59 protein-coding genes, 2 tRNA genes, 1 pseudogene and 1 other annotated feature (1 of these 63 only partly in view) are annotated in these 56,343 nt (G+C 51.7%); of the genes and pseudogenes, 22 read left to right on the top strand and 40 right to left on the bottom strand.

Annotated features, from left to right (window positions below; all coding sequences use genetic code 11):
• The 3 genes in view from KNP79_RS10990 to KNP79_RS10980 are tightly spaced (at most 54 nt apart) and all read left to right on the top strand, a layout consistent with a single transcriptional unit that may run on beyond the window.
• On the top strand, positions 1-118 hold the 3' end of the coding sequence (locus KNP79_RS10990; protein ID WP_034781118.1) for a hypothetical protein. Its footprint begins 305 nt before the window's first position; 118 of the gene's 423 nt are visible here — the last part of the coding sequence; the start codon falls outside the window, past its left edge; it ends in the stop codon at positions 116-118.
• Between the two features lie 54 nt (positions 119-172).
• The gene (locus tag KNP79_RS10985) at positions 173-1,339 is read left to right on the top strand and encodes a DEAD/DEAH box helicase (RefSeq protein WP_034781120.1); all 1,167 of its coding nucleotides are present in this window, start codon (positions 173-175) and stop codon (positions 1,337-1,339) included.
• Positions 1,336-1,977 carry a hypothetical protein gene (locus tag KNP79_RS10980; RefSeq protein WP_214797589.1) on the top strand — a complete coding sequence of 214 codons (642 nt, stop codon included), beginning with the start codon at positions 1,336-1,338 and terminating at the stop codon, positions 1,975-1,977. The genes KNP79_RS10985 and KNP79_RS10980 overlap by 4 nt, the downstream gene beginning before the upstream one ends.
• A 29-nt stretch (positions 1,978-2,006) precedes the next feature.
• Here KNP79_RS10980 and KNP79_RS10975 read toward each other — a convergent pair whose 3' ends face one another.
• From KNP79_RS10975 to KNP79_RS10855, 25 genes are all read right to left on the bottom strand, one after another.
• Positions 2,007-3,110, bottom strand: a complete 1,104-nt coding sequence (locus tag KNP79_RS10975) for a hypothetical protein (protein WP_215192380.1) — start codon at positions 3,108-3,110, stop codon at positions 2,007-2,009.
• Positions 3,111-3,119: 9 nt separating this feature from the next.
• Positions 3,120-3,926 (bottom strand): hypothetical protein, encoded by an 807-nt coding sequence (locus KNP79_RS10970; RefSeq protein WP_215192378.1) that lies wholly within the window; start codon positions 3,924-3,926, stop codon positions 3,120-3,122.
• A complete protein-coding gene (locus KNP79_RS10965) occupies positions 3,923-4,603 on the bottom strand; it encodes an ATP-binding cassette domain-containing protein (RefSeq protein WP_215192376.1) in 681 nt (226 codons plus the stop codon). The genes KNP79_RS10970 and KNP79_RS10965 overlap by 4 nt, the downstream gene beginning before the upstream one ends.
• Positions 4,581-4,973: a GntR family transcriptional regulator gene (locus tag KNP79_RS10960; protein ID WP_214708735.1), complete on the bottom strand. Its 393-nt coding sequence runs from the start codon at positions 4,971-4,973 to the stop codon at positions 4,581-4,583. The genes KNP79_RS10965 and KNP79_RS10960 overlap by 23 nt, the downstream gene beginning before the upstream one ends.
• 124 nt (positions 4,974-5,097) lie before the next feature.
• On the bottom strand, positions 5,098-5,703 hold the full coding sequence (locus KNP79_RS10955; RefSeq protein WP_215192374.1) for a kinase: 606 nt from the start codon (positions 5,701-5,703) through the stop codon (positions 5,098-5,100).
• A gap of 57 nt (positions 5,704-5,760) precedes the next feature.
• Complete coding sequence (locus tag KNP79_RS10950; protein ID WP_034781132.1) at positions 5,761-7,446, bottom strand: b(o/a)3-type cytochrome-c oxidase subunit 1; 1,686 nt, start codon at positions 7,444-7,446, stop codon at positions 5,761-5,763.
• Positions 7,447-7,917: a cytochrome c oxidase subunit II gene (locus KNP79_RS10945; protein ID WP_034781134.1), complete on the bottom strand. Its 471-nt coding sequence runs from the start codon at positions 7,915-7,917 to the stop codon at positions 7,447-7,449.
• Between the two features lie 22 nt (positions 7,918-7,939).
• A complete protein-coding gene (locus tag KNP79_RS10940) occupies positions 7,940-8,059 on the bottom strand; it encodes a cytochrome c oxidase subunit 2A (RefSeq protein ID WP_232819585.1) in 120 nt (39 codons plus the stop codon).
• 244 nt (positions 8,060-8,303) lie between these two features.
• Positions 8,304-9,014, bottom strand: a complete 711-nt coding sequence (locus KNP79_RS10935) for a Crp/Fnr family transcriptional regulator (protein ID WP_034781136.1) — start codon at positions 9,012-9,014, stop codon at positions 8,304-8,306.
• A 173-nt stretch (positions 9,015-9,187) separates the two neighbouring features.
• On the bottom strand, positions 9,188-10,573 hold the full coding sequence (locus tag KNP79_RS10930; protein ID WP_214712847.1) for an aldehyde dehydrogenase: 1,386 nt from the start codon (positions 10,571-10,573) through the stop codon (positions 9,188-9,190).
• A gap of 99 nt (positions 10,574-10,672) precedes the next feature.
• Positions 10,673-11,830, bottom strand: a complete 1,158-nt coding sequence (locus KNP79_RS10925; RefSeq protein WP_215192372.1) for an MFS transporter — start codon at positions 11,828-11,830, stop codon at positions 10,673-10,675.
• Positions 11,831-11,971: 141 nt separating this feature from the next.
• The gene (gene deoD / locus KNP79_RS10920; RefSeq protein WP_034781140.1) at positions 11,972-12,685 is read right to left on the bottom strand and encodes a purine-nucleoside phosphorylase; all 714 of its coding nucleotides are present in this window, start codon (positions 12,683-12,685) and stop codon (positions 11,972-11,974) included.
• Between the two features lie 15 nt (positions 12,686-12,700).
• Positions 12,701-13,408 (bottom strand): response regulator transcription factor, encoded by a 708-nt coding sequence (locus KNP79_RS10915; RefSeq protein WP_215192370.1) that lies wholly within the window; start codon positions 13,406-13,408, stop codon positions 12,701-12,703.
• Positions 13,405-15,153 (bottom strand): sensor histidine kinase, encoded by a 1,749-nt coding sequence (locus tag KNP79_RS10910; RefSeq protein ID WP_215192368.1) that lies wholly within the window; start codon positions 15,151-15,153, stop codon positions 13,405-13,407. The genes KNP79_RS10915 and KNP79_RS10910 overlap by 4 nt, the downstream gene beginning before the upstream one ends.
• Before the next feature lie 107 nt (positions 15,154-15,260).
• Entirely contained in the window at positions 15,261-16,460 is a 1,200-nt protein-coding gene (locus tag KNP79_RS10905; RefSeq protein ID WP_215192366.1) for a M48 family metallopeptidase, read from the bottom strand.
• Positions 16,461-16,554: 94 nt separating this feature from the next.
• Positions 16,555-17,664: a PQQ-dependent sugar dehydrogenase gene (locus tag KNP79_RS10900; protein WP_251132950.1), complete on the bottom strand. Its 1,110-nt coding sequence runs from the start codon at positions 17,662-17,664 to the stop codon at positions 16,555-16,557.
• Between the two features lie 35 nt (positions 17,665-17,699).
• Positions 17,700-19,160 (bottom strand): MDR family MFS transporter, encoded by a 1,461-nt coding sequence (locus tag KNP79_RS10895; RefSeq protein WP_215192362.1) that lies wholly within the window; start codon positions 19,158-19,160, stop codon positions 17,700-17,702.
• A 63-nt stretch (positions 19,161-19,223) separates the two neighbouring features.
• Positions 19,224-19,943, bottom strand: coding sequence for an ABC transporter ATP-binding protein (locus KNP79_RS10890; protein ID WP_034781150.1), 720 nt, complete (start codon positions 19,941-19,943; stop codon positions 19,224-19,226).
• A complete protein-coding gene (locus KNP79_RS10885; RefSeq protein ID WP_251132949.1) occupies positions 19,930-20,733 on the bottom strand; it encodes an ABC transporter permease in 804 nt (267 codons plus the stop codon). The genes KNP79_RS10890 and KNP79_RS10885 overlap by 14 nt, the downstream gene beginning before the upstream one ends.
• Entirely contained in the window at positions 20,734-21,279 is a 546-nt protein-coding gene (locus KNP79_RS10880; RefSeq protein WP_052090279.1) for a nitrous oxide reductase accessory protein NosL, read from the bottom strand.
• Positions 21,266-22,453 carry a right-handed parallel beta-helix repeat-containing protein gene (locus tag KNP79_RS10875; RefSeq protein WP_215192360.1) on the bottom strand — a complete coding sequence of 396 codons (1,188 nt, stop codon included), beginning with the start codon at positions 22,451-22,453 and terminating at the stop codon, positions 21,266-21,268. The genes KNP79_RS10880 and KNP79_RS10875 overlap by 14 nt, the downstream gene beginning before the upstream one ends.
• Before the next feature lie 147 nt (positions 22,454-22,600).
• A complete protein-coding gene (locus tag KNP79_RS10870; protein WP_034781154.1) occupies positions 22,601-23,896 on the bottom strand; it encodes an ABC transporter substrate-binding protein in 1,296 nt (431 codons plus the stop codon).
• A gap of 182 nt (positions 23,897-24,078) precedes the next feature.
• Positions 24,079-25,062, bottom strand: coding sequence for an aspartate--ammonia ligase (gene asnA / locus KNP79_RS10865; RefSeq protein ID WP_371743432.1), 984 nt, complete (start codon positions 25,060-25,062; stop codon positions 24,079-24,081).
• A 66-nt stretch (positions 25,063-25,128) separates the two neighbouring features.
• Positions 25,129-25,370, bottom strand: a binding site (T-box leader).
• 104 nt (positions 25,371-25,474) lie between these two features.
• Positions 25,475-26,380, bottom strand: coding sequence for a carbohydrate ABC transporter permease (locus KNP79_RS10860; RefSeq protein WP_084592978.1), 906 nt, complete (start codon positions 26,378-26,380; stop codon positions 25,475-25,477).
• A complete protein-coding gene (locus tag KNP79_RS10855) occupies positions 26,377-27,282 on the bottom strand; it encodes a carbohydrate ABC transporter permease (RefSeq protein WP_034781156.1) in 906 nt (301 codons plus the stop codon). Before KNP79_RS10855 ends, KNP79_RS10860 begins: the two co-directional genes overlap by 4 nt.
• 242 nt (positions 27,283-27,524) lie before the next feature.
• Here KNP79_RS10855 and KNP79_RS10850 point away from each other — a divergent pair, with 242 nt between their 5' ends.
• The 3 genes from KNP79_RS10850 (at position 27,525) to KNP79_RS10840 (ending at position 33,269) form a co-directional block, all read left to right on the top strand.
• A complete protein-coding gene (locus KNP79_RS10850; protein WP_215192358.1) occupies positions 27,525-29,210 on the top strand; it encodes a formate--tetrahydrofolate ligase in 1,686 nt (561 codons plus the stop codon).
• A 19-nt stretch (positions 29,211-29,229) separates the two neighbouring features.
• Entirely contained in the window at positions 29,230-30,159 is a 930-nt protein-coding gene (locus tag KNP79_RS10845) for an alpha/beta fold hydrolase (RefSeq protein WP_034781161.1), read from the top strand.
• Between the two features lie 266 nt (positions 30,160-30,425).
• Positions 30,426-33,269, top strand: a complete 2,844-nt coding sequence (locus tag KNP79_RS10840; protein WP_215192356.1) for an SH3 domain-containing protein — start codon at positions 30,426-30,428, stop codon at positions 33,267-33,269.
• 42 nt (positions 33,270-33,311) lie between these two features.
• Here KNP79_RS10840 and KNP79_RS10835 read toward each other — a convergent pair whose 3' ends face one another.
• From KNP79_RS10835 to KNP79_RS10825, 3 genes are read right to left on the bottom strand one after another with little or no spacing between them, the layout of a single operon-like run.
• A complete protein-coding gene (locus KNP79_RS10835; RefSeq protein WP_034781164.1) occupies positions 33,312-33,725 on the bottom strand; it encodes a hypothetical protein in 414 nt (137 codons plus the stop codon).
• Positions 33,722-34,276: a hypothetical protein gene (locus KNP79_RS10830; RefSeq protein WP_215192354.1), complete on the bottom strand. Its 555-nt coding sequence runs from the start codon at positions 34,274-34,276 to the stop codon at positions 33,722-33,724. Before KNP79_RS10830 ends, KNP79_RS10835 begins: the two co-directional genes overlap by 4 nt.
• Positions 34,277-34,278: 2 nt before the next feature.
• The gene (locus KNP79_RS10825; RefSeq protein WP_034781168.1) at positions 34,279-34,638 is read right to left on the bottom strand and encodes a hypothetical protein; all 360 of its coding nucleotides are present in this window, start codon (positions 34,636-34,638) and stop codon (positions 34,279-34,281) included.
• 128 nt (positions 34,639-34,766) lie between these two features.
• Between KNP79_RS10825 and KNP79_RS10820 the strand changes: the two genes are divergently transcribed.
• The 4 genes from KNP79_RS10820 to KNP79_RS10805 all read left to right on the top strand — a co-directional run bounded on the left by KNP79_RS10820 (position 34,767) and on the right by KNP79_RS10805 (position 36,513).
• Positions 34,767-34,840 (top strand) — tRNA-Gly (locus KNP79_RS10820).
• A gap of 16 nt (positions 34,841-34,856) precedes the next feature.
• A tRNA-Gly gene (locus KNP79_RS10815) sits at positions 34,857-34,930 on the top strand.
• Positions 34,931-35,110: 180 nt separating this feature from the next.
• Positions 35,111-35,911: an MBL fold metallo-hydrolase gene (locus KNP79_RS10810; RefSeq protein ID WP_034781170.1), complete on the top strand. Its 801-nt coding sequence runs from the start codon at positions 35,111-35,113 to the stop codon at positions 35,909-35,911.
• A 395-nt stretch (positions 35,912-36,306) separates the two neighbouring features.
• Positions 36,307-36,513, top strand: a complete 207-nt coding sequence (locus tag KNP79_RS10805) for a DUF3006 domain-containing protein (protein WP_016508383.1) — start codon at positions 36,307-36,309, stop codon at positions 36,511-36,513.
• A 45-nt stretch (positions 36,514-36,558) separates the two neighbouring features.
• Here the strand turns inward: KNP79_RS10805 and KNP79_RS10800 are convergent, their stop codons facing one another.
• Entirely contained in the window at positions 36,559-37,110 is a 552-nt protein-coding gene (locus tag KNP79_RS10800; RefSeq protein WP_138859961.1) for a TlpA family protein disulfide reductase, read from the bottom strand.
• Between the two features lie 74 nt (positions 37,111-37,184).
• Between KNP79_RS10800 and KNP79_RS10795 the strand changes: the two genes are divergently transcribed.
• Positions 37,185-38,036: an aldose 1-epimerase family protein gene (locus tag KNP79_RS10795; RefSeq protein ID WP_251132948.1), complete on the top strand. Its 852-nt coding sequence runs from the start codon at positions 37,185-37,187 to the stop codon at positions 38,034-38,036.
• A gap of 34 nt (positions 38,037-38,070) precedes the next feature.
• On the opposite strand, the gene KNP79_RS10790 is transcribed toward KNP79_RS10795, so the two are convergent.
• From KNP79_RS10790 to KNP79_RS10780, 3 genes are all read right to left on the bottom strand, one after another.
• Positions 38,071-38,289, bottom strand: coding sequence for a PspC domain-containing protein (locus KNP79_RS10790; RefSeq protein WP_034781174.1), 219 nt, complete (start codon positions 38,287-38,289; stop codon positions 38,071-38,073).
• Between the two features lie 27 nt (positions 38,290-38,316).
• Positions 38,317-39,021, bottom strand: coding sequence for an SDR family oxidoreductase (locus tag KNP79_RS10785; protein ID WP_034781176.1), 705 nt, complete (start codon positions 39,019-39,021; stop codon positions 38,317-38,319).
• Positions 39,022-39,100: 79 nt separating this feature from the next.
• A complete protein-coding gene (locus KNP79_RS10780; protein WP_214797602.1) occupies positions 39,101-40,330 on the bottom strand; it encodes an LCP family protein in 1,230 nt (409 codons plus the stop codon).
• Positions 40,331-40,532: 202 nt separating this feature from the next.
• On the opposite strand from KNP79_RS10780, the gene KNP79_RS10775 reads away from it, so the two are divergent.
• Complete coding sequence (locus tag KNP79_RS10775) at positions 40,533-41,447, top strand: hypothetical protein (protein WP_034781180.1); 915 nt, start codon at positions 40,533-40,535, stop codon at positions 41,445-41,447.
• Positions 41,448-41,627: 180 nt separating this feature from the next.
• Here KNP79_RS10775 and KNP79_RS10770 read toward each other — a convergent pair whose 3' ends face one another.
• Positions 41,628-41,852 (bottom strand): hypothetical protein, encoded by a 225-nt coding sequence (locus KNP79_RS10770; RefSeq protein ID WP_034781182.1) that lies wholly within the window; start codon positions 41,850-41,852, stop codon positions 41,628-41,630.
• 475 nt (positions 41,853-42,327) lie between these two features.
• On the opposite strand from KNP79_RS10770, the gene KNP79_RS10765 reads away from it, so the two are divergent.
• Positions 42,328-43,047, top strand: coding sequence for a hypothetical protein (locus KNP79_RS10765; protein WP_034781183.1), 720 nt, complete (start codon positions 42,328-42,330; stop codon positions 43,045-43,047).
• Positions 43,048-43,105: 58 nt separating this feature from the next.
• On the opposite strand, the gene KNP79_RS10760 is transcribed toward KNP79_RS10765, so the two are convergent.
• Complete coding sequence (locus tag KNP79_RS10760; RefSeq protein WP_034781184.1) at positions 43,106-43,477, bottom strand: hypothetical protein; 372 nt, start codon at positions 43,475-43,477, stop codon at positions 43,106-43,108.
• Positions 43,478-43,579: 102 nt separating this feature from the next.
• Here KNP79_RS10760 and KNP79_RS10755 point away from each other — a divergent pair, with 102 nt between their 5' ends.
• Positions 43,580-43,996 carry a VOC family protein gene (locus KNP79_RS10755; RefSeq protein ID WP_214754276.1) on the top strand — a complete coding sequence of 139 codons (417 nt, stop codon included), beginning with the start codon at positions 43,580-43,582 and terminating at the stop codon, positions 43,994-43,996.
• Positions 43,997-44,005: 9 nt separating this feature from the next.
• Here KNP79_RS10755 and KNP79_RS10750 read toward each other — a convergent pair whose 3' ends face one another.
• Complete coding sequence (locus tag KNP79_RS10750) at positions 44,006-45,055, bottom strand: NAD(P)/FAD-dependent oxidoreductase (RefSeq protein ID WP_034781187.1); 1,050 nt, start codon at positions 45,053-45,055, stop codon at positions 44,006-44,008.
• 189 nt (positions 45,056-45,244) lie between these two features.
• Here KNP79_RS10750 and KNP79_RS10745 point away from each other — a divergent pair, with 189 nt between their 5' ends.
• Positions 45,245-46,093, top strand: a complete 849-nt coding sequence (locus tag KNP79_RS10745; RefSeq protein ID WP_034781188.1) for an ABC transporter ATP-binding protein — start codon at positions 45,245-45,247, stop codon at positions 46,091-46,093.
• A gap of 116 nt (positions 46,094-46,209) precedes the next feature.
• Positions 46,210-46,764 carry a methyltransferase family protein gene (locus KNP79_RS10740; RefSeq protein WP_034781189.1) on the top strand — a complete coding sequence of 185 codons (555 nt, stop codon included), beginning with the start codon at positions 46,210-46,212 and terminating at the stop codon, positions 46,762-46,764.
• Positions 46,765-46,828: 64 nt separating this feature from the next.
• On the opposite strand, the gene KNP79_RS10735 is transcribed toward KNP79_RS10740, so the two are convergent.
• Entirely contained in the window at positions 46,829-47,638 is an 810-nt protein-coding gene (locus KNP79_RS10735) for a DUF368 domain-containing protein (protein WP_214712213.1), read from the bottom strand.
• A 108-nt stretch (positions 47,639-47,746) separates the two neighbouring features.
• The gene (locus KNP79_RS10730) at positions 47,747-48,301 is read right to left on the bottom strand and encodes a GNAT family N-acetyltransferase (RefSeq protein WP_215192352.1); all 555 of its coding nucleotides are present in this window, start codon (positions 48,299-48,301) and stop codon (positions 47,747-47,749) included.
• A gap of 100 nt (positions 48,302-48,401) precedes the next feature.
• On the opposite strand from KNP79_RS10730, the gene KNP79_RS10725 reads away from it, so the two are divergent.
• The gene (locus tag KNP79_RS10725) at positions 48,402-49,151 is read left to right on the top strand and encodes a sugar nucleotide-binding protein (protein WP_215192350.1); all 750 of its coding nucleotides are present in this window, start codon (positions 48,402-48,404) and stop codon (positions 49,149-49,151) included.
• A gap of 16 nt (positions 49,152-49,167) precedes the next feature.
• On the opposite strand, the gene cypC is transcribed toward KNP79_RS10725, so the two are convergent.
• Positions 49,168-50,409 (bottom strand): CYP152 family fatty-acid peroxygenase CypC, encoded by a 1,242-nt coding sequence (gene cypC / locus KNP79_RS10720; protein ID WP_215192348.1) that lies wholly within the window; start codon positions 50,407-50,409, stop codon positions 49,168-49,170.
• Between the two features lie 83 nt (positions 50,410-50,492).
• Here cypC and KNP79_RS10715 point away from each other — a divergent pair, with 83 nt between their 5' ends.
• Entirely contained in the window at positions 50,493-50,852 is a 360-nt protein-coding gene (locus KNP79_RS10715) for a potassium channel family protein (protein ID WP_034781199.1), read from the top strand.
• An 18-nt stretch (positions 50,853-50,870) separates the two neighbouring features.
• Here KNP79_RS10715 and KNP79_RS10710 read toward each other — a convergent pair whose 3' ends face one another.
• Both KNP79_RS10710 and yidD read right to left on the bottom strand, forming a co-directional pair.
• Positions 50,871-52,229 carry an alanine/glycine:cation symporter family protein gene (locus KNP79_RS10710; RefSeq protein ID WP_215192405.1) on the bottom strand — a complete coding sequence of 453 codons (1,359 nt, stop codon included), beginning with the start codon at positions 52,227-52,229 and terminating at the stop codon, positions 50,871-50,873.
• A 131-nt stretch (positions 52,230-52,360) separates the two neighbouring features.
• On the bottom strand, positions 52,361-52,630 hold the full coding sequence (gene yidD, locus KNP79_RS10705) for a membrane protein insertion efficiency factor YidD (protein ID WP_034781204.1): 270 nt from the start codon (positions 52,628-52,630) through the stop codon (positions 52,361-52,363).
• A gap of 205 nt (positions 52,631-52,835) precedes the next feature.
• On the opposite strand from yidD, the gene KNP79_RS10700 reads away from it, so the two are divergent.
• From KNP79_RS10700 to KNP79_RS10685, 4 genes and pseudogenes are all read left to right on the top strand, one after another.
• On the top strand, positions 52,836-53,633 hold the full coding sequence (locus KNP79_RS10700) for a pyrroline-5-carboxylate reductase family protein (protein WP_215192346.1): 798 nt from the start codon (positions 52,836-52,838) through the stop codon (positions 53,631-53,633).
• A gap of 187 nt (positions 53,634-53,820) precedes the next feature.
• A complete protein-coding gene (locus KNP79_RS10695) occupies positions 53,821-54,057 on the top strand; it encodes a FeoA family protein (protein ID WP_214754283.1) in 237 nt (78 codons plus the stop codon).
• Positions 54,054-56,030: pseudogene (gene feoB / locus KNP79_RS10690) on the top strand (ferrous iron transport protein B). Before KNP79_RS10695 ends, feoB begins: the two are co-directional and overlap by 4 nt.
• 15 nt (positions 56,031-56,045) lie before the next feature.
• Positions 56,046-56,243 carry a FeoB-associated Cys-rich membrane protein gene (locus KNP79_RS10685; RefSeq protein ID WP_215192343.1) on the top strand — a complete coding sequence of 66 codons (198 nt, stop codon included), beginning with the start codon at positions 56,046-56,048 and terminating at the stop codon, positions 56,241-56,243.
• Positions 56,244-56,343: the final 100 nt, after the last annotated feature.

Here is a 56,343-nt window from a genome sequence, read left to right as displayed (position 1 = left end):
CGAGGCGTCGGCTGACCAAATCGATGTGCACATCAAACTCATCGAGGACGGACAGACGTTCACACAGACACTCCGTTCTTCATTCGACCAAGATACTGAACATGTTCGCTATATCTAAGACAGGGAGCGCTTATGCTTCCTTTGTTTTTGCCCCACGATAAGGAGAATTGATATGAACTTTACAAAACCATTTATTAACGAAGCCTGGGATCGCCTTGGCTTTACTGAACCAATGCCGGTCCAAGCCGAAGCCTTCCCGCTTCTTCTTGACGGAAAAGACGTCACGATCGAAGCGCCGACAGGTACCGGGAAGACGCTTGCTTACTTATTACCCGCCATCGAAAAAATTGACGCGTCGAACGACCGCATCCAAGTCGTCATCGTCGCGCCGACGCGTGAACTCGTCATGCAGATTCAAACGGTCGCGCAACGCTTCACCGAGAAAGGTGACGTCCGCATCGCTTCGTTCATCGGTGGTGTCGAGTTGAAACGTCAAATCGACCGGTTGAAGAAAAAACCACATTTGATCGTCGGGACACCGGGCCGACTCGTCGAACTCATTGAGAAGAAAAAGTTGAAACTTCACGAGACGCATACGATCGTCCTCGACGAAGCCGATCAAATCATCGATAGCGGTTTGACAGAATCTGCCGAACGGATCATCAAACATACGGCGCATGAACATCAAATCGCCCTCGTCTCGGCGACACTCACAGACACGCTTCAAGCTTGGGCTGCCCCATTCTTGAACGAACCGGCCCACGTGAAAATCGAGCGGGCGGTAAGCGCACAAGTCACCTATGGCTACATGTTGACGACGCGTCGGTATAAACCAGAGTTGCTCCGCCGCCTGTCTCACGTCGACAACGTCAAAGCGCTCGCTTTCATCAACAACCGGTCGTTCTTGCCACCGTTGAAAGGTGAGCTCGACAAAATGAAAGTGAACTATCGCATGCTCGACAGCTTGAAAGGAAAGCGCGAACGTGTCGAAACACTTCGTGAGTTCCGTAAAGGTGACTACCCGCTCCTCATCACGACTGGCCTCGCAGCCCGTGGTCTCGATATCGAGGAAGTGACGCACGTCGTCCACTTCGACTTGCCAGAATCAATCGATGACTTTATTCACCGCTCAGGCCGGACAGCACGCGGCAACGCGGCTGGGACGGTCCTCTCGCTCGTGACAGATGAGGATTTGACCCATTTGAAATCGTTCGCCCGTCAACTCGGCGTTGAATTGAAAGAACTCGAGATTTACCGTGGCGACGTCATCGAGAAACGAATCGAGGATAAACCGCCGGTCGTCAAGCGTCCTGCGAATAAACGAGGACCACGCCGATGAAAAAAGACCGGAAAGTAATTCCATTCCCTTTGCTCGTAGAAGAGTCCGAATTGCTGGCCGAGCTGAAAAAATTGTATGAGCAGGCCGCGCTCGCGCGCAGCACGCAATGGACGAACTATATACAAGAGATCGCCTCGGAAGGCACGTGGCATTTGAAAGACGCGGAGTTGTTCCGCGACTTGTTCATCGACTGGGCCGTCTTCTTCGAGACGGACGAAGACGGGATGACGCCGCATGGCCGCTACTTGGCGGATCACAAGGCCGAGATGTCCCCCGCCCTCTATCACGCGCTTCGGGGCTTGGCGGTCCCGCGCTGCTCGGTCTTCGAAGTGACCGAGGACGGTTTACGCGATTGGGAGACGAAAGAAATCTACAAAGTGACGCTTCCGGAGGCTCGTGAACCGGGCGATGTGATGCTCGGTAAACTGCTCGATATCCGCGGCAACTGGCGATTCGGGTCGGCGTTCCTCGCCCTCCCGGCGAAGATGGCCGGTAACGTATCGGACCTGTATATCGATTTCACCGACGAGGTCGGTCCAGGTGCGTTCCTCGACCAGTTCCCGGAGTTCTGTGCGGAACTGATCGACATGTTGCTTGATTTAGAAGAAGGGGTCATCATCCCGAAACCATCAAAATAAGCGAGAGGCGGCCGCCTCTCGCTTATTTTTTATTCCACGTAATATTCTGTGTTGGTCACCAATGCTTTCGCTTCGTCGTTCGTCGCTTTCACCGTGGCGCTCGAGATGGCTTTTCCATCTCGATAGACGTCGATGACGGCCCCGTCTTTCGTAGGACGGGCATGGTACAGTCGATCCCCGATGTATGAGGTCGTGCCGACCGAACCATCGATGACCGAACGTGTTGACTGCTTCCCAGTCTTCAAATCGATGACGAATTCGGTCCCGTCTTCCTGTAACGAAATCAATTGATCCTCGTACACCGTCGCGTTCCACATGTCACCGTCTGGAATCAATTCAACGACTTGCTTCGTTTCCGCATCATACGCATAAATCCCAATCTTTTCTTGCTCACTTAAATAAGTTTCTCCATTTTCCGTGATGGATGTTTGCTCGGTCATGCCAACCGGGATGAACCGATTATCCGCGTCAATCGTCGCCATGTGCGGTCGGAAAGCCCACGATGTTCCAGTCACGGTCGAAATGGATTCATCTTGTAACGCCACGCTCTCGATCACGATTTGTTTGGCAACCTCATCGAACCTAGCAATTTTCGTCTCTGGATTCTCTCCATAACCATCTCGGTAAATGACATGCACGTTTCCTTCATGAACAAAGAGGCCGGCCCAGGGACTGTCCATCAATTCAGAAGCGCCATCAACTTCATTCCCAAAGACTTGTTTGGTGACTTCTTGTCCATTCATTCGAAACACCGCAATCTCTTTGTTCCCGTTCTGGCCGACGCCAATATAGCCGTCAGCTGTTCGAATCGATTGCATAAAACTTAAGCCAGACAATTCTCGATAAAAACCACGAACTGACGGATCTACCTCGCTCCGATAATTTAACGCCTCTTCGATATAGTTCACATTGCTCGTCACACGACTACGATCGGTCGTCAATTGGAATCGTTCCGTCGTACCTTCTTCTTCCGTTCCGTAAAATAGACCAACCGTTTGTGACTTCCACACACTAGGATTCGTTTTGACATCTAACTCCCATTCCGCTTTCGTGTCCCGCATATCGAAAGCGAACGTCCCGAGACCGATGACGACGACCGCACCGAGTGCGACCACATTCCACATTCGTTTCATACGCTCACCTCACACACTTAATTTCTTCATTAGGTAACGACGACTAATCCACACCGCTGCCATCATCCATGCCATCAGACCGAGACCAATCACAAGCATCATCTCATCCATAAACAAGCGGTTCTCCAGGAAGAAAAGTGCCGTCATAGGAACGACAATCAACGTTCCAAGCATCAGCATCGCAATGATTGACGACCACATTGTCCGTTGCCATAGACTTCGTTCAATCAACACGAATGTGAAGACGAATAAAATGATGATCACAATCAGCACTTGATGGATGATAAAGTTGACGATTGAAGCAGGATACATGATTGAGAGCGCCCCATCGTAGCCGATGGCCTGTTCGAAGGAGCCACGCATCGGAATCATTTGCGAGTCAAACCAACTCGAAAACGCTATGTACTGGAGTTTGAGCGCAATCCACTGGACGGAGAACAATCCAAGGATCATCAACATCATCGTCACTAGCTTCGCACCGAAGACGAGCATCCGCTGTTGCGGCATGAGCAGCAGGCGCATCATGAACGTGCCGCGACCTTGGAAATCCCGATACCAAATCCAAAAACTGAAAAATATCATCGCCGTCACCGCTACCCCGATTGACAAAATAAACGCCATGCCTCCGAGATAATTGGCGAACGTCAAGATATAATCCGGTGTCCCGGTGCGACGGATTTCTTCATACATATTCGTCTCGCTCCATAAAAAGAATCCGAGCCAACCGAACTGAACGACGACGAGCAGTGTGATCAAGATGAGATACGGTTTCGTCATCCGTTCGACTTCCCATCCGATTAGTTTCAATAAGTTCATGCCCCAAACTCCTCTCTCATGACATCGACGATCGACTTTCCGTGAATGAAGCGGACGTCTTCAACGTCGAACTCACGGACGATTCGACCGTTGTTCAACATGACGGCCTTATCGACCAAATATTCGATGTCTTCAATCTCATGCGTCGTGATCAAGACGCCGCGGTCTTCCATGATGTCACTCGAGAACAACTCGACGATTTGTTCTTTCGAGAATACGTCGATGCCCGAGAACGGTTCGTCGAGCAATAAATAGTCCGGGTCTTGGGCGATGCCGAGCGCCAAATTCACTTTCGCGAGCGTGCCTTTTGAGAGTTCATTCAACTTATCCTCTGGGAACAGCTTGAACTCGTCGACGAGTCGCGCAAACAACTTCGCGTCGAAGGTCGGATAGAAGTCGCGCATGAACGCCTCGCAATGTTCAATCGTGAAATGGAGCGGGAACGTCGAGTGATCCGGCACGAACGCGACACGATTCAAGTCGAGCGGTTTGCCGTCGACGAGCACCGTGCCCCGGTCGAATGGCGTCAGCCCCATGATCCCTTTGAGAATGGTCGACTTCCCGGTCCCATTCAAGCCGATTAGGCACGTGATTTCTCCTTTTTGGGCCGTGAACGACACGTCTTCGATAACTTGTTTTCTCCGGTAACGTTTTTTAACTCCCAATACTTCGATCATCGAGATTCCCCTCCCCGTATTGCCGTTTGATTTTATCGACGAGCTCATCCATCGTGACGTCGAGTTCTTGAATCGATTCGACGAAGACGGCGACCGCCTCATCGACGAGTTCGGTACGGATCCGTTTCAATACATGTTCATCCGTCGTCACGCGGCTTGGGCGATTCCGTTCGGTCGTAATCAATTGTTGTTCCTCCATTTCTTTGAACGCCTTTTGGACGGTGTTCGGGTTAATTTTCAATTCGCTCGCTAGCTCGCGCCGCGACGGCATCTCTTCGCCCGCTTTCAGTTCGCCAAGTGCCATTTTCTTTTTGAAGTAGTCGACGACTTGGATGTAGACCGGGGCTCTCGTGTTGAATTGTATGATCATGTTGTCACCTCTCTAAGTGTATGATGCGACTAATACACTACCTGACTGTATTATCACCATAGTACACTAACGGAGTCAACAGTTTTTTCCAAAATAAAAACGCATCCTCCTATAAGTGGATGCGTCAACTGGATTGAACGATGTGATTGGCTTTGGCTTTCGGGTTGACCGTCTTCAAATAATGCACTTCTCCGGGCCAGTACCGGCGCTCGTACTTGGCGATTCGCTCCGACAAATCGCCGATATACGTATCCCGATTCAAGACCCGTTCATACCGGACCTCCCGCGGACAGTCGAGATAGACGACGTAGTCAAAATAAGGGTGCCACTCGTCCCGCAATAAGAAAATTCCTTCGATCAAGACAAGTGCGTTCGGAGCAATCTCGATCGTTCGCATGACGATTTCGTCCCGGTCGCGCGCATAGTACGGCAACGTCAGCGTTGTCTCCCCTTGCCGCAACGGTTCGAACAACGTCTGGACAAGTAAGTCGACGTCCCATTGGAGCGCATAATATTCCATCGCTTCCGATTGTCCCGTCTCGTAACGCCGATGTCGCTCGACGATAAAATCATCGATATGTAGCATCACTTCCTTCGGTGAGGTCCCGCGCAGTTGATCAATAAGCGTCGTCTTCCCAGCTCCGCTCAATCCATCGATGGCGACGATGAACGGCCGGCCATGCGGATGCTTGGCGTGTTCTCGACGAATGGTTTCCCGTAAAGTGTCCATCCCCTCATCCCCTTCCTACAAAAAAAGCCAGCCCTAAACTACAGGGCTGACTTCAGTTTACCAGAGCACCCAGCCTTTCGCTCCCGGTGGCGCACTCTCAATCAAGTGCCAAATCGGGACCGTATAAGCGAACGCGATCAAGACGAACGTGACGGTGATCCATAGTTTCCAGTTTTCAAAGAAACGAGGCGTCTCCATCGCTGCCTCTTCCGTCTCAGCGAGCGGGAATTCTTCCTCCCCTTTCGGCGCGAGGAACGACAAGTTGAACATTGAGTAAACGAAGATGAGGACCGAGATCAAGAGGATTGTCCCGCCAATCGCCATGGCGATGTGGTATGGAATCCATTCGCGCGTAAGCGCATCCGAGAAGTACGTTGCCGGTCCGGTCCGACGCGGGTTACCTTGGAGTCCTGAGATGTGCATTGCGTAAGACATGATTGACATCCCAAACGCCCACGTTCCCGTTTGAATCAATCCGAGTCGGTTCATCTTTTTCGTGAGTGTACGACCGCGCAATACCGGTACGAGCCAATATGCCGTTCCGAAGAACGTCAAGGCGACGGCCGTCCCGACTGTGATATGGAAGTGACCTGTGACCCAAAGTGTGTTGTGGACCATCGCGTTCAATTGGTGCGATGCGTTGATGATCCCGCCGGCTCCGGCTGGAATGAAGAACAACATGCCGACGAACGGCGCGAGGAAACGGACATCCCCATATGGCATTTTCTTGACCCAACCGAATAACCCGCGGGCACCGAGTGCGCGACCACGCAGCTCGAACGTCGCAAACAGCGAGAACGCCGTCATAAACGACGGGATGACGACGAGGAACGTCAAGATGACTTGAACGAACTTCCAGAACGGCTCAATCCCCGGCTCTGTCAACTGGTGGTGGAAACCGACCGGGAACGAGAACAAGAGGAACAACAGGAACGCCATCCGGGCGAGCGCATCCGAGAAGATTTTCCCCCCGATGACTTTCGGCACGACCGTATACCAGACGATATAGGCTGGCATGAGCCAGAAATAGACGAGGGGGTGACCGAAGTACCAGAACAACGTCCGTGATAACTCAATCCCGACCGTATCTTTCCATCCGAGCGAGAGCGGTAGCAGCTGGAACAGAATCGTTCCGGCAACACCGAGCGTTGCGATGACCCACAATAGCATCGTCATGACACTCATATACGCCGGAAGCGGCGGGTGAATACCTGGGTTCTCCCGTTTGTAGTCCGCATACATCCGGAACATGGCGAACGCAGACAACCATGTGCCGACGACGAACAAGACGAGGCCGATATAGAAGATCGGGTCGGCCATGAGCGGCGCGTAAAACGTATACAACACGGTCGCTTTATTGGCGAGCACCATGATCGTGACGAGCACGGCACCGGCGATGATCATCCAAAATCCGAGCCACGCGACCCGGGTCGGGAACGACTCAAAACGTCCGAACGACTTAGCGAGGAGCGCGTAAAGAAGACCGATGATGAACATTGTCGTGAAGACGAGACCGAGCATGATGCCGTGCGCGGTCAAGAGTTGATAATAACCGAACACTTCCGGGATGACGCCCGTTCGGATGAGCGTCTGCATGAGTCCTGCCAAACCGCCGATCAGGACGGCGAGGACCGAAATGACGACATGGGCATAGGCGAGGCGCGCTTCTTTAACACCGATACTTGGTACCGGTACGCCGCGTTCCATTTCCCACTGTTTTAATTTTGAGGCTACGTCATTCATTTAGTCCACCACCTTAATTTTTGTCGACATCATGTGATGTCCGGTCCCACAGTATTCGTTACATAGAATCAAGAATTCGCCTGCTTCTTCGAACGTATACGTGAGCGAGTTGATGTGGCCTGGCACGACCATCATATTGACCGGTGTCCCTGTCAATTGGAACCCGTGGACGACGTCCGGTGACGTGACGAGAAACGTGACTTTCGCCCCTTTTGGGATTTCCACATTGCCCGGTGTGAATGTGAACGCTTGGGCGACCATGACGAGCTCATACTCGTTGTCACCGATTTTATGAAGCCCTGGTTTGTCGAACGGTGCAGTTTGATGCACTTTTGCCGGGTCGATCAAATCGGCGTCCGAAGCCGGCTGATTCCCTGCAGCAAACGCAGAGATACCGAGCACTGTCAAAAAGACGCCTAATAGAATAATGCCGAATACTAACCAATACTTCTCAAGTTTATGAATATGCATCGTGCTTCCCTCCTCTTGCTCGTTATCGTGTCACAAATAAGTAAAAGACCGACGACCACATGGCAATGATGACGCCAGCGACAATCATGACCGATGTGAACGTGCCTTTTAAGTTCGGTTCTTGTCCATCGTTTTTCTCCACGTGAAGGACCCCTTTCCCTTTGATTTCCACTTTCATTGTATGAAAAGGGGCACTGATTAATATGTGACATTTGTCACTTCAAAAGTGACAATCACATCAAATTTGCGTAGTTTCCACACATAAAGTTCACATTTGGAAAAAAGGCATACAAAAAGGCGATTGCTCCGACATCAGTCGGTCCAATCACCTGTTCATGTTCTCATGTTGTGACGCCGCACGTTTTTCAATGCTTATGAACGGCAAGTCAAAGCCGACAAATACCGGCGGGACAGCCTTCGCAGTAACATAGCTCTTTTAGGAAATCGATGTCATGCAACACCATCGATGTCGGAGTCGTCGTTAACACGCCTTCTTTCCGCCACTGGTTCATCATTCGATTGACCGTTTCGCGAGGTGCACCGATCAATTGTCCGAGTTCGCCGTCAGACGGATGTCTCGGAACTGTGACCCCCTCTGTCTCCTCTACGCCGTGCATTGCCGCCATGCGAAGCAACGTCGAGGCGAGCGCCCCTGGCTTCCCATACAGCAACAAGTCACGCAACTTCATCTCGGACTGTTTGCGCATCATCGAAGTCCAACGCAACACCTCCGTAGCCAGCTGCGCGTCTTGACGCACGAGCTCGTCCATTTCTTGTTTTGAAATCCAGCCGATGACACTGTCCTCGGTCGTCTCGATACTGTAGGAGCTCGGGAATACATCGTCGATGTCGAACTCTCCAAAGAAGTCGTCAGCGCCGTATATGAACATGATGAGCGAACTCCCTTTTTTCGTCAGTTTCGTGAATTTGACGGTACCGCTCTTCAAATAAAAGAACTTACTGCATTTTTCTCCTTCCCAACAAACGATACTCGCTTTTGAATATTCTTGAAACGTCATCATCTCGAATAAGAGCTGTTTCGTCTCTTCTGAGAAGACGAAGCTGTTCGGTTGGGTCGTCCCACATTTCATAGTCATGTTGTCTGCTCCCTCCACTGGTCTCATGCCTAATCTGGCCTCGTGCGTGATATATGGTTTTATTATACAGGAGGGCAAGGGGCATTTTCATAAAAGTATGTGACATTTCAAACAATCGTCTTATTTTTTCGTTCACAAAAAAAAGACTGCAGGCTCTCTGCAGTCTAATCCAATCATCGGTAGACGAGTCGAATCAACTTCTCGGCTCCTTTGAAGTTCGGATAACGAACCGGTAAATCAAATTTCGTCGTATTGCGTAAAATCGATTTGGCATGGCTGAACGTCTCAAAGCTGTAGCGACCATGATACGAGCCCATTCCGCTCTCACCGACGCCACCGAACGGCAGGTTCGGGTTCGTCAAATGCATAAGGACATCATTGACACAACCTCCGCCAAACGTGAGATGCTTCATCACCTTCTGCTCCACCTCTTTCGTCTCAGTGAACAAATAGAGCGCGAGCGGGTGTGGACGCGCTGCGACGAAATCAATCACTTCGTCGAGTTGACGATACGTGAGTACCGGTAGAATCGGCCCAAAAATCTCATCCTTCATAACGTTTGCGTCTTCTTCGATGTCCGTCAATACAGTCGGAGCGATCTTCAATTGATCTCGGTCGGTCTGACCTCCGAAAAATACGTCGCCTTCCGTCAAATATCCGATCAAACGGTCGAAGTGTGTCTCATTGACGATTCGTGTGAACCGCTTCGTCCCGACGCCATTCCCGAACATCGTGAACGCTTCACGTTTAATGGCTTCGAGGAATACCTCTCGTTTCGATTCATGGACGAGGACATAGTCTGGAGCGACGCACGTTTGCCCGGCGTTCATCCATTTGCCCCAAGCGATCCGTTTCGCCGCAATCTCGATATTGGCATCGTCATGGACGATGGCCGGCGATTTCCCGCCGAGCTCAAGCGTGACCGGCGTCAAATGTTTCGCCGCCGCCTCCATGACAATTTTCCCGACCGGTGTCGACCCAGTGAAGAAGATATGGTCCCACTTCTTTGCGAGCAGTTCCGTCGCCACGTCTTTATCTCCTTCGACGCTGACGACGTAGCGGTCAGTGAACGCCCGTTCGAGCACTTTTGTGATTATTTGGGCGACGTTCGGTGTCAATTCCGAAGGCTTCACGACGGCCGTGTTCCCTGCGGCAATCGCTCCGATGAGCGGTGCCATCGCCAATTGAAACGGGTAGTTCCATGGAGCGATAATCAGTACCGTGCCATAAGGTTCATACATGACCTCACTTTTCGTCCCGAGATGAATCGAAGCGCCGCGGACTCGCTTCGGGCGCATCCAACGTTTCAACTCACGAGTCGTCCGTGTAATCTCATCGTAGACGAAACCAATCTCCGTCGTGAACGCGTCGAGTTCCGATTTGTTCAAATCCTGCTCCAACGCTTGGAGAATTTCGGCCTCATGATGTTTAATCGATTCTTTTAAAAACGTCAGCATACTGAGACGGAATGCGAGCGATTTGGTCGCTTGTGTCCGATAGAAGCGACGTTGTTTACGGATGAGCTCTTCGATGGTCAACTGTTCGATTGGTGCGAGCATAAATCTGCCTCCCTTAGATGATAGCGCTAGCTTCATCTTATCATTTTCTCTTGGCCATCGACCATTTTGAACCTTCGCTCCGCACACTCTCGGTCTGCCTTATCTCACGGGCACGTTCCGCTTTTTCGCTTGTTGCATCATGACGAGAACCAACCCGGCGGCGAGCAAGATGCCTCCGGTCACCGTGAATTTTTGCGTCAACGTGATGGAAAGCCAGCCTAAAAAAGCCGAGCCCGTTACCGTCCCAAGCGAGAAGAAGGCATAAAAATATCCGTAGGATTTGCCACGGTTGGCATGGTTGGTGGCTTTGATCAACATCGTGTTGATGGCTGGGAATAAGATCGCGAAACCGACACCGTACAAGGCGAGCACCCCGTATAAGAGACTAGATGTCTCGGCACGGCCGATCAACAGTTGGCTCACACCAAGAATGCCGACACCGAGTGCCGCAAGTTTCGCTGGTTCGATTTGATCGAACAAACGGTTCGTCGGTAACACAAATACGAGCACCGCCATGATTCCGAACGTACTAAGCAGTGTCCCGCTCAAGCGGGAGTCATAGCCGAGCGACTGTACATAAAGTGGTAGCAAGAACGCGATCGCACCTTGCGAGAACATTAAAAGGAAGGCACCGATATACGCCTTCACGACGTCACGTTCAAGCCGTGATTTCCCTTCCTCTCGACGGCTCGATGTTCCGAGCGACAGTTTCGACGGACGTAAAAAGATGAGTGCGAGTAATGCGACCATCGCCCCATAAAACGCGACGTATGTGAAAACGACGGGGACGGTCGTTCGACTCGCCATGATCCCACTGAACGCTGGCCCGATGATGGCCGCCAACCCGACAAAACTGCCGGTCAATGCCACTTTCTTCCCTTGACGGTTTGCTGCGGTCAAATTGGCAGACAACGTGAACGCGGCCGGTACGATCAAGCCGGCGACGAACCCGTGCACGATGCGGACGATGAGAAGCGTCGTCGATGTGTCGACGAGATGGTATGACAATAGACTGAGGCTCGATAGCCCGAGACCGACGAATAAGATGACGATCGGACCGATCCGGTCAGTCCAGATTCCCGATAAAATGTTGCCGAACGTGTTCGACAACGAATAAATGGCAATGACGAGTCCGGCGATGAACGGTGTCGCACCGACCGATGTCGCGAACGTGCTCATGACCGGAAGCTGGGCAAAAAGATCAAAGAAAGCAAAAAAGACGATACTATAAATGACAAAAGCAGATGCTTTGTTCATAGTCACAACTCCTTGGTACAGCCCGATTTTCGAACTGTTCGTTTCAGCTTCAGTCTAGCTTGCCGGTTTCACTTTGTATACACGGGAAGGCGCACGGACACAAAAATGCCCTACAAACCAGTGGCTTGTAGGGCATTTGCATCAGTTCGTGACTTCGACCGCTGTATCGAGTGCGACACGGATCATCTCGTCAAACGTCGTTTGACGTTCTTCGGATGTCGTCTCTTCTCCTGTCAACAAGTGGTCTGAGATCGTAAGGATCGTCAACGCGTTCACTTTATGTTTCGCAGCGAGTGTGTAGAGTCCTGCCGCCTCCATCTCGATGGCGAGGCAACCGAAGTCGGCCCACTTCTTGAAATGGTGGAAATCATCTTGATAGAATTGGTCGGCTGTGAAGATTTGACCGACTTTGACCGGGATGCCGGCCTTTTCAGCGTTCATATAAGCGCGATGTAGGAGGTCGAACGTCGCTGTCGGTGCATAGTCCATCCCGTTGAAACGCACACGGTTTTGACCCATCTCACTCGATGCGCTCATCGCGATGACGACGTCACGTACTTTAACGTCTTCTTGAATCCCACCGGCCGTACCGACACGGATCAAGTTTTTCGCGCCGTATGACATGATCAATTCGTTCACGTAAATCGACATCGATGGAACGCCCATTCCTGTCCCTTGAACCGAAATGCGTTTCCCTTTATATGTTCCTGTGAAGCCATACATCCCGCGGACCTCGTTATATAACTCGACGTCCTCAAGGAACGTTTCCGCGATATACTTCGCGCGAAGCGGATCTCCCGGTAACAATACCGTTTCTGCGATTTGTCCTGGTTCTGCCCCAATGTGTACACTCATGATTAAATTCCTCCTTCAAGATAGTCGGTGACACTGCTCCCGATATTCATTCGGGGTGATGCCAACCTGTTTTTTAAAGACTTTCCGGAAATATTTATCATCCGAAAAGCCGACCGCTTGGGCGACTTCATAAATACGTTGTCTACTCGTCTCAAGGAGACGTTTCGCCTCGAGCATCCGGATCGACAGCAAATATTCGGATAAGTTGACGCCGTACTGTTGTTTGAAGCGACGCGATATGTATTCGCGGCTCAAGTAAAAGCGCTCGCTCATCCCTTGTAAGCTGAGTTCTTCCGCATAATGGCGCTCGATGAACGCACCAATCTGTAGAATCGGATCCGCTTCATCAGGCGTGACGTCAGCAAGAGCGCGTGCAAGCGTCTCATTCAAGACGTCCGGGTCGATCGGCTTCAACAAGTAATCAAAACTACCGAGCTGAATCGCACGCCGCATGTACGAATATTCGTCATAACCGGTCAATACGATTAGCTTGGTCGTCTCAGCTTCCTTATGAACCCATTCCATCAGCTCGATGCCGTTACAACGAGGCATCTGCAGGTCCGATAAAATCAGTGCCGGCCGTTCCTTGGCGATGATTCGTTTCGCTTCTTCCCCGTCCTGCGCCTCGATCACTTTCGTGACGCCGAGCTGTTCCCACTCCCCGAGCAGTTTCACCGCTTCCCGTACCGGCGACTCATCATCGACGATCAATACTTTCGTCATGACGCATCCGCCTCCTTTACAGCCGGGAAACGCATGACAATACGAAATCCGCCTGTCTCTGGTGTAGCCAACATAAACTGAGCCTCCCGATTATAGTTTAACATGAGTCGATCCCGAATGTTCTTTAAACCGGTGCCTTCTGCACCATTCAAAGGTTGGGTCGACTTCTCAATCCGTTCTTTTAACAGCGCTAGCTCTTCGTCCGAGATATCGCGTCCGCTATTCTCACATCGAATCACGAGATCTGGCCCCACCTGGTGAATCCGGACCGAGAAGCGGTTCGCTTCTGTCGCACCGTCCCGCTCAAATCCATGCTTAAAGAAGTTCTCGGCGAGCGGCTGCAAAATCATCTTCGGTACGGTCAAGTCGAGGAGCGTCTCCGGCACGTCGACCTCGATCTCAAATTGATCCGGGAACCGGACTTGCTGCAGCCGAATGTAAGACGTGAGGTGGTCGACTTCTCGCCTAAGCGTCACGAGCGACTCGTCCGGATGCATCGTGTAACGCATCATCGACGAGAGTTGGGTAATCAGACGGTACACCGTCTTACCGTCCCCTTTCAACGCGAGCGTCCCAATCGACTGCAAGGCGTTGAATAAAAAATGTGGGTTTGTCTGGGCTTGGAGCGCTCTCAGTTCATTCGTCCGATTTTCGAGCGCCAGACGATACTCGCGTTGAATCAAATCGTCAATGCGTTCGATCATCCGTTTGAATTGCCGTCCGAGCACACCGAACTCATCATTTCCCAGGGAATCGAACGAGACCGTCATATCCCCTTGTTCAATGCGCCATATATTCGATGTCAGTGTCTTGATTGGGGTCGTCAAGCGCATCGAAGCGTAGGTCGCACCGATCAACGCCAATACGAGCGACACCATCCCAACAACGAAGATGATAAACGATGTCCGCGATGCCGGTTCGGTCAACAGACGATCAGGAATCGATTTCCCGACGTAAAACGTCTGGTTCTCAAACTCGAACGATTTGACAATGCGGTGATGCTTCCCGTCGCTCGACAACGAGTTCGTCGACACGTTTTGCGGGATTTCACCGTCACCGAGTTGCGCGAACACTTGATTACCGCCTCCGATGAACCAGAGGCTCTCAGTCGGGTTGTTCTGTAACGAGGCGAGCTGACCGATGAAGACGTCTTCCGGGATATCAATGGAAAGAATCGCGAGCGGCTGGTCCGTCTCAATCTTATCGAGCCGAAAATGAAGCGTGACGACATCTTCTTCCGAGACGAGCGGACCGAAATCATGATACGGCACAAGCGGATGCGAGGCCTCGAGCAGGACGCGACTCTCTTCATCCTTCAACAACTGCTGTTGAATCGCACTCGGTTGCTGTTTCGAACGCGGGGACACTTTCATTTTATAAGCGGCGAACGAGTCCATGTCTTCGAGCATGAGCAGTTGAATCTGGGCCACATCCTCGCGGGACAAGTACATTCCGAGGAGCGCCCGTCTCACTTCCAATTCGGTCTGCTGAAGGGATAACCCCGGCCCATACTCGAGAATATCGAGCACGTCCCGGTTCGCATATAGACTTGTCGGCAGGCGGCTCAAGTCCGAGATATATCGCTCCATTTGCAGCGTCCCACGCTCAAGCGACCATTCGGTGAGCTGGAGCCCCCGCTCTCGCTCCCTATCTTTGACGTACCAAAAAGAAATGACCGTCGCCAAAATGACGGGAACGATAATCGTCAAGGCGATCATTCCCGTCAGCTTCGTCCGAATGCTCATCCGCGCATCGCCTCCTCGCTGTCATTATATCACGGTCCATGCAAGCGTTTGCAACAGCTGTTATTAAAAAGGTTTATGGCCACACGCATGGCCATAAACCTCTCTGTTCACTCGTACGATTGAATCAATTCGATGATTCCTGTTGGTTGACCGGAGTCGGCAGCGAGTTCAGCCGGGGTCATCCCGTCCTCGTTCTCGAGGGACACGTCGGCACCGCTCTCGAGCAACAGCTCGACCGTGTCGATGTCCGCGCCTTCCCCGTATAACAAGTTATGGAGCGGCGTATCGCCATACAGGTCTTGCGTGTTGACGTCGGCACCGTCCGCCAGCAATGCCGCGAACTCTTCGTACGATGCATCGTTATAGGCAAGTTCTTGAATCGGCTCTTCTGCCATGGCATCAAGCGAGCCGAACCCTTCTGAGAAGCCAGTCAATCCGTCGCTCGTGAACAACCAGGCGACAATGGCCACATTGACAATGACGCTCAATACAATCGTGCTGATAATCGACCCTTTGACATACCCTGCCGTCTTGAAGACCGGAACGTTCGTCTCACCGGCGTTCGTCGCGATGGCCGCAATCCGTTTCGGGAGCGGCGGATGCGTCGATAACAGCTCGCTCAACTTGGCGATAAATCCGTTCTCACGGCTCGCTTCGTACAAGTAGTCAAACTCGCTCACTTCTTTTGCCAACTTCCCACCGATCGCAAGAATCGTGAGGGCACGTTTCGATGCGGCTTGGTCTTGAATGTAGTGGGCGGCCATGCGGTCACACGTAAATTCACAGGCGCGCGAATAGGCAGACCCTAAAAACGGGATCCAGCCGCCGAGCATCATGGCCCACTGTTTTTGAACGTGATTACGGCGAATGTGTGCCAGTTCATGCGCAATGACAAACTCGACTTCTTTCGTGTACCCATCACGTGACAACTCGACGATATCCGAATACAAGATGACCATGTTCTTTTGGAAGAAACGTGTCGCGAAAGCGTTCAAGACGCCCCCGGCTTGAAGAATATAGACGTCCGGGAGTAGGCGAATCCCCATCTCTTGCCCGACACGCTGATACGTATGATGCAAGTCGGCGAATTGACGCTCTGTCACTTTGACGCCGTTCGTGCGAATATATCCGATTTGAAGCCAGTGCGTGAATAGAGACAGTGCTAAAATCGTTCCGATTATCCATAAGAAAATACCGAGTGAGGCGATTGTGAAGACGATTCCTAACACCACCGTCAACACGCTGGCCGCGACGAGCAGTCCAAAATACAGCTTTTCGTTCTTATGTACCAATTGCGATTGTTTCATGTAAAATTCCCCTTCATTTTCCATATGAAGTCCATTATACCTGATAATTGGATATCGACAACAAAAAAATAGAAACTGACACGGGTGTCAGTTTCTATTCGAGGGTCAAGCGATACAGCTGATCATCCTCATTGCTCGGATTTCCGCGTCCATCCGTATTGTTCGTGATGAAGTAGAGCTCTCCGTCTCCTAACCAGACATCACGGATACGCCCTTTGTCCTCGACGAGCGGGGTGACCTCTTTTGTCTCTCGGTCGATGGCAACAAGGCGATTCCCCCGAAGCGTCGCCATGTATACGTAACGGTCGTCCGCCGCGATTCCCGAAGGTGCCCACGACGTCTCCCCGACTTCGAACCACGGTGTCTCGAGACCATCTTGTTCCTGGTCTGCCTCGATGAGCGGCCAGCCATAGTTGTTTCCCCGCTCGAGAATGTTCACTTCATCGTGACCGGACGCCCCATGTTCACTCGCATAGAGCGTGTCGCCAACTTTCGTCAAACCTTGGGGATTGCGGTGGCCCGACGAATAAATCCAATCGGTCGGCTCGCCTGTTCCGGATAAGGACACCCGTAACACTTTTCCGGCAATCGACGTCTCATCTTGAGCGAGATCCGGAACGAGGGCGTCTCCCGTGGTGACCCAAAGTGCGTCGCCATCGAGCAATAAGCGGCCGCCGTTGTGGAACTGGGCGCCTGGGATCTCATCGAGCACGACAGCCGTCTCTTCAAAGCGCTCCCCGTCCCACGTCAATTCGACGACCCGGTTTCGTACGTCCCCAGGTGTCCCGTACGTATGATAGGCGTACACTTGTCGGGATGTCGTGAAATCTGTTGTCAAGGCCAGGCCGAGTAAACCACCCTCGCCGATTTCGAGCACATCTTCTTCGAGGACGACCGGTTGTCGATCGAGATTCCCGTCCGCATCGATGACGGCGATTGTGCCACCTCGTTCCGAGATAAGCCATCCTTCGTCGGTCCTTACCATCGACCACGGTACGTCCAATTGCTCAACGACAGACTCGCTCGCACTGAATGTCAGCGAATCGTCTGCTTCCGATGTTGGTGCATCGCCTGGTGTATCTTCCGCAGGTGTTTCTTCGGTCGACTCTTCGACCGGAGTCTCCTCTGGCGCCGGTGCGTCAGCAGGTTCCGATGCACAACCTGCTAATACGGCAAGAGATAACACAAGGATCCATCGTTTCAACATGATCGCCTCCTTTTCACCATCATACCGTGTCTTTAGTTGTCGCGTGAAGGTTCGGGTGGGTTAGCTGGTAAGCGAAGCGCGATCAACAACGCGATGAACGCCGCGAGTGCCGCTCCGATGAAGACGGTATTCAATCCGGTGGCGATGAGTTGCTCGCCTTGGAGCCGGACCGTCGTGTTTAACGTCTCGGTGACGCTTCGATTAAAGAACGATTCGAGTGATACGTCGCTCAAGCCCGCCTCGTCACGGAAACCGCTGAGGACGATAAAGTTGAATACTGCACCAAACACGGCAACACCGAGCGTCTGACCGACTGTACTCAAAAATGAGTTCGCGGCCGTCGCGGTCCCGCGTTGCCGGTAAGATACGACGGTCTGCAAGACGACGATGAACATCGGCTGTGACAAGCCGAACCCGACTCCGATGATGGCCACAGCGAGATAGACCCACGCGTCCGCGCTCGCAGGGTTCATGAGCGTCAAAATAATCGTCCCAATCAAGAGCAGGCTCATTCCCGTGACGGCCCGACGCCGTGGCGAGGCCGCTCCAAGTGTACGGCCGCCGATAATCGACGTGAATGTCCAAGCGACCGAGAGTGGCATGAGCATGAATCCGGCTTCGGTCGCTGATTTCCCAAGGACGGCCTGTGCCCAAATCGGGATATAGGCCGACATTGACACGAGGACCCACGCCGCGAAGAAGACGGCCCCATTGATCGACGCGATGATTGGTTGTTTCAATAATTCGAGTGGCAAGAGCGGTGTCTTCGCCCGTCGTTCCGATAAGAAGAAACTGGTGAGCAAGATGACGCTGAAGACGGCACTGGCGACGACCGAGGCCGTCCAGACGTTCGTCTCGCTGAACGTGATCAGCCCATACAAGAACGCCGTCGTACCGAACGCGAACAACAGCGCTCCTTTGACGTCAATCCGTTCCGTCGTCTCGGTCACGGTCTCTTTATAGAACGTGACGATCATGATGAACGATAACAGTGCGAACGGTACGTTCAATAAGAAGACGTAACGCCAAGACAACGTCTCGACCAAGAACCCGCCGATGACCGGACCGAGCACGCCCGATACGCCCCACACCGCGCTCAAAATCCCTTGAATCTTGCCGCGCTCTTCGTATTTATACAAATCGCTGATAATCGTTATCGAAATCGGTAATACCGCACCGGCGCCGAGCCCTTGAAGCGCCCGGAAGACAATCAGTTGTTCCATCGATGTGGCGAGTCCGCAAAGAAGTGAGGCGAGCGTGAACAGCCCGATTCCAAATAACAGGACACGCTTTCGGCCGAACAAATCGGCCACCTTCCCATAGATCGGTGTCGATACCGCCGTGAACAGCAAGAAGGCGGCAAACACCCAGCTCACGAGGGCGGCCCCATTCAATTCGCTCGCGATGACCGGCGTTGCGACGGAGACGACCGTCCCTTCAATCGCCGCTAAAAAAGTCGCCAATAACAGCGCGACCGTAACATTCTTTCTCATTTGTTTCATCTCCCCAATAAAATAGTGGTGCCGGAAGGTTCCGAGCACCACTTCAACTGTCTATTATTTTGTGCGAGCCGCGCCGGTTTGACAAGCCTCAACTTCCGATTCGAAAAAGAAACGTTTGATTTCAGCATAAGCCGCCGCTTCGTCCGTGACGAGGACGCGACCTGCGAGCCGACCGTCCTTGAGCATCCATACTTCATCAGCGAGCATCGCTGCCACATCAAGCTGGTGTGTCGAGCAGACGATCGTCGCACCACGCTCAGCTTCTTCCCGCAACAAGCCACCGAGCAGACGCATCCAAGTCGGATCGAGTCCGTTCGTCGGTTCATCGAGGAGCAAGATGTCAGGTTTCGTCACGAGCGCCTGCGCCAGTAGGAGACGTTGACGCATCCCTTTCGACAACTTCCCGACGGCTCGGTTTCTCAATCCATCGAGACCGACGCGCTCCAACAGCGCTAAATCTGGTTTCACGCCTTGCCATAATGTGTAATAGGCGTACGTCTCACCGACGGTCCAAGACGGATCGAACGCAAAGTCGTCTGGCATGTATCCAAACGTCCGATGGTACGCCTTCCCGTCATCGATCGTTCGACCGTTCAAGGACACGCTCCCGACGCTTGGGGGAATCGTGCCGTTCATAAGATTCAACAGTGTCGACTTCCCAGCCCCGTTGCTGCCGCATAAAGCGACGACCTGGCCTGAGTCAATCGCACCGTCAAGCGGATGGAGCGCCCATGACTCGCCGTATCGTTTTCCCACTTGATTAAGTTGAATCATGTCGACCCTCCCGTCGTAACCACCACGCTGCCGCGCCCAACATACTGAGAATGACCCCGATGATCGTCGCACCGACGACAGCCGTACCGACCGGGCCGTCGAGCCACCCAATAAACGTCTCATAGATGGCCCCGAACAAATCGGGGGCCGCCAATACTGCGCTCACCCAGACGCGCAACAACTCAAATCCGTTCAAAAACAAGGCGCCGACCATCGCTTCCGCCTGAACACCGTATGGTATCCACGCAATGACACTGACGAGCACCGTCGGCCATAACAAAATCAAGACCGTCCAAACGAGGAAAGACATGAGGACGGCTTGAAGCCGATTTCGACCGATGACGCCAACGAATGTCCCGAACGCCGCCCCATACGCGATGAGCCCGAGCGAATATGCCCAAAGGACGACCCACGTCTTGAGAGGCATCGATACGAAGAATGACGAGAGCGCATAGGCGAGCGTGACAATTAAAGCCTGCGTCGCGAGAAAGGCGGTGTAACGCATCCAGACGAGGCGAAACATCGATAGCGGGTACGTCGTCAAGAGACGCAAACGTTTCGACTCCCGCTCCCCTCCCCACTGGAGCGCCGTCGTCAACATGACGAAAAGCGGTAAGACGAGTCCGATGATGGTGAGTAATGTCGCGTTGACGTTCGTGTAGGCGGTCGCCACCGGTAGCGCTTGTCCGAGACCGCCAAGCAGCACGAGCGTCACCATCCAGGTGAACAGGAAGACGTAACTCTCTTTTTGACGTAACGTGCGCGACCACTCGATCCGCCACAGCATCATTTACTGTCCATGGCCTTCTGAGGAATCATTCTCACTCATCTTGCTGTCATCATCTGCGTTCATCTTTTTATGCTGTTTCATTTCCCCGCGCTCCCATGAATGGTCTTTCAAGTCGTCGAGGTCCATGACCATGCCGCCGTTCTCGTCCACGTATGCCTCAGCATCCGCTTCCTTCGCAAACGAGACGATATTGTAAGCCATCGGTGTCTTCGACATCTTATCGTAGACGAATGTTCCTTCTTCAAGGTCGACCCATTCTTTCGTGTTGTAGTCTTTGACGTACATAGCTGCGATGTCTTCTTCTGTCTGTTCCGGATACCAGTCCCGCATCAAACAACCGATGTCATCGAATGCATAGCCTTTTCCGTTGTCCATGATCGCCTCGGCAGCGAACTGTTCGTCCATGATTTTCATGTTACATACAACGCATTCGGTCTCGCCCCATTCGATGTCAAACGGTTCCGCCGCCGCGCTTGAACACGCACCTAATGCGAGCGTCAATCCTGATACGGTAAGTAATCCTGCCATCTTCTTATAAGTAATCATCTTGTTTCCTCCCAAATCGCCATAATAAAATCAATAATCCACTTAACACGGTTGCCCCAACCGTTCCCTGCCACTTTAACTCGAACGTCGTCGCCCGTGGCGAAACATCGGTGAGCGTGACCTCGTCGGGGCTCCTGAGGACACGCTCGAGTACGGTCAACCCTGGAGCCCCGTACAGCAATTCAAACGCTTCATACGAATCAGCGAGCAAAAACAAATATGGGTCGGCCCGATACGGGATCTCGCTCTGCCCGTCTTGGGTCAAATCGAGTGTCTGCCCGCCCCATTCGTTGCCGACAATCACGTTATCGGCCGCTTCAAAGGATACGACGGGATAGCGATTGTTCGTCACATCGTTCCCGGTCAACGTCATCCCGTTGGCCCGTTTCATCCTTAGGCCGATATCATTTCCGTTCACACCGTTATCATGGATTGTCGTCCATTCCGATTTTTCGGCATAAATGCCGACGCGGTTCCCATAAATCGCATTGGCACGGATGCTCGTTTCAATCGCTTCGAACAGCATGAGTCCCATTCCTGTCGCACCGACTTGATCATAGATTTGTCCATTCTCGATACGGACGCGCTCGGTCCCCATCACCATCGCGCCAGTTTCATTGTTGTGCAGATTCGGGGACACAATCGAGACGTCCGTCGGGAACATAAGATGAACGCCGTATCGTGAGTTCGTGACGAGCGGCCGGGTCAACTCGTGTCCGTTCCCGTTTTCAATATAAATGCCGTCACGGACGTGGTCGACGATGGCTCCTTTGATGACGGTCGCCTCGCTATCCTCGATCGAGATTCCTTCCTCCTCACCCTTCCCTGTCACGTTCGGTCGAATCAACCTGACCCCGTAACTGTTCTCGACGGCGATCCCGGTCCCGGTCGCCTCAATCGTAACGTCGATGACTTGATGGCCGAGTCCCACGACGAGCACCGCGGGTACGGTCGTCCGTTCGCACTGTTCGATCTCGACGTTCTCGAGCACGGCCCCGGTCCCTTCGAGTTGAAACGCAGGATGTTCACAACTACTGAACCGCTTTCCTTCACCGTTAAACGTTTCGTTCGATTGAATCACAATCGGTTCTTCGAGCGACACCGGTTCCTCGTTCGCTTGAACAGTGATCGGTGAGAAGAACCATAACGCGAGTAACCCGCTTAGTCGTTTCATAACCCCTCCTCTTGATCAATCGCTTACAGAACATATTGTACGAAAACCCAGGGGGGTATGTGTGTCATTTTTATGGGATTCATGTGACAGTTTCTTCATAAAAAAAACACAAGTGGCGAAGGGGTCATTTCGCCGCTTGTGTTGCTATCATTTCGCCTTATCGGCCCATACTTTCGTGAAGTCTTGAAGCATCTCGTCGCCTGTCTTTTGACCGCCAACGTATGCTTGCATCAGTGCGCCATACTCGTTGACCGCGCCATCCGGATACTTGAACCAGTTCCACGAGATCGTCTTGCCTTCGTTTGAATAGGCCAAGATATCGTCTGCAAGTGGTCCAAGGTCGTTCGCTTCAATCGATTTGAACGCCGGGATAAATTTGAACTTGTTGACCATGTAATCTTTACCCGTATCAGACGTCGCCATCCATTCGAGGAAATCCTTCGCTTCTTCCTTATACTCGGAGTTTTTGTTGACGACCCAGTTGTTCGGGACACCGACCGGGAGGCGGTCCATCTTCTCTTTGTCATCATTGATCGGAATTGGCACGAAGCCCATCTCGATGTCCGGGTTCACGTCAAGAATCATCTGTTGCGCCCAGTTCCCTTGTTGAAGCATCGCCGTCTCACCTTGAGCGAACTGAGTGACTTGCGTGTTATAGTCCGTCGTAAGTGGATTTTTATTTCCATATTTGATCGTGAGGTCGAACAGTTTCAAGAACTGTTGGAATTGCTCGTTGTCCTCGAATTTTCCTTTATTCTCGTTCAACGCCTGGATAAACGCATCCGGATCGTCTTGCTGCGCCATCGGAATGTTGAGCAAATGGATACCGAGAATCCAGAATTCGGCATAACCGACCGAGAACGGCGTGATGCCTGCTTTATCCAACTTCTCAGCCGCATCCGTCAACTCAGACAACGTCTTCGGCAGTTCGCTGATGCCCGCCTTATCGAACAGCTCTTTATTATAGATGAAACCATAGCCTTCCAAGTTCATCGGCATCCCGTACAGTTTGTCGTCCATCGTCATCGGTTCTTTGGCCACTTCGGTCAAGTCACCGACCCATTTCTCGTCCGACAAGTCTTCCAACTTGTCTTTCCACGTTTGTGCTTCGGTGAAGCCACCGTTATTGAAGATGTCCGGTTCATTGCCTGACGCGAACTGGGACTTGAGCGCTGCCCCATAGTCGGCTCCGCCTCCGACCGTTTGGACGGTCACTTTGACGCCCGTCTCTTCTTCGTATTCTTTCGCCATCGCCTCGAGGTCTTTGGCGATTTCCGCCTTGAACTGGAAGACGTTCAACGTGACGTCTTGTTTGTCCCCGCTATCCGCGTTCGCATCGTTCGATCCTTCATCTTCCGTAAGCGACCCGCCGCCACAGGCCGCAAGAGTCAATACCATCCCAGCCGTCATCACGGCGGTCGATAATCTCCATTTACGTTTCATTTCGCTTCCTCCCTAAGTATAGAGTCGACAATCATGATTCCAATCGGTACACCCTAACTTTAGATGAAAACGCTTCCATTATGTAGGTGTCAAAATTGACGTGTAGGGTGGAAAATGTTGCACAGAAAACCAGGACTTTCTTATTGAAAAAGAAAGTCCTGGTTTTAGTTTCTTCTATATAATTACAACAGGCTGATTCCGGCTTCTTCACACGCGGTGATCATCTCACTCGGCCAAACCGAAGATTGGACTTCGCCGATATGGCGGGCACGAAGCAAGTACATGGCGACACGGGATTGCCCGATGCCCCCTCCGATGGTAAGCGGGAGGCGTCCTTCGAGGACGGCTTGGTGGAACGGGTACTTCCGTTTCTCTTCAGCTCCGGCTGTCACCAACTGCTCAGCGAGTACCGTCTCGTCGACACGGATCCCCATCGACGACAATTCGAACGCCGATTCGAGTTCCGGGTGCCAGACGAGGATGTCGCCGTTGAGTGACCAGTCATCGTAGTCGGCCGCACGACCGTCATGCTTATCGCCTGAGGCGAGTGCACCACCGATTTGCGAGAGGAAGACCGCACCGTACGCTTTACAAATCGCGTGCTCACGTTCTTTTGGCGTGAGCGTCGGGTAAAGGTCTTCGAGCTCTTGGCTCGTCAAGAAATGAATCGACTCTGGCAAAATCGCCTCAATCCCGTACATCGATTCGACCGTCTGCTCCGTCTCGCGGAGTGCCGCGTAAATCGATTCGACCGTCGCCTTCAAGTACTCCGTCGTCCGGTGTTCCCGGGCGATGACGCGTTCCCAATCCCATTGGTCGACGTGAAGCGAGTGCGTCGCGTCGAGCTCTTCATCACGACGGATGGCGCGCATTTGGGTGTACAAGCCTTCCCCGACCTCGAATCCGTAACGGTCGAGCGCTTCTCGTTTCCATTTCGCGAGCGACTGAACGATTTCAAGTTCGTGTCCCGGATACTGCGTGTCGAACTGAATGATGCGTTCGACGCCGTTCAAGTGGTCGTTGACCCCGCTCGCCGATGTGACGAACAGTGGTGCTTGAACTTGTGTCAATCCGAGCGCCGTGCTGAATTTGTCTTCGAATGTCGCCTTCACTACTGTAATCGCCTGTTGTTTCGCTTTCATCTTGCTTGTTGCTGTCGTTGTCATGTTTTCTTCCTCCAATTGTGGGATTTTGGGACGGAGCAATAGAAAAAAGCCCTCCAATCCCATGGACTATGGGACGGAAGGCTTCAAGCTCCGCGGTGCCACCCAAATTAGTAGACGAATCTACTCACTTTTTCGAGACGAACATCTCGTAGTTCCGATAACGGGGAACATTCCGGCTACGTCTACTTGCAAAGCGTTCGGGTAGCGACTCCAGGAGGTTCTTCGACAGAGATTTCAGTCCGGGCTCTCACCTTCCCCGGCTCGCTTTGCTTACGTCTTCTGTGTACTCGTCCTTTCAATGTCGTTCACAATTGAATTGACCCAATTATTATAAATATTCCGACGAATGTCAACAGCTTTTTTCAAAAAAATTCTCCCCCGTGTAGCGGACGGGGGAGACCCTTGGGAAGGGTTATTTGATCGAGCCGCTCGTGATCCCTTTGATAATATGCTTTTGCATACCGAAGAAAAAGACGAGGAGCGGAACGATCCCAAGGACTAAACCTGCGAGTGCCAAATCCCATTGTTTTGTATATTGTCCGAAGAAATAGAACGTCGCGAGCGGAATCGTCCGCAGTTCGATGTCTCGGAGGACAAGTGAAGGTAACAGAAAGTCGTTCCAAATCCAAAGGCTGTTCAAGATGACGATTGTCACCGTGATCGGTTTTAAAAGCGGGAACACGATGCGCCAAAAGACGCCCCACGTCGAGCAACCGTCAATGATGGCTGCTTCTTCGATTTCTTCCGGAATCGACTTCATAAACCCGTGATATAAGAACACGGAGATGCCTGACCCAAACCCGAGATACATGACCATCAGTCCCCAATGGCTGTTTAACAACCCGAGTACGCTCGATACTTTCACGAGCGGAATCATGATTGACTGGAACGGGATGACCATCGCCGCGACGAACAAGAAGAAGATGACCGTCGAAATCCAATGTTTCGTCCGGACGAGCTTCCAAGCCGCCATCGATGTGAACAACACGATCAGTAGGTTCGCGCCGGCCGTGATGAGGAGCGAGTTCAAGAAGACGCGTCCGTAGTTCATCGCCTCCCATGCCTCTGAATAGTTCGAGGCGAGCCAAACGTTCGGCAAGGCAGACGTATTCGTGTAAATCTCGGCGATCGATTTGAACGAGTTGACGATGACGTAATAGAACGGGACGAGGTACAAGAGCCCGAGTAAAATCGCCACCAACTCGACGAGACCGAGCCCCGCCGTATATCCGCCCGTCCGCAACGGCTTTTGCGGCAACAATTGTCGTGGTGCCTGATCGATATTCGCTTCGATGCGTTCAATTTTTTCCGTCGTCATGCCTCCACCTCCCGCTTTTTCGTCAAGTACACTTGCGTGACGGTAATCGCCGCGACGACGAGGAAGAAGATGACTGCTTTCGCCGAGCCGAGTCCGTAGTTATTATTCACAAACGATTCGGTATAGATGTTCAAAGCGAGCATCTCCGTCGATTTGAACGGCCCGCCGTTCGTCAGTGATAAGTTCGTATCGAATACTTTGAACGACCATGAGATGGTCAAGAACAGACAAATCGTGATCGACGGCATGATCATCGGGAGGGTGATATGACGAAGCATCTTCAACCGGTTTGCCCCATCGATTTTAGCCGCTTCGAGTAAATCTGTCGGCACATTTTGGAGCGCCGCGATGTAAATGACCATGACATAGCCCCCACCTTGCCAAATGGCGACGATGACGATGCCCCAGAACGCCGTCTGAGCGTCACCTAGCCACGGCAGTTCGAACAGACTCCACCCGGTCAGTGCCCCGATTGATTCAAAGCCCTTCACATAGATAAACTGCCAAATGAACCCGAGAATGAGCCCGCCAATCAAGTTTGGCATGAAAAAGACGGTGCGCAGAATATTGCGCGTCTTAATGTTCATCGTCAATAGTAAAGCCAATAGGAAGCCGACGATATTCGTCAGCACCACGGCCACGAGCGTATATTTCGTTGTGATCCAGAACGAAGCGCGGAACTGTTCATCTTCAAATAAAATCCGATGGTAGTTGTCCAGTCCGACCATATTCAATTGCCCCGTCACACCGTTCCAATCTGTGAAACTGTAATAAATCCCGTTGAAAAATGGAATAAGCACGATTGCCACAAATGCCAAAAAGGCCGGACCAACGAATGCGATAAAACTCGCCGGCTTCTTCCAATTTCGTCTCCGTTTGATTCGTTTCGGTGTTTCTGTCATGTTCATCGCCTCCACTATCAACTTACCTTCCTGGACCAAAAATGAAAACGGATACATTTGACGGAAAGGGTGGAATATATTGCACTCAATGGGTGAATTCTACGAAGCGATGGGTTATGATAAACTCAATGACAACACGAACGAGTCTTCCCCAACGAAAGATTAAACCTTGATTCCGGGTCGATTCACGAATGAAATGGACTAAATAGATTACAATGTTCGAAAGTGGAGGGATTTTATACATGACGACGATTAAACCGTTATCCGACCTAACAATTGCCCAACAAGCCGAGATGCTACCTGTCAAAGAGATTGCGGAAAAACTCGGTTTACAAGAAGATGACCTCGATCTATACGGGAAATATAAAGCCAAGTTATCATTCGATGTCATCGATCGGATGGCGACTCGAGAAGACGGGAAACTCATCCTCGTCACGGCGATCAATCCGACTCCAGCCGGTGAAGGAAAGTCGACCGTGACCGTCGGACTTGGACAGGCGTTGAATCAACTCGATAAACAAGCAATCGTTTGTCTACGTGAACCATCACTCGGTCCGACGATGGGCTTAAAAGGCGGTGCGGCCGGCGGCGGTTTCAGCCAAGTGTTGCCGATGGAAGACATCAACCTTCACTTCACAGGTGACATGCATGCGATCACCGCAGCTCATAACACGATCAGTGCCATGCTCGATAATCATCTTCATCAAGGGAACGACCTCGGGATCGACGTCCGTAAAATCGTCTGGAAACGTGTCCTCGACTTGAATGACCGTGCACTTCGTCACGTGACGATCGGACTCGGCGGCAGTGCCCACGGGGTACCACGTGAAGACGGATTTGACATCACCGTGGCGTCCGAAATCATGGCCATCCTCTGCCTCGCCGATTCGTTGACCGACCTTGAGACGCGCATCAAGCGCATCGTCGTCGCCTACGATCAAGACAACGAACCGATCACGGCCGAACAAATCGGGGCGGCTGGTGCCGCGACCCTGTTGTTGAAAGAAGCGTTCAAGCCGAACTTGGTGCAAACACTCGAACAGACGCCCGCGCTTGTTCATGGTGGTCCGTTCGCCAACATCGCTCACGGCTGCAACTCGTTGATTGCGACAAAAACTGCGCTCAAGCTCGGTGAATACGTCGTCACCGAAGCCGGATTCGGAGCCGACCTCGGTGCCGAGAAGTTCTGTCACATCAAGTCACGCATCGGTAAATTAAATCCGGACGCCGTCGTCCTCGTGGCGACAGTCCGTGCCTTGAAAATGCATGGTGGCGTCGCCAAAGACCAACTCCACGTCGAGAACGTCGGGGCCGTCGGGAACGGATTAAAACTTCTTGCCAAACATGTCGAGACGATGGGGAAACTTGGCTTGCCGACCGTCGTCGCCCTCAACCGATTCAATTCAGACACGACCGAAGAGTTGGCGGCCGTCCTCGACTGGTGTGAAGCGAACCACATTCGAGTGGCGCTCAGTGAAGTGTGGTCAAACGGAGGCCAAGGCGGACGTGCGCTCGCCGAGGCCGTCATCGAGACGATTAAGTCGAATGAGAGTGCGTTCACCCCGCTCTATGCTTTGACCGATTCGATCGAACAAAAAATCTTGACGATTGCCCGTGAAGTGTATGGGGCGGCCGACGTCACCTTCACCGCGACCGCAAAAAAACAAATGGCTCAAATCGAAGCGAACGGCTGGCAACACTTGCCGATTTGTATGGCGAAGACACCGTTCTCGCTGTCAGACGACCCGACGAAACTCGGCTACCAGCACGGGTTCACTGTGACCGTAAGAGAGTTGAAACCGTCGGTCGGCGCTGGCTTTCTCGTCGCCTTGACCGGAAACGTCTTGACGATGCCAGGTCTGCCGAAGCAACCGGCCGCCTTAAATATGGGAATCGACGAGACCGGTAAAGCGATCGGATTATTTTAAACGACACGGAGGGATACAGATGGACGTCACGGAACATACGTATGCGGACGGGTATCGGACGCATGTGCTACACATTCCCACCTCACAACCAATTGGAAATTGCTTCATCTTTCACGGTATGCTCGAGCATCACCGACGATATGTCGAATTCGCTGATTTTTTGTCAGAAATTGGTTTTAACGTATTCCTATGCGATCTCCGCGGTGCCGGTTCTTTGGCACGGGATCAGTCCACTTACGCCCACTTGTCTCCACATGAAGGATTTGATCAAATGGTTGATGACGCTATCTCACTCCTCGATCACTATCAAGACGAGTTGCCGACCGTTGTCCTCGGCCATAGTTTCGGGTCACTGCTCGCCCGTCGCCTCGGGCAACGGTTAGGTCATCGCCTGGCTGGCGTCATCGCCGTGTCTCCGCCTCCGCATTCGGGATGGATCGGGCGGGTCGGACTGTATGCAATCGATTTGGCCATCCGGTTCAAAGGGAGCCAATATGAATCTCGCTTTTTCGAACGCTTGCTGTTCGGACGATACAACTTAAAGTTCTTACCCGCCACGACCGAGAGCGATTGGATTTCAAGCGTTCCAGAAGAAGTATCCGCCTATGTAAACGACCCGGATTGCGGCGGGATTCCGACGCTCGGCTACTTGCATGAGGTCGCCCGCGCCTCACTCGATGTGACGTCCACTGCCCGGATTCACGAGCATCCGAAAACGTTACCCATCTTGTTCGTTGTCGGGGCTGACGATCCGGTCGTCCATGACGGTGAAGGACTCACGGGAATCGTTCATAAACACCAAGTTGCCGATATCGAGTTGACCGTTCTCACCTATGACAATGCCAGACATGAGATTTTGCGTGAACGACAACGACAAGACGTGTGGACCGATATCGGCGATTGGATGCATCAAACCGTACAAATCGAAAAAAGAACCTCCATTTCCTAGGAGGTTCTTTTTTCTTTCCATAATAATACATCACTTTTCTAATTCATTTACCTTTTTTGTAATTTACATTCTTCTTTCCAATTTTTAAGTACGCTATACTTAGACCGCACACTACATGAATACATACATGTTGATCTGTATTCACCGAAAGGGGTAACACATTGAAGCCAACAATCACACGATTGAGCACGGCCGTCCTCATCTCTAGCACAATGTTGAGTACGCTTGTTCCCGCTCATTCATATGCAGCAACATACGAAGGAACCGTGAATACATCTATTTTAAACGTACGTTCCGCCACTTCGACCACTTCGGACATTGTCGGGAAATTGACGCAAGGCGAGACCGTTCAAGTGTACACAACGAACGATAACTGGGCCCAAATCGAATTCGAGGGCGAAAAACGCTACGTGTCGGCGACGTATTTGACATTGAAATCAACCGTTGAAAAGACAGCGACGACAACGGCATCGGCCTACACAGCGGACGCGAACGTCAACTTGCGTTCGTCGACGTCGACTTCTGCCGTCATCCTCACGACGATCCCGAAAGACGCGACCGTGACCTATATCTCTTCGCACGGCGCGACCGGCTCGTGGATGAAAGTGACTTACGGGAAATATACAGGTTACGTTGCAGCCCGCTACTTCACACCGACGACGCCTGTCGAAACGCCTTACTATGCTGTCAAGACAGCCGTGCTGTATGACTCGACAGGTTCAGGGGCGACGAAAATTGGAACGATTCCGGCAGGTGCCAAAGTGACGCACCTCGCCTCACTCGGCGCGACCGGTTCGTGGTTTAAAATCGAGTACGGCTCGACCGTCGGATACGCCCCGGCCCGGAACTTCTCGACTTCGATCTTGACGCCGGAAGCGACGACCCCTTACTTCGCGGTCAAGAACGTCGCTCTCTATAACAGTTCCGCCTCGGGCGCGACGAAAATCGCGACGATCCCACTCGGTGCCCAAGTCGAACAACTCGCGATGCCAGGGCTGAGCTCATCTTGGTTCAAAATCCGCTACAATGGCGTGACCGGCTATGCGGCAGCACGTAATTTCTCAAAGACAAAACCAGAAACCGTCGTGCGGACGCCTTACTATGCCGCTCGTGACCTCGTCTTGTATAAATCATCAGCTTCAGGGGCGGAACGTCTACGGACAATCCGGGCCGGTAGCAAAGTGACACAAGTGTCAGAGGCCGGACTCGCAAGTTCGTGGTTCAAGATTGAATATGATGGCGTGACCGGCTATGCCGCGGCTCGAAACTTCTCGACGACTCCGCCAGAAGTGATTGTGATCAAACCTTATTACGCGATTCGCAACGTGGCGATGTATAATTCATCGGCTTCGGGTGCGACGAAAGTTGACACGATTCCATTCGGCGCGAAAATCGAGCAGATTTCGCAGAGTGGATTGTCGAGCTCATGGTTTAAAGTACGTTACGACGGGAAAACGGGCTATGCAGCTTCACGCCATTTCTCAGTCGACAAACCGGAGGTGATCGTCGTGACCGATTATTATACGACGCAACGAGTCGTCCTCTATGACCGGTCTGTTTCACCGAAAACAAAAATTGCCGTCATTCCGACGGGAACGAAAGTTCAGCAAATTTCTGAGGCTGGCTTGACGAGTTCGATGTACAAAATCAAGTACGGCTCGCTCACGGGCTATGCGACCGCCGCCTATTTCGCCGACAAACCACCGGCTCCAGAAGAACAGTTAGAAGCTGAACGGGAAGTCGAGGTCGTCGTCGCCAACAATGGCACGTTGAACGTCCGGACGAAACCGGTAGACGGGAACGTTATCGGTACGCTCGCTAACGGAACGGTCGTCAAAGTGAAACCAATCGTCGGCAGCGACTGGGGTGTCATCTCGTACCTCGTCAACGGTTCGCTCGTAAAAGGGTACATCTCCCTCACGTATACGAAACCGTACACGCCGCCTGTTGCCGGCAGTAAAGAGATGGTGATCACAGAGACTGCTTATCCGTATACGCTCGCGACGATGGTCACGAAGCAGCGCAACGTGTTCGCCCAGTCGGACGCATATCGCGCCGCGAACGCGTATGTACCGAAATCATACATCACTCGTGCGACAACGACTGCCACGACCGGGACGATCGCCTCGACAGAGCTATTTACAACTTCATTCCAGTACTTGAAAGCAACCGCCTCATCATCGGCTGCCAGCTTGACTAGCCTCTCGAGCAATACGAAGCTCGAATATCTCGGCACGCAAAAGGTCGGCTCGACGACTTGGTATAAAGTAAAATCGGGTCTATTGACGGGATATGTCAGCGCCGCCAACGTTGCCGGAAACGTCAAGGTGTTGAAAGATGCCTCATTGACGGCGCACTCGTTCGGGGTGATCAACCCGGGTGAGACGGTGACCATCACCGGTGAAATCGGTCAGTATTACACAATCAGCTACTATCGCCCGAGTGGATACAATATTCGCGTCTATGACCGGAATTGGCGTCTTGCGACGGATGAAGAAATCACACGTCAAGTTTCACCGACTTCGTTCGCCACGACGTCACGTGAATATTTCCAATTCCTCGACTTGTCGAAGAGTGCAGATTTGACAGCGACCGTGTTGAACAAATCGCTCGTCGGCAAAGGAATTTTAGCAGGCCGTGGCCAAGCGTTCATCGATGCCTCACGTACGCACAACGTCAACGAGATTTATCTGTTGTCGCATGCGTTATTAGAGACGGGACACGGAACGTCCGCACTCGCCAACGGGACAGTCGTCTCGAGCGTCGACGGCAAGGCCGTCACGCCGAAGACCGTCTACAATATGTACGGCATCGGTGCAATTGACGGGAACGCCCATGTCAAAGGTGCTGAGCGCGCTTATAAAGAAGGTTGGTTCACACCGGAAGCCGCTATCATCGGCGGGGCCAAGTTCATCGGCGACTCGTATATCAACAACCCGAGCCGGAAACAGAACACGCTCTATAAGATGCGGTTCAATCCGAGCAATCCAGGTACGTATCAATATGCCACCGATATTTCGTGGGCAACAAAACAAACGGCCAATATTTACAACATGTATCAACAGCTCGACGCTTACACGCTTTACTTCGAAGTTCCGAAATTCCAGTAAGACACAAAGAGACACGCAGCCGACGTTGGCGCGTGTCTCTTGTTATGTCCACTCGATCGAGTCGATAATCGATTCAATCTCTAACTTCTCATTCGTCACTTCATCGGCGACATACGTCAAAAACAAAAGTCGCTTCCCGTCTGTCAACGACCATACGTCGAGATGCATGCCGTCTTCAATTCCGCTCGCGTAGGCCGTCGTCATACCGCCGGCCTCCGACGTAACGCTTGGGGCGACTTTGACGTCGATTGGGAACTCACCTAAAAACGTGTTCAACTCTTGAAGCGCGGCGTCACTCGGGGCTTGCGCTTCCTCCGCTTCATAGATGGACATTTGAAGCGTCCCTTGCGCATCTGCCTCGACAGAGTAAAAACTGACATGGTCTTCTTCTTCGTTGTATTCAAAGTGTTCTGGGTAGTCTAGACGGATCCAACCGTCAATTTCGTATTCCTTCATGCTGTTTGCTCCTTCGTTTTCTTAAATGCCAGCCCGGTCACCACTTTCGCTTGAAGCGCATATTTGAGACGTTCCGTTACGTAAAGGCGTTGGCTGTTTCGATCTTGGGCAATCATATGCCCGAATAAATTTAGTCTCACGGTTTGCCGTGACAAAAAATAGAGCCGGTCCGGATCTAACGGTCGATATTCGCCCGAATCTTCAAGATGTTCAATCTCGAAACGGCGTAGCACGTTGAGTGCGCAGTATTGATCCGTCTTTCCGGTGCTCGTGTGCAACTCGACTCGAACGAGTTGAATATCATATGGGCATAAATTCATAAAAATCGGGCCGATTCGTTCATGGATGAGCAGGACGCCCATATCCGTCTCAATCAAATCGGGAAGTGCCTGCATGTCTTGAGAGATACTCAAGACGACGTAAGGGCGTTCAGTCGGTGCGAGCAATTCCCCTTTAAAAAAGCGGAATCGTTGGATGCCGGTCAATACACGGGCCCGCCAGGCACTCCCACGAGCTTCCGCTTCAATCCGATATAGCCTTTCTCGACTCACGACTACTCCCCCTTCAATTGTTTGAGCGACGCGACGAATCGTTCCCACTCCTGGTCGTCACAGACGACCTTACTTTCAATTCCCCATTCTTCATCGATAGTCAAACGTACTTCGTTCGTTTCGAGATGACGCGTGAGCTGTAACGTCCCGATTTGGACGAATAACGGTTCAATGATGAACTGATCGGTCGCCGGACTGACCCATTTCAAGCGCTCTGTCCGGAGAATCACATGCCAATTCGCCTCACGGCTGATCGAGAATGTCCATTGGCGCAGCTTCGTCTCATGATTAATTTGTTTGCCTTCTTTCATCATCCGAAAGCCCTCGCTCATCATCTGTAAATAGGATTTACGCTCACTCATGCCCCATCCACTCCTCTCTCCTATTATCTTAGCAAGACGACCTAGCCGCAACAACCAATGTTTTTTCAAAAAAGGGTTTGCAAAGCTAAAATCCTGTGCTATTATATTACCGTAACGTTAAGCGTTTCGCGGGTGTAGTTTAATGGTAAAACCTCAGCCTTCCAAGCTGATGACGAGAGTTCGATTCTCTTCACCCGCTCCATTTTAAAATTTCATATGCGGGTGTAGTTTAATGGTAAAACCTCAGCCTTCCAAGCTGATGACGAGAGTTCGATTCTCTTCACCCGCTCCAATTACCGACATATACGCGAGAATTTGCTCGCACACATAACCGCACGGTGTACCGTGCATGAAGCAGGACGTCATTTGACGTTCTGCTTTTTTTGTTTTTCACGATAATAGCAGTCATACCGGCGACGCTTAAATGATGACGATTCGGGAAAAGGATGGAAGACAAGAAGGAGGGATTCCCGTGATTCAAGTACGTCTTCAACCGTTCACTGTTTACGAAAGTGCACTCATGCGAACGACTTCGACGTTGATTGAGACGAATGAGAGCTTAATCGTCATCGACCCGAACTGGCTGCCTGAAGAGATTGCCACCATCCGCCGAGACGTCGAACTGCGTCGACAAGGCAAAAAGCTGTATGTCATCTATACGCACCAGCATTACGACCATATCATCGGTGCCTATGCGTTTCCCGATGCGACCGTCATCGCATCTCAGGCTTTCGTCGAGACAGATGCGCGCTCGCAGTTAGACGAGATCCAGTCGTTTTATGAGCAGTATTATATCGATCGTCCCATCGTCAAACCGGCCGTCGACATCATGATCTCCGAGGACGGGACGCTCGCACTCGGCTCTACCCCCATCACGTTTTTATTGACACCCGGACACGAGTCGACTCATATGTCTTTAATCGTCGAACCGTTGCGACTCCTGATTTGTGGCGACTACGGGTCTAATATCGAGCCTCCGTTCATCGAGCATGATGCCGAGGCGTATTTGAACTCCTTGCAAAAACTCCAAGCCGCCATTTATGAGTATGAGATTCGTTGGCTCGTCCCGGGCCACGGCGATTTATGCGACGATCGCAGCAAGATGATGGAGCGGCTGAGCGCCGCCGAAGAATATATCCTCGCCTTGCCAGAAGAACGCGTCTGGTCTCCCCATTGGCCCGAGCACGCCTTTTTCCAACGCGTCCATGAACGGAACCGTAAGCACGTTGAACAAAAAGCGAAAGATCGCGAGTCACGGCAGCAAGATTATTGACACAAAAAAATCGCAACGTCTCCCCAAGACGTTGCGATCCCCCCTATTATGTAGACCTATTTCTTTGTGATGCGCTCTGAACGGACCGTGAACATACGGTCAATCCCATAAATGGTCACGCCGGTTAAGGCGAGCAATCCAATCATAGCTGATGAAAACATTGACCATACCCCCATTGTTCACAAATTCGTCAAAATCACCCCGTGCCTTCATTATAGAAGAAAACAAACAAAAAAGAAAGCGTTTTCTTCTAACTTTCTTCACAATTTCGTCACCTCTTTGAGTTCTCATTTGCTTGTCCAGCCTTGCGCAAATATGTGTAGCTTTTGTGGAATGTGGGAATACACTCTATAAGAATAAAGAGACAGAAAGCTGTTCGTTGAGGAGGAAGAGGCATGATTAAGTACGGCACATTGGTGCGGGTCGAAGGGAAGTATGCCGTGTTACGTTGGAACAACGGCTCGAGTTTCATCCCAAGACGATTCTTGCCATCAGAAGCACGTGTTGGCGATACAATCATTCGAGACAATCATCACTATTACCTCGAGGAAGACATGACACCGAATTTTGATGCGCTCATCAAACAACATTATAAAAAGTAGACAAAGACAGACCGGTTCACTCCCAGTCTGTCTTTGTCCGTTCATTTACTTTGTTTTGTCTCGCAACCAATCGAAATCGACCGGTCCGACTTGTTTGGCGGTGATTACACCGTCTGATCCGATGACATAGGTCGTCGGCATGGCCACAATGCGATACGTTTTTACAGCCTCGCCGTCTTCGTCTAATAGGACCGGGAAACTGAGCGGCACTTCTTCTAAAAATGCATCGACATCTCGTCGGCCGCGACGTTCATTATTCGTGATGTTCACGCCTAGCACAGGGACGCCCGTCTCATCGCTAAATTTAATCAGTTCAGGTAGTTCTTCACGGCACGGAGGACACCACGTCGCCCAGAAGTTCACTACAACCGGCTGTCCATTGTAATCGGCGAGCGATAGGCGTTCCCCTTCGACCGTCTCCAGTTCAAGGGCCGGCGCGCGTTGACCGACCTCGAGACCGCCAAGTACGCTATCGTCCGTGGCGATGCTGACCGCCGGTTCCTTCGCCTGACTATTAAACTCGTCATATCCTTTATAGCCTAAACCGGCCACGAGGCCAGCCATGATCAATCCAATCGCTAGTTTATGAAATCGCATGATTTACCCCTTGTCCTGTGTACTGTTCACTCCTAAACTTAACTTATCATATCATTCAAAGGAGAGTAACTATCTTGCAACTTTACAACGAGAAAGTTAGCGTCACACTAAAAGCACACGGTGCCGAAATGACCAGTTGGAACGTCGACGGGACGGAGCTCCTCTGGCAAGGTGACCCAACGTATTGGGGCCGGCAAGCCCCGATCCTTTTTCCGTTCGTCGGACGCCTGCTCGACGACCGTTACTTATATGACGGAATGACGTACACGATGAGCCAACACGGATTTGCGCGCGACGAACTGTTCGAGGTCGCCGAGGCTTCCGATACCCACGTCCGCTTTATCCTGCGCGATTCTGTCGAGACGCGTAAACACTATCCGTTTTCATTCGAACTAAATGTCATCTATCGTCTCATCGGCGAAGAGTTGAGCGTGACGTATCGCGTCGTCAACCGAGATGATGCCGTCCTCCCGTTCGGCATCGGCGGACACCCGGCCTTTAATATCCCATTTGCCGGGGGGACGTTTGAAGACTATACGATTGACTTTGGGGAGACGCGAACACTCGACCGTCTATTGCTCGAAGGACCTTACTTGACGGGTGCCTATCAACCTCTCGGGGAACGCCGTTACATCCCGCTGACGCATCACTTGTTCGACCAAGATGCCCTCATCTTTGAACAAATCGAGTACGCAGCGCTTCGACATCAACCGAGCGGTCGGGCCATCGTCATGGAATCCCCTCACTTCACCCATTTCGGCATCTGGTCGCCTCCACACTCCGACGCCCCGTTCGCCTGTCTCGAACCTTGGTTCGGACACGCTGACTACAAAGGCCATCGGAAGGACATCCGCCATAAAGAAGATATGCAATTGCTCGACCCTGGTGAGTCGTTCGAGGCGACTTACACGCTCTATACCGAATAAAAAACGAGCTGACCGATGCGGTCAGCTCGTTTTGTTAAAAGCGATTTTCTTGCTCCGCCTCATACTCTGACGGCGGTTTTTTCATGACGATGGCCAGAACGATATAAATCAATAGACCAGGACCCCCGAACAAAGCGAGGACGACGAAGATGATGCGCATTAACGTGACATCGACCCCGAGGTATTTCCCTAGTCCCGAACAGACACCGGCAATCATTTGATCAGACGGATCTTTATACAATTTTCGTTCCATCAGGACACCTTCTCCTCCAGATTTTCGTTAGCGTTGTGGTCGACGAAGCGTCGTTCTGCCTCCAGTCGCCACTTCCCCACGACTGTCAAAATCGAGTGCTTCATTGATTGGGGTACTGCCGGATTTCACTTCGATCCGACGGCCATACAATCCACGATTATCGAGCGAAGCGGTGATGATCGTCGCGACGTCCGTTTCAGAAATCGTCGCACCATTCGCATCACTCAAGTCTTCCGATGCCTCAATCGAGCCTTTCCCTGGCCCATCTACAATTGTCACTGGGCAAATGATCGTGTAGTTTAAACCGCTATGTTCGATATACTCATCGGCCGCGTTATTGGCAGACAAGAAGTTGAAATGTTCTTTCGGTGCCGCGTCCGGTTGATCCGCGCCGTATGCACTGAGCAAGACGACGTGACGGACACGTTCTTTTTTAGCAGCGTCAATCGCTTTCATCGCGACGTTGCGGTCCAGCAGTTCGATTTCCTTGCTTGATCCATCTGCCCCTGCCGTTGCCGCGATGATGACGGCATCTTGTCCCGAGGTCGCCTCGTGAATCCCTTTATCCAATTCTTTCTCGACGTCGACGGTGAGCACGCGCGCACCCATCTTTTCATACTCTGCCTGTAGTTCAGGATAACGAATTAAAGCGGTCACTTGATGCGATTTCGCTAAACTTTTCAATACACGTCTACCGATCTTTCCTGTTGCTCCAATGACTAAAACTTTCATTCAAATTTCCCTCCTCAAAAGAGTAGTTCATTTGATTAAATTTCCTCTTTCGGAACGGAATCAAACCCTTTTCGCGAAATTATCTCACCGTTCCCCACATCGTCAAGTCGAGGGCGTCACGAATGGCTTGAACACTCGCTTCGGTCGGTTGATAGTAATAGACGTTATCGATGTAGGCGTCTTCTCCTTCGATTTGAAGTTTATCCACCTGCGGCTGTAATACCATCGTCATTCCGATCGATGCCATCTGCAACGGATTCATTTCGAGTCCCATCTCGTCTTTCATGAAACGATACGTCGCCGGGATTTTCGTCCACCCCGTCGGACTGGCCAATTTATCGGCGACGGCCGACATGACTTCGGTTTGGCGGTTCGAGCGGGCACCGTCCGTGTCTGTCTTCCGGTGACGGGCGTAGGCGAGCGCCATGTCCCCGTCCATGGCGTAAGACACTCCTTCTGTGTACTCATACGTTTGATTGAAGCCTTTCTCGCTGAACGAGTGGGTCGCTGTGACGTTGACGCCGCCGACGAGGTCAATCAATTCCATAAACGTTTCAAACGTGATCACGACTTGACCGTCGACCGAGGTTTCCGTCAGTCCCTCTACCGCCCCGACCGTACAATCCGCACCGCCATAGGCAAACGCATGGGTGATCTTATCGCCTTCTCGTTCTGGTTCGCAAGGAATCGCTGTATACGTGTCCCGCGGAATCGAGACGTTTTGAACAGTGCGTGAACGTGGTACAAATTCCATCAACTGTAAAGAGTCCGTCCGTGATCCAGATAATGATTCTCCGACGCGGGCGTCACTTCCCATCACTAAAAACGTGACAGGACGCGTTGCCATATAGCCGACTCCGATGAGGAGGAGCAACATGACAAGCAATAGCTTCCCTTTCCACTTCCGGCGGCGCGGTTTGTCTTTCGGTGCGGTCGCCTCATGTTTGACGTGAGTTCGTTCCGGTTCACGTGTTTGGCGTCTCGGTTCCCGTCGTTCTTCTCGACGTGGCTTTGATTTACGTTTCGTGCCGAACGGAAGGGTTAACTTCGCTTTCGGTTTCCGGACGTCGCGCGCTTTCTTTTTCGGTTCAGACGACTGTTCATGCGCTCGGTTTAGAAACGGATGCTCGCCTTGAGTCGTCTCTGCTTGCCGGCCCGTCTCCCATCTTTCCGGGTTCTCTTCGTTTGTTTGATGATTTATCGTTTCGTGTCGAGCTTGTTCGTTTAGCTGAGCCTCTTCACTCAACCGTTCCCGTTCGAGCTCACGCTTTCTGCGTTCGACACGTGATAAGTGTTGATCGTCATTCATATGCAATACCTCAATTATGGTTAGATTTTTCTACATTATCATCGACAAACGTTTTTCTGACAACGGTTAACGTAAAAATCCGTCTCAAGCATGAGACGGAAGGGTTGTTTTGAATCGAAAGCGGGAAAGGAATAATAATTGGTGTCTGCCCATCTGCGGACAGTTACTTTGTTCGACGTCCTCTTGAAAGGAGGGAGAGCTAATGCGTATCGGGAAGTTACGGATGTTGCTAGAACAGTACGGCGAAGCCACGCTTCGCGATGTGATTGTCGAGATGTATCGAAACATCCCTAAAACCGTGATTGAAGAGAAAGACATCGACTTTATGGTCAGCCAGTTCACACGATATAAAGAACAAAAATCGTCAGACGAACGTCATTCGCTCTCACAAACCATCGTCCTCGCTGAACGTTTTGTCGAATTGGCTTATGATCACTTATATGTAGTCCCGAACCAAGTGATGAGTGAACGTGACCAAAAAAATTGGTACATTCATGCGAAAAAAATCATTCGCGATTTAGCCTATTACGCGGATGACGAGCCCGAGGCCCGGACGATGTACGAAGAAATGTTTTTGTTGCTGTCGTCTTCAGCGGGAGAAGAACCGCTCTTCACAACGAGCGATCCTTTCCGGTTGTTAAAATTGTCTCAAACCACGATGTTATCCCAACTGATTCAGTATTATCAACTTGATGCCCCCACGACCGCCGTTTGGATCGATCGTTCCTTATACACCGCACTCCATGTCCCAAAAGATGTTGACTCGACTCGGGTCGACCTGCTCTCGACACTCCTCGATCAATCTTATAATTCGTCCGAATGGAATTTGCTCCGTGAACGTTTGACCACGTTGTGCGACCGCACATTAGCCAAAGCCCACACAGACGAGAACGCCCTTGCCGATTATCAAGCCTTAAAGATGCTTGAGCTGGAATTACTCGTGGAGCGCGGCCATTTATCAGAAGCCGAACAAAAGTTGTTCGCCGAATATATCCCTTTCTTCTCCCATCGTTCAGAACCGTTCAAAGTATATGTGAATATGCTCGAAAGTCGTGGCCATGCGAATGAAACGAAACGATTGCGACGACTCGCCAAAGAAAAACGAATCCAATTTTAATCATACAAAAAAGGGAGTCAATCGACAGCGTCGGTTGACTCCAAAACATGATATGAACGAGGGGTGTTCATCTGAAAAGGAGGGGAAGTTGGTGCAGAACTTCCTTCCTACACGTTTAGTATAAATCAGATTTGAAACCGCTTCCGATTCAGATATTGCATTTTTGTGAACGTTTTCACGTTATTCAATCGCATTGATAATCCCTAGCCCAATCACGGATAATAATACAATCAATACAAAAATGAACACCATCTCGTTCGGGGAGCGAAACCCTTCATATAGTTCTACCGCTTCGTCAACGATGACGTTCTCATGGACAACGATCGGATTCGTTTCCGCCTGCGCCGTATGCGGTATACCCATCAACACTACTGCTAATAACCAAAAACTTATTACGTATCGCATAGTCGTCTCCTTGACTCGTTTCTTACCCATCAGTATAGCATGTCTTTTTCATTTAACATGAATTGGATTGTTCTACGTTTTAACAAATATCACACCCTGTTTCATCCTCCGCCATCAAACCTCTTTATGTATGTCTTAGCCAGATAGAGTCTCGTCCTTGAGCCATTTCCACGTCAAATCGGAAAGATTTTTGGGTGTTTTTTGAAACAAATACGCCCTTGATTTCCCAATAAATGTTCATCAATTTAATACGAGCATTTATATGTGGTAACGCTTACAATTTAAGGGTATCTCATTTTATATAGAAAGTAGGACCGCTCGGATGAAGCAGACCTTTACCATCAAAGAAAGTCGTGAAGTTCCACCCCATCTTCGACCATTGCTCCACAATCTTTATAACCCTCAGCACGTCCCGAATCTGTTCAGCTTTCCACCACAGTGCTCGTTGTATACCGGTTGGCTAGGAAATGAGCTCATGGCCGCCATCACCGTGGATTATCGTGACCTCCCCACCACCCAACAGATTCGCATGACTGATGCAGCCTATACAAACTTCGCGGCATTGCGTGGGTTGATCGATCGCGTCTTGTATCAATTCCATCCGCATATCGGACAAAAAACGATGGTCTCTTTAAATGTCCAAAACGCAAAGGCACTTCAACGACTCGATTCGTTCACCGCCATCGGGTTCACACCTCATCTTGAGTCGACCGTTTATGATTTACCTGTACTACCGTTCCAAAAAGAGACATACGCGCAATGGCAACTCTGCCTTGAGCATCCGGAAACGTATGCGTTATGGTCATCGACCCGCAATCAGTACGCCCGTCTTTTGCCAGGCGCCTTACCGGTTTCGGCTAGAACCATCGACGAATGTCATCGAAATCAAGGTGCGTTCCATTCATTGAGACGGAACGGTGCTGTCGTGGGCACGATGTATAGCCGAATCGAGTTCTCGCGCTTGCATATTCATGAGCTCCACATGACGTGCGACTCATTCACGACCCGAGAAGGTCTCTCGTTCCTCCAACAATCATCTTTTATAAGGTTGAAAAAGATTCAAGACGTCAAGGTCACAGTGACATCGCTCCAACCAAGCTTGCGAGACGCCCTACTAAAACAAAAAGCCACCCAAACATCTGTCAGCACTCATACATTTTTAAAAGAATTGGTCCCTTATCCTTCTGTACAGTAAACAGTAAAAAAACACGAAACGTTCTGGGTCCTTCATCGGACTCGTTCGTTTCGTGTTTTCATTCGGCAGCGTTTGTCGATTCCATCGCGAGCGGTGGCATCTGTTCAAAAAGATCGGTTCTAAGTCCTGTATCGCGCCGATCCAACGATTCGATTCGATCGAATTGGATCTCGCGGTCCGCCACGCTGAACCAATAGGTGATATGTGGCTCGTCTGTAAAACGCAGGGCATAATTGGAACCGTTCAAATGAAAGTCCACTTCCGTCGACAAGATTTCAGCAGGACCAATTTTTTTATGTGTCGTCAATCGTTCCAGGACGACTTGTTCTTCATTGATCCGATAATCGACAAACGTCGCAAGTGAGAGTCCAAACACAAATGACACCAGCGCGAACGCGCTGATCAATCCAAGAGTGATCTTTCCGTTCATTTCGCCGTCCCTCCCTCTTTCAGTATATCGGATTCCGACAAAACGTTGTGAAGTGACATTTTGTTCAAGTTTCGTCAAACTAGAGTGTGAGGAGGGATCAAGATGCACATTGACCATACCGGAATCGCTGTCCGTGATTTAGACGAAGCGATTTCATTTTACACGACCGTCCTACAAGGGAAGCTCGTCGATCGCTACACAAACACAGCGGTCGGCGTCGAGACGGAAATCGCCGTCATCCACGTCGGTGACGATGTGATTGAACTGTTGTTGCCGACGAGCCCAACGAGTCCAATCGCCCGCTTCATGAAAGCACGAGGCAAAGGCGTCCACCATATCGCCTACCAGGTTGATGACTTAACTCAATCGATCGAGTCGCTCAAACGAGACGGCATTTCCTTTTTAGAGGACACGTTGCGGACGACGGCAAAAGGCCGACGTCTCATCTATATGGACCCACGTCATTCGGGCGGCGTCATCGTCGAACTGTGCGACTATCCGACAACAAGCAAGCAGTGAGGGAGCCCCTCACTGCTTTTGTAATGCCTGCTCGATGATATCACGGTTTTTTGTCTTCAACCGTTCGTTGTGCGAGGACACCATCGCCGCTTTCGTGGCGTCCGGATCGATGAACGTCTTTGCACGGTTGACGGCATTGGCCGCATCTTGGAAAGCGCCCGCGATGAGGTGGACTTTCCCTTCATGCGTCAAAATGTCGCCAGCCGCATATAAACCTGGCACCGACGACTCGCTGCTCGCATTGCCTTTCACGTAAAAACCATCCACCATCTCGACTTGTAACTCGCAATCACCGAGCAGCGCCGTATCCTGCTCGTACCCATGGTTGATGACGACTTCGTCGACTTCTACGAGATCACGTTCCCCCGTCCCGCAATCGACGAGCGAAACCGCATGAATCGTCGTCCCATCCCGAGAGATGAGGTCTTCGATTTGCGTATGCAACCGACAGTCGACACGGCCACAAAGCAACTTATCGACTTGTGACTCATGTCCCTTGAGCGCTTCTTTCCGGTACGTTAAAATGACGCGCTCAGCAATCGGTTCGAGCTCATTGGCCCAGTCGATGGCACTGTTGCCGCCCCCTGAGATCAATACCGTCTTTCCTTTGAACGCCATGAGCGATTTGACCGTATAGTGTAAATTCGAGACCTCGAAGCGCTCTGCCCCGCTGATATCGATTTTCTGTGGTTGTAGGATGCCGCTTCCTGTCGCGACGATGACCGTCTTGGAAACATGCTGTCCATGTGTCGTATCGAGTACGAAATGGCCTTGGTTGTCCTTCGTCATCGATTCGACTTTCTCTCCGAGCACGACGGTCGGATCAAACGTCAAGCCTTGTTCCACCAATTGTTCGATAAGGCGAGCACCGGTCGTCGGTGTGACCCCGCCGACGTCCCAAATCATCTTCTCTGGATAGACATGGATTTTGCCGCCGAGATGTGGTTGAAACTCAATCAATTTCGTCTTCATCCCACGAAGCCCACTATAAAACGTCGCATATAGTCCGGCTGGTCCGCCCCCAATAATCGTTACATCATATACATCTTGTTCGCTCATCGCCCTCACCCTTCCTTGAAACTCCAGCGCCATTGATTCTCATTCTCATTCACTATACCTTGAAACACGCCTGTCGACAATCTATTTTGACATCAAACAAACATTGACACGATGTGTGGCACTTGCTATAGTAGATTCGATATTGAGAATCATTATCACGGGCGTCATCTACGGAAAGGGGAATCCATCATGTCACGGATACATACGACAGATATCGAGGTCGGATATGGCGACAAGACGATTGTAAAACAATTGAGCTTGTCGATTCCCGACCATAAAATCACGACGATCATCGGACCGAACGGCTGTGGAAAATCGACGCTCTTGAAGGCGATGACCCGGATTCTTTCTCCGTCTAACGGTTCAGTCCATTTGGACGGAGCCGACATCGCCAAATGTAACACGAAAGAGATCGCCCGAAAAATGGCGATCCTGCCGCAAACGCCAGAAGGTGCCGGCGGATTGACGGTTGGAGAACTCGTCTCCTACGGCCGGTTCCCTTATCAATCCGGATTTGGCCGCCTTTCGAAACATGATCATGAAGTGATTGATTGGGCGCTTGACGTGACCGGGACGCTCGCCTATAAAGACCGCAGCGTCGATGCCCTCTCAGGCGGACAACGTCAGCGTGTATGGATTGCGATGGCGCTCGCCCAAGAGACCGATTTGATTTTCTTGGATGAACCGACGACGTATCTCGACTTGGCCCATCAGCTCGAAGTACTCGAACTGCTCGAGACGCTCAATCGAGACCAAGGACGAACCATCGTCATGGTCCTCCACGACTTGAATCAGGCCGCTCGCTTTGCCGATCACATCGTCGCGATGAAAGACGGCGAAGTACTCGCGACAGGAACGGCCGAAGAAGTCATCTGTCCGCTCGTCCTCAGACAAGTATTCCACATCGATGCCATCATCGGTCGCGACCCGCGGACCGAGAAGCCGATGTGTCTCACGTATCACTTGATCAAAGAAGAGACAAACGAAGTGAAACACGACAAACAGGTCGCCGCAGCACTGCTTGCCAACGCGCATTAATCGGCTGAGCACTACTTAACGTCCCGCACATTGCGAGACGTTTTTTCATTCAGCGTGCGTTTTTGGGGAGGAAGACGCGGGTATTGAGTGGAAGATACTGAGAAAGGAGGCACGCTATGGATTGGTTAGACGGGTTCTTCATTCTCATCTCAGTCGCTTGGCTATATGAAATTTGGCGTTACCGAAATCGGTCCGAGCCGACCGACGGCGCCAGTGAGCACGCCAGTTTTTACATCGTTTCATTGATCATGGTCATCGTGTTTGCGGTTTCCATCGGATTATCCGTCTGGACAGATGTACGTCAACCGCTTCCCCAACGTCTGCTCGGACTCGGTTGCTACGTAGCCGGAGTGTCGCTCCGCTATTGGGGCATCGGGCAGTTGCGCCATCAGTTCACCCGTCACGTCGTCGTCCGTCCCGAGGATGAACTCGTCAGTTCGGGGCCGTATCGCTATTTACGTCACCCGCTCTACACAGGGCTCTTGTTTATCACGCTCGGGTTTTCACTTTACTTCACGCATTGGGGCATCGCCTTATTCGGCACATTCTCGATTGGTTTAGCGCTGTTATGGCGAATTCACATCGAAGAGAAGATGCTGACCTCTCATTTCGGGAGCGCGTATCGAACGTGGGCCAAATCGCGTAAACGATTGATCCCGTTCATCTATTGAGCAACAATCGCTGAATAAACAAAAACATGCACGCCGTCAATCGATGACGGTCGTGCATGTTTTTTTATACAGAGAAGCGTCCGAGCAGACGGACGATCATAAAGCCTGCCCCAAATGAGAGGATACTGAGCACCCACATGAGCGTCGTGTCCGGGAGACCCGGGAATACGACCGCGAGCGAGCCGATGACGAGGCCTAAAATGACGGAAAACGTCATGCCTGGAAAATGGCCGAGCAAATAGCGGATCACTTTACTGCTGACGATGAAACCGACCGCCACCCCAAGACCGACGATACCGATGATGAGAATATTCAAGTTCGATAACGCACTGATGACGGTTGGATAGACCCCGATGAGAAGCAAGACGAACGAGCCGCTAATCCCTGGTAACAACATGGCCATACTTCCGAGCCATCCTGAGAAGAACAACAAGATCGCCGTACTTGTGGAAAGTTCTGTAATGATGGCCGTATCTGCCGGTTTAATGATAGCCATGCTCGCCACAAGAATGGCCCCGATCACCATGGCGACGATATGTACCGGACGCATGACCGCACGCGATCGAAATTCAAACAGGAGCAACGGGATTATCCCGAGAATCAACCCGATGAAAAAGAACTGGGTCGGCTCGTAATATTCAAGCAGCAAAAATTCGATCACGCGGCTAAGACCTAAAATCGCACCCGCCATCCCGATCCCGAGCGGAATCAAGAACAAGATATGCTGTTTCCAATGTCGACTGAAAATCCCACTGATCGCTTCGATCAACCGGTCATAAATCCCTAAAATAACTGCAATCGTCCCACCACTGACACCGGGAATCAAGTCACTCGTCCCCATCGCGATGCCGCGCAGGATATTTTTCCATTCCATACATGATCTCCTTTTTCGCTACTGATTCATTTCAAGCATTTAGTATAGCCGAGTCGCAATCATTTTGCATCGGTTTTAAGACTGATAATTGACCGATTGACGGTTCAGTCAAAGCGCGAGCGCCATATAATCAAACCGTCCTCCGGAGATATCGATTTCTTTCACTTTTTTAAAGCCGAGCCGCTCATACAACCGCCCGGCTGCCGGGTTCGTCTGGTCAACGTTGAGCGCGACTTGTGGGATGCCTGTCTCACGGGCATGGTCAATCGCTTGTTGAATCAGTTTCGTCCCAATCCCACGGCCGCCGAACGACGAGTCGACAGCGACCGAATCGATATAGAGCACATCCCCTGACGTTTCGACGTCTAACGTGTCCGGTTGCCCTTGGGTCCGGAGCCACGCCTTGATCGGTTCATCCAACTGCGATGCCCGTTCCCCGTGGTAGGCAATCAGAATGCCCGCCATCACTGTCTCGTTTTCCGCCACCCAAACGTTTTCGTAGCTCAAGCGGTTTCCGGGCTGACCAATCCACATCGAGAGTCGTTCGAGTACTTGTTGTTGGTCTGACGTACCGGTCAACGAATACGCAATTTCGTGAATCGCCGCGTAAACGAGCGGTGCGATTTGCGTGCTGTCATCCGGTGTCGCTTTTCGAATATTCATCTTTATCGCCTCCACCCATCAGTCTAGCACAAAGCTTCTTTCAAAGGGTTTGTCGGACAGTGAAGTGTGGGATGATACAAACAGAAGGGAGGAATAAGTAATGAAAGCAATTTTGACAGGCATGAACGGAACGGTCGCCCCTGTCGTCGCCCGTACATTAAAGCGGCACGGCATCGAGCCGGTCGCGTGGGACCGCACGAAAGTGTCCACATCTGACGAGGCTGAGATGCGAGCCTTTATCGAATCGGTCCGCCCGACTTATTTTCTTCATATCGGCATGGGTGCCGCCGAATGGGCCGAGACGCTCGCACGTCTATGCGGGGAATATAAAATCCCCTTCCTCTTCACGAGCACCGTCTCCGTCTTCTCCGACAGTGTGACGGGACCAATCACCCCGGACACACCGCCCGATGCAACAGATGAATATGGTGCCTATAAACGGGCGTGTGAAGAAAACATCGCCAGGACTAATCCCGGTGCCCAAATCGTCCGCCTCGGTTGGCAAATCGGGGACGGTCCCGGTTCGAACAATATGATGGATTATTTCGAGACCGAGATGAAGCGAAACGGTGTAATCGTCGCGAGCGCACACTGGTACCCGTCCTGCTCGTTTTTAGAAGATACGGCGGACGCCTTGTTCGAGATTTTGACGAAACGTGGGCCGGGACTGTATCAATTGAACGGCAACCCGAGCCATTCCCTCTATGACATCGCACTCGGCTTAAAAGAGTTGCATGACACATCATGGCAAATCGAACGAACCGACGAACCGAAACGGGATAACCGTATGGTCGACACGAACATCACAATCCAACCGATCACGAAACGGTTAGCCTTGCACACAAAATGAGTCGCCTCTCGGCGACTCATTTGCGTTCAACCTGTTTCAACACGAGCCCGCTTTTCGGCAAACTCGGTAAGTCCACAAAACTATAACTAAGGTCTTGAGACGGTACCTCATAGCGATAGCGGTTCAAGAACACGTCGATCGTTTCACGCATGATGGCGATCGTCACATGTTCCCCGGCGCAGCGATGCCCAAAATCCACATCCCCGCCACCTTGAGGGATGAACGTGAACGGGCTCTCGGTCCAACCTTTGAACCGGTCTGGATTGAACTGTTCGGGTTCCGTCCAAAGCGAGGGGTCGTGGTTCGTCCCATACAAGTCGAGCAAGACGAGCGTCCCTTGCTCGAACGCAAACCCATCCCATTCGAAGTCCTGTTTGACGCGCGCAGCCGTCACCGGGAAGAACGGATAAAAGCGCCGGACTTCTTGGACGAACCATGTCGAATCCGTCTCGCCGTAGGCCAACCGAGCACGAGCCTCCGGAAACTGATGCAACGCGAGCACAGTGAACAAGACGTAAATCGACACCGCCACAGTCGGTCGTATAATATTGATCGCCTCGACCGCCACGACATCGGCCGGAAGCAGTTCCCCTGCCTCATCACGATGCCATGAAAATTCATACAGTGCTGTCTGTTCGTTCGGAAGCAACCGGTTCGTCCGCACTTCCTCGACCATCTTCCGAACCCAAGACTCGGCCGACGACCGGGCCGCCCGTCCACGTATGTGCTTTGGTCCAAGGGCCGTCCCCGATTCGAACAACAACCGCATCTCATCCGTCCGCTGTTTCACTTCATGCTCACCGAGTGGAACCCCGGCCCATTCACAAACGGCCCGCATGAGGACTTCTTGCGCCATATGATAGAGCACTGTTTCGTCTTCGGTCGCATCGAGCGCTCGTTCCCATTCACGGCTGACAAGTCTCGTCAGTCGCTCGATATTTCCTGGGAACATGAGCGACATGAACATCTTTTTTCGATGTGCATGCGCCGCACCGTCCAGCGTCTGCACCCCGTCCTCCCCGAACAACGTCTTCAGCAACCGCTTCGGTGCCGCGTCTTGCCGAACGAATTTGTCCGCGTCATAAAATAAAGCGGCTGCCTCGGCACCACCGAGACAGATTGCTCGCTCCCCAAGTAAACGCGTTTCGAATAGGTTTGACTGAAAGCTTTTTCTGCGGTTCGGGACATACAAGTAGCCCTCCCGGAGGAACGCCAAGCTATGGTCGAGCCCTTGTTCTTTCGGGATCGGTCGTGTCATGATGTATCATCCTTTCCAACTTTTCTATAGAGGATGTTCCCCTGTTCTTAGCGAACAAACCTATAAAGAAAGGAGGCGGGCGAATGCTCTCATTTATTTTGACATTTCGTCGCATGTTTCGCGGAATCTGGCGCGGTCTGAAAGACGCTGAGTTTCAAGTGTTGTTCAGTCTCGCCCTTCTGACCATCGTCTCGGGGACACTATTTTATTCACGGTTCGAGGACATGCGTTGGCTTGACGCCTTGTATTTCAGCGTCGTCACGCTCACGACGATCGGCTATGGGGATTTCGTCCCGACGACCGATCTCGGTAAAGTGTTCACGATCGGCTACGTCATTACTGGTGTCGGCATCATGGTCGGCTTCATCACCAAAGTCTTTGACCACCTCCAGCAAGCGCGACTCGAAGAGGTCCGCAAACGAAACACGCCACCGTCTCCTTGAAGACGGTGGCGTGTTTCGTTAAGATGCTTTTCGATTTCGATTTTCGAGCTCGAGTTGCTGATTGAACCGTTTCGTCTCGGCGATCACAACACCCGACAAGAACAGCAGACCAATCAAGTTCGGGATGGCCATCAAACCGTTAAATACATCGGAAAGGGCCCAGACCAAGTTAAGGTTCGTCGTCATCGCGCCGAGTCCGGCCACGAGGACGAAGGCGATGCGATACGGAATAATCGATTTCTGGCCGAACAAGTAGTGAATCGAACGTTCTCCATAATACGACCATCCGAGCACCGTCGAATAGGCGAACATGACGAGGCCGATTGTCACGATATATCCGCCAGCCGGCCCTAAAAATTGCTCAAACGTCGCCGTCGTCAACGCGACCCCTTCGAGCCCCGACCCGATTTGTCCGCCCATGACGAGCGTGATCCCTGTGACCGAACAGACGATGAGCGTATCGAGGAACACTTGCGTCATCGAGACGAGTGCCTGACGTCCTGGCATATCCGTCTTGGCCGCCGCCGCCGCGATTGGGGCCGATCCAAGACCGGCCTCGTTCGAGAAGACGCCGCGGGCCACCCCGTAACGAATCGCCGCCCCGATCGCTCCTCCACCAATTGCCTCGGCGCTTAACGTGCTGCTGAAGATGAGTGTAATCGCATCTGGAATGAGCGTATAGTTCATAATCATAATCAATAATCCACTGCCGAGATAAAAGACGATCATGACCGGTACGAAGTAACTGACGACGCGTCCGATCGATTTGACACCACCTAAGATGACCGCACCCGTGAAGATCATGATCAAGATACCGGATACGTAAAGCGGCACATCAAACGTCGTTTGGAGTGCCATCGCCACCGAATTCGTCTGTACCCCGTTTCCAATCCCGAACGCCGCGAGGGAAGCGAACCCCGCGAAGGCGACGGCGAGCCAGCGCTGTTTCAAGCCGCGCTCCAAGTAATACATTGGTCCCCCAGCCATTTGTCCCCGCTCATCAGTGACCCGATATTTGACCGCGAGCACGGCTTCCGCGTATTTGGTCGCCATTCCGAAGAAACCGGATACCCACATCCAGACGATCGCGCCTGGCCCACCGAGCACGACGGCCGTCGCGACCCCGACGATATTCCCCGTACCGACCGTAGCCGCGAGCGCGGTCATGAGTGCTTGGAAGTGACTGATGTCCCCTTTCGATGACTTGTCCTGATTTTTAGAGAATGCGAGCTTCAATGCGTAAGGCAACTTCGTGATTTGAATTCCCCCGAGACGTACCGTCAAATAAATGCCTGTCCCCACAAGCAAAATCAATAACGGTGGTCCCCACACAAAGTTTGAAATCGTACCGATGAGTTCACTGAACGATTGACCCATGTTGTATTCCCCTTTCCCCGTATGTAATGAGTACATCTCTATTTTTTCAGAATACTTAGAAGATTGTCAAAAGTATTGTGATAAAACAAGTCAGAGAAAGAGGGGCTGTATCTAAAACAGCGAGCCGTCGATTAGACGTCTCGCTGAGATGGGGGTTTTTCACGTTGTAACGGCGCCTTCCAATCGAACTCGTCCGGCACGTAGTCGAGCCCGCCCGAATGGAACGGTTGGCAACGCATGAGCCGGCGCGTCGTCAAATAACCACCTTTGAGTGCACCATGTTTCTCGATCGCCTCGATCCCATAATGCGAACAACTCGGATAAAACCGACACGTCGGTGGTTTCAACGGAGAAATGAAGCGTTGATACCCTTGAATCCCCCGGACTAACACTCGTTTCACGTTTCATCGCCTCCTGATTGATTACTGCCATGATAGCTCGACCGGTCCGACTTGTCATCCGTGACGTCTGCGACAATCCAGTGACAAGACGGTGTCACGTTTTTCCTTTGTTTTACAATTTGAGCACGAGAGGCGCTATTTGACGCATCATTTGTTATGATAGGCAACATGTACACGACCGAATCTATATGAAGAGGTGACGATTATGAATATTTTAATGGTAGGAGCAGGATCGATGAGCGAGTCACTCGTCCGCGGATGGTTAGCCTCAGGTCTGTCTCCTGAACAAATCACGATGACGAACCGGAGTGACCGGACACGTCTTACAGAACTTCACACTGAGCTCGGCGTGCAAATCGTCGACGAAGAGGATGTCAACGCGTATGACATCGTCGTCCTTGCGATGCAACCGGACGGAGTGCTTCCATATGTAAGCTCGAAGACGTGGACCACACCGCTCCTCGTCTCCGTAGCGGCTCATATCGAACCGAGCGAAATTGAAGAGGCGTCAGGTCTCCCTGCCGTCTGCGCGATGCCGAATACGCCAGTGGCTTATCAAAACGGGATGACCGGGCTCTGGTTCGGACCCGAGACCGATGATACTTTCCGCGAGACCGCGACGGCTTTGTTTGAGCGTGTTGGTCGTACAGCTGTGACTGATGCGAAGACGATGTCGGCCTTTATGGCCGCCGCCGGTTGTAGCCCCGCTTTCTTTTACGAGATTGTCGGGTCGATGACACCGGTCTTGACGGAAGCAGGATTTGACGAAACGACGGCCCGTCAAATCGTCGCCCAAGCGATGAAAGGATCAGCTGAGCTTCTCCTCCATGAGACACGGCCGACGAACGACTTGATCGCAGATGTGGCCGCGCCGGACGGTCCGACCGATCGGGGTGTCGGTGTCCTTCGCACACGCGACTTGGCTGACGTCATGTCATCCGCGCTACGTGAAAGCGCGAAAGAAGACCATGAATCGATCGACGCACCGATTGAAAGAACGTAACCATTGAATGAAATGCCCGCTAGAAGTCGAACGTTACGTTCTGACGTCTAGCGGGCATTTCTTTTGTTTCCTTTCGTATGCTCGATAAGTCATAAAATCCACATATTATAGGAACTTTCAACGACAAAGGGCATGGTATGCTACTGATTGAGAACAATTATCATTTAATGAATATGGAGAGATCTCAATGCGTTCACTACTTGCCATTCCGTTACATCAGCCTGTGTTCATATCCGATTTGACGAGAATTGATGATCGTCTGCGCCGCCGCATGATCGCTTTAGGGTTTTATGAGGGCTGTTCCATACGGATCAAACGTCGGGCCATCCTATCCGGGCCGCTCACCATCGAACAAATCGAACATCAACAAATGATTGCGATTCGTCGTTGTGACGCCGAACAAATCGAGGTGATCGTCCCGTGACCCAACGAATTGCCCTCATCGGGAACCCGAATACCGGAAAAACGTCATTGTTCAATCGATTGACAGGTTCTTTCGCCCACGTCGGAAACTGGTCCGGCGTTACCGTCGAACAGAAAGTCGGACAATTGCATGGAAACATCGGACAGCTAATCGACTTGCCGGGTGTCTATGACTTAGACCCACTGTCGGCTGACGAAGCGATCGTCTCGAGGTTCCTGTTACAGGAACCGTTCGATGGTCTGTTCAACATCATCGACGCCTCACAATTCGAACGCAATTTACAATTGACGCTCCAGCTGCTCGAAATGGGGCACCCGCTCCAAATCGGATTAAACATGGTCGATGTCGCTGAAGGACGGGGGATCACCATCAACCTAGAACGTTTGCGCGAACGGTTGAACGTCGATATTTTCCCCATCACAGCGCGCACCGGAGCCGGTTGTGATGTCCTGTTGTCCTCGCTTCAATCGAAACCACGCGACCCGTTCATCCTTGATTACGGGGAAGATACCGAACATGCGATTCAACAGATTTTAGACGTGACCGGCCGCTCCGACCGTGACCGCTGGATCGCTGTCCAATACTTGGCCGGAAACCGCGTCATTTCCGAGCAACTCGAGTCTTCCGCACCAACCGTCCTCGCGATTCGAAAGACGTTGGAAATGAAACTCGGTCGCTTCGCTCATGCCCATATCACGGAACGAAGACGCGAGTGGACGAAAGACGTTCGTCAGCACGTCGTCGAGGAACGGAATACCCGGCGCGTCACGCTGACTGATCGCATCGATGCCGTCGTCACACATCCGATTTGGGGTTTACCGATTTTCTTCGCGGTGCTCTATAGCTTGTTCCATATCACGTTCAACTGGGTCGGCGCGCCCTTATCCGATGTATTGGATGGGTTGTTGACCGGTCCCGTCACATCGGGAACGAGCTGGTTGTTACAAACGCTCGGGACCTCGTCCTTCATCCAGGCGTTGATCATCGAAGGTGTGATTGCCGGTGTCGGCGGCGTCCTCGTCTTCGTGCCGCAAATCTTTGTGCTCTTTTTCTTCATCTCATTCTTAGAGGACTCAGGGTATATGGCGCGCGTCGCCATCGTCATGGATCGTTTCATGCAACTCGTTGGACTGAACGGGAAAAGCTTCATCCCGATGATCATCGGCTTCGGCTGCAACGTCCCGGGCATCATGGCCGCCCGGACGATCGAGGAGGAGCGCGAACGGCTGGTGACGATATTCATTTCACCGTTCATGTCTTGCTCTGCACGTCTACCGATCTACGCTGTCTTTGCTGCTAGCTTTTTTGCATCGCATCAAGCGCTCGTCGTCCTGTCGCTCTATATGTTAGGAATCATCTTGGCATTGATCATCGCTAAAATTTTTACGTCCCTCTTGGCCGCAGAAGACCAAAATAGCCTCTTTATCGTCGAACAACCTCCTTACCGGGTCCCTCAGGGGTTGACGCTTTGGCGCAGCACGTAGCAAAAAGCAAAAGGGTTCGTCCGAAAAGCCGGTACGTTCATCTTTGGAGGTTCCGTCTTCATTTGGTTGCTCGCTTATTCCGGCCCCAATGGGTTCGACGTGCCGATGGACGAGAGTTTTCTCGCCATGGTCGGTGGCGTCATCGCGACGTTGTTGGTACCGCTCGGATTTGGGACCTGGCAAGCGGGCGCTGCACTCATCACCGGTTTTTTGGCGAAAGAAGTCGTCGTTTCGACGATGGCGATCATCTATGCGGTCAGTGAATCCGATTTGTCGGCTTCATTATTTCCCGTGTTCACTCCGTTGAGCGCGTATAGCTTCATGGCGTTCGTCTTGCTTTATGTGCCGTGCCTGGCGACCGTTGCTGTCATTCGGCGCGAGGTAGGAAGCGCCAAGCTGACATGGGTCGCTAGCCTTTACGGATTAGGCGTGGCGTATGTCGTATCGTTGCTCATCTACCAAATCGGCCGTCTACTCGGATTTTCGTGACAAGGAGGAAATGAGATGTCTTTATTTGATCTATTGATTGGCCTTGGCGTCTTCGGATACGCCGTTTATGCGCTTTATCGATACACACGAAAAGCAAAAGGCGGGAAATGTGCCACTTGTGAGATCAAACCGACGTGCACATCATCCTGTGAGGCCGCCGACTGGGATCAACTCATCACCGAGGCTTTACGTTCCAACTCAAAAAAGTCATGACCTATACAAAAATGAACTGCTCCCCGTCAAGTAGACAGGGCAAATAATGAAAACCATCCTAGGCGGCTTGAGCCCTGTATTCGACAGGGCTCAAGCCGCC

The organism is Exiguobacterium sp. s7 (assembly GCF_018618195.1).
In the GTDB taxonomy this organism is placed as follows: Bacteria; Bacillota; Bacilli; order Exiguobacteriales; family Exiguobacteriaceae; genus Exiguobacterium; species Exiguobacterium mexicanum_A.
The sequence above is the reverse complement of the archived record's forward strand: the minus strand, read 5'-3'. Positions and strand labels throughout refer to the sequence as shown.

What these genes read in the sequence shown, in the direction of transcription:
- KNP79_RS10985 (WP_034781120.1), top strand. Translation starts at nt 173, where the DNA reads ATGAACTTTACAAAACCATTTATTAACGAAGCCTGGGATCGCCTTGGC.
- KNP79_RS10980 (WP_214797589.1), top strand. Translation starts at nt 1,336, where the DNA reads ATGAAAAAAGACCGGAAAGTAATTCCATTCCCTTTGCTCGTAGAAGAG.
- KNP79_RS10975 (WP_215192380.1), bottom strand. Translation starts at nt 3,110, where the DNA reads ATGAAACGAATGTGGAATGTGGTCGCACTCGGTGCGGTCGTCGTCATC.
- KNP79_RS10970 (WP_215192378.1), bottom strand. Translation starts at nt 3,926, where the DNA reads ATGAACTTATTGAAACTAATCGGATGGGAAGTCGAACGGATGACGAAA.
- KNP79_RS10965 (WP_215192376.1), bottom strand. Translation starts at nt 4,603, where the DNA reads ATGATCGAAGTATTGGGAGTTAAAAAACGTTACCGGAGAAAACAAGTT.
- KNP79_RS10960 (WP_214708735.1), bottom strand. Translation starts at nt 4,973, where the DNA reads ATGATCATACAATTCAACACGAGAGCCCCGGTCTACATCCAAGTCGTC.
- KNP79_RS10955 (WP_215192374.1), bottom strand. Translation starts at nt 5,703, where the DNA reads ATGGACACTTTACGGGAAACCATTCGTCGAGAACACGCCAAGCATCCG.
- KNP79_RS10950 (WP_034781132.1), bottom strand. Translation starts at nt 7,446, where the DNA reads ATGAATGACGTAGCCTCAAAATTAAAACAGTGGGAAATGGAACGCGGC.
- KNP79_RS10945 (WP_034781134.1), bottom strand. Translation starts at nt 7,917, where the DNA reads ATGCATATTCATAAACTTGAGAAGTATTGGTTAGTATTCGGCATTATT.
- KNP79_RS10935 (WP_034781136.1), bottom strand. Translation starts at nt 9,014, where the DNA reads ATGACTATGAAATGTGGGACGACCCAACCGAACAGCTTCGTCTTCTCA.
- KNP79_RS10930 (WP_214712847.1), bottom strand. Translation starts at nt 10,573, where the DNA reads ATGCTCGCACCAATCGAACAGTTGACCATCGAAGAGCTCATCCGTAAA.
- KNP79_RS10925 (WP_215192372.1), bottom strand. Translation starts at nt 11,830, where the DNA reads ATGAACAAAGCATCTGCTTTTGTCATTTATAGTATCGTCTTTTTTGCT.
- deoD (WP_034781140.1), bottom strand. Translation starts at nt 12,685, where the DNA reads ATGAGTGTACACATTGGGGCAGAACCAGGACAAATCGCAGAAACGGTA.
- KNP79_RS10915 (WP_215192370.1), bottom strand. Translation starts at nt 13,408, where the DNA reads ATGACGAAAGTATTGATCGTCGATGATGAGTCGCCGGTACGGGAAGCG.
- KNP79_RS10910 (WP_215192368.1), bottom strand. Translation starts at nt 15,153, where the DNA reads ATGAGCATTCGGACGAAGCTGACGGGAATGATCGCCTTGACGATTATC.
- KNP79_RS10905 (WP_215192366.1), bottom strand. Translation starts at nt 16,460, where the DNA reads ATGAAACAATCGCAATTGGTACATAAGAACGAAAAGCTGTATTTTGGA.
- KNP79_RS10895 (WP_215192362.1), bottom strand. Translation starts at nt 19,160, where the DNA reads ATGAGAAAGAATGTTACGGTCGCGCTGTTATTGGCGACTTTTTTAGCG.
- KNP79_RS10890 (WP_034781150.1), bottom strand. Translation starts at nt 19,943, where the DNA reads ATGATTCAACTTAATCAAGTGGGAAAACGATACGGCGAGTCATGGGCG.
- KNP79_RS10885 (WP_251132949.1), bottom strand. Translation starts at nt 20,733, where the DNA reads ATGATGCTGTGGCGGATCGAGTGGTCGCGCACGTTACGTCAAAAAGAG.
- KNP79_RS10880 (WP_052090279.1), bottom strand. Translation starts at nt 21,279, where the DNA reads ATGATTACTTATAAGAAGATGGCAGGATTACTTACCGTATCAGGATTG.
- KNP79_RS10875 (WP_215192360.1), bottom strand. Translation starts at nt 22,453, where the DNA reads ATGAAACGACTAAGCGGGTTACTCGCGTTATGGTTCTTCTCACCGATC.
- KNP79_RS10870 (WP_034781154.1), bottom strand. Translation starts at nt 23,896, where the DNA reads ATGAAACGTAAATGGAGATTATCGACCGCCGTGATGACGGCTGGGATG.
- asnA (WP_371743432.1), bottom strand. Translation starts at nt 25,062, where the DNA reads ATGACAACGACAGCAACAAGCAAGATGAAAGCGAAACAACAGGCGATT.
- KNP79_RS10860 (WP_084592978.1), bottom strand. Translation starts at nt 26,380, where the DNA reads ATGACGACGGAAAAAATTGAACGCATCGAAGCGAATATCGATCAGGCA.
- KNP79_RS10855 (WP_034781156.1), bottom strand. Translation starts at nt 27,282, where the DNA reads ATGACAGAAACACCGAAACGAATCAAACGGAGACGAAATTGGAAGAAG.
- KNP79_RS10850 (WP_215192358.1), top strand. Translation starts at nt 27,525, where the DNA reads ATGACGACGATTAAACCGTTATCCGACCTAACAATTGCCCAACAAGCC.
- KNP79_RS10845 (WP_034781161.1), top strand. Translation starts at nt 29,230, where the DNA reads ATGGACGTCACGGAACATACGTATGCGGACGGGTATCGGACGCATGTG.
- KNP79_RS10835 (WP_034781164.1), bottom strand. Translation starts at nt 33,725, where the DNA reads ATGAAGGAATACGAAATTGACGGTTGGATCCGTCTAGACTACCCAGAA.
- KNP79_RS10825 (WP_034781168.1), bottom strand. Translation starts at nt 34,638, where the DNA reads ATGAGTGAGCGTAAATCCTATTTACAGATGATGAGCGAGGGCTTTCGG.
- KNP79_RS10805 (WP_016508383.1), top strand. Translation starts at nt 36,307, where the DNA reads ATGATTAAGTACGGCACATTGGTGCGGGTCGAAGGGAAGTATGCCGTG.
- KNP79_RS10800 (WP_138859961.1), bottom strand. Translation starts at nt 37,110, where the DNA reads ATGCGATTTCATAAACTAGCGATTGGATTGATCATGGCTGGCCTCGTG.
- KNP79_RS10790 (WP_034781174.1), bottom strand. Translation starts at nt 38,289, where the DNA reads ATGGAACGAAAATTGTATAAAGATCCGTCTGATCAAATGATTGCCGGT.
- KNP79_RS10785 (WP_034781176.1), bottom strand. Translation starts at nt 39,021, where the DNA reads ATGAAAGTTTTAGTCATTGGAGCAACAGGAAAGATCGGTAGACGTGTA.
- KNP79_RS10780 (WP_214797602.1), bottom strand. Translation starts at nt 40,330, where the DNA reads ATGAATGACGATCAACACTTATCACGTGTCGAACGCAGAAAGCGTGAG.
- KNP79_RS10775 (WP_034781180.1), top strand. Translation starts at nt 40,533, where the DNA reads ATGCGTATCGGGAAGTTACGGATGTTGCTAGAACAGTACGGCGAAGCC.
- KNP79_RS10770 (WP_034781182.1), bottom strand. Translation starts at nt 41,852, where the DNA reads ATGCGATACGTAATAAGTTTTTGGTTATTAGCAGTAGTGTTGATGGGT.
- KNP79_RS10765 (WP_034781183.1), top strand. Translation starts at nt 42,328, where the DNA reads ATGGCCGCCATCACCGTGGATTATCGTGACCTCCCCACCACCCAACAG.
- KNP79_RS10760 (WP_034781184.1), bottom strand. Translation starts at nt 43,477, where the DNA reads ATGAACGGAAAGATCACTCTTGGATTGATCAGCGCGTTCGCGCTGGTG.
- KNP79_RS10755 (WP_214754276.1), top strand. Translation starts at nt 43,580, where the DNA reads ATGCACATTGACCATACCGGAATCGCTGTCCGTGATTTAGACGAAGCG.
- KNP79_RS10750 (WP_034781187.1), bottom strand. Translation starts at nt 45,055, where the DNA reads ATGAGCGAACAAGATGTATATGATGTAACGATTATTGGGGGCGGACCA.
- KNP79_RS10745 (WP_034781188.1), top strand. Translation starts at nt 45,245, where the DNA reads ATGTCACGGATACATACGACAGATATCGAGGTCGGATATGGCGACAAG.
- KNP79_RS10740 (WP_034781189.1), top strand. Translation starts at nt 46,210, where the DNA reads ATGGATTGGTTAGACGGGTTCTTCATTCTCATCTCAGTCGCTTGGCTA.
- KNP79_RS10735 (WP_214712213.1), bottom strand. Translation starts at nt 47,638, where the DNA reads ATGGAATGGAAAAATATCCTGCGCGGCATCGCGATGGGGACGAGTGAC.
- KNP79_RS10730 (WP_215192352.1), bottom strand. Translation starts at nt 48,301, where the DNA reads ATGAATATTCGAAAAGCGACACCGGATGACAGCACGCAAATCGCACCG.
- KNP79_RS10725 (WP_215192350.1), top strand. Translation starts at nt 48,402, where the DNA reads ATGAAAGCAATTTTGACAGGCATGAACGGAACGGTCGCCCCTGTCGTC.
- cypC (WP_215192348.1), bottom strand. Translation starts at nt 50,409, where the DNA reads ATGACACGACCGATCCCGAAAGAACAAGGGCTCGACCATAGCTTGGCG.
- KNP79_RS10715 (WP_034781199.1), top strand. Translation starts at nt 50,493, where the DNA reads ATGCTCTCATTTATTTTGACATTTCGTCGCATGTTTCGCGGAATCTGG.
- KNP79_RS10710 (WP_215192405.1), bottom strand. Translation starts at nt 52,229, where the DNA reads ATGGGTCAATCGTTCAGTGAACTCATCGGTACGATTTCAAACTTTGTG.
- KNP79_RS10700 (WP_215192346.1), top strand. Translation starts at nt 52,836, where the DNA reads ATGAATATTTTAATGGTAGGAGCAGGATCGATGAGCGAGTCACTCGTC.
- KNP79_RS10695 (WP_214754283.1), top strand. Translation starts at nt 53,821, where the DNA reads ATGCGTTCACTACTTGCCATTCCGTTACATCAGCCTGTGTTCATATCC.
- KNP79_RS10685 (WP_215192343.1), top strand. Translation starts at nt 56,046, where the DNA reads ATGTCTTTATTTGATCTATTGATTGGCCTTGGCGTCTTCGGATACGCC.